Genomic DNA, 57,671 nt, shown 5'->3' with positions numbered 1-57,671 from the left:
TCGTCAAACGGGACGGAGAATGGAGCACAGTCGATCAAGCAATTGGAAATGAGGGGTAATGTTGAATGGATTGGAGTAAAGCAAAGACGTTGTTGATTCTGACTTTCCTCATCCTGAACGTCTACCTGGTCGTTCAATTGATGGATCGGATGATTGAACCACGGATCGTCGCGACGACGGCGTCCGGAAAGACGATTTTGAAAGATCGGAAGATTGACGAAAAACAACTGCAGACCGCGTCTCGCGACATCGGTTATTTGACGGCAGAAGTCGATTCGAGCTCACTGGCACCAAAAGAGAGCTCACCGATTAAAGATGCGATCACATCAGTCAAAAATCAGGTCGAATGGTCTGTTCGGTTGTCGAAGCCGTCACCGCTCGACGCAAAAGCGATGCGCGACTCGGCGACTTCATTCGTCCAGTCGTCCGTTAATCACGGTTCAGACTACACGTTTTGGAAGTTTGATAATAAACAAAATGAAATGACGTTCGTGCAGACGTATAAAGGACAACCGCTGTATTCGACACCGGAGCAATCACGGGATGATGAGGCGATGATTGGTCCGTCCCTGCTCGTCCTGCAGCTGAACGATGACAAGGAAATCGTCAGCTATAAGCAACGTCACTTGAACGAAGTCGTCCGCCAAGCACAGGACGTGACGTTGTTGTCAGCGAGCGAAGCCGTCATCCAATTGTCGGAGCAAGGTCTTTTCCCGGCCTCGAAAAAAATGACAGGCCATAAGCTTGGCTATTTCTGTCTCGTGACGGAAGGGACAAAATCGGTCCAGATTTTACCGCCGACGTGGCAGATCGAACTCGACGGGGAAGAACTTTATTTCGTCAACGCGATTGACGGGGGTGTTCAGACGATCGAACGCCTCGATACAGTTTCAGAGAAATGAGGAATACACGATGAGCCTACACTATAGCGTTCTTGCGAGCGGCTCGACGGGAAATGCCCTCTACATCGAAAGTGAACAAAGCCGGCTGCTCGTCGATGCCGGATTGACAGGAAAGGCAATGCTTGCATTGTTCGACCAGATTCACCGGTCACCGGAAGGCATCGATGGGCTGTTCGTCACCCATGAACACTCGGATCATATTAAAGGGGTCGGCATCTTAGCTCGCAAGTACAACATCCCGCTCTATGCGAACCAAAAGACATGGGACGCGATGGAAGCGAAGATTGGGAAGATTGATCCCGCCTTGAAGTTCCTCTGGGAAGTCGGCGAAGTGAAACAGTTCGGCGATATCGAAGTCGAATCGTTTAACGTCAGCCATGACGCAGCCGATCCGATGTTCTTCCAGTTCGCCCATGAAGGGAAACGACTCGCTCACATCACGGATACCGGCTACGTCTCGGACCGGATGAAAGGGACGATTCGTGGTGCCGATGCCTACATCTTCGAAGCGAATCATGATATCGGGATGCTCCAGATGGGGCATTATCCGTGGAGCGTCAAACGCCGAATCCTTGGCGACTACGGTCACGTCTCGAACGAAGACGCGGCAGTCGCGATGAGCGAGGTGCTCGACGAGCGGACGAAACGGATCCATATGGCCCATTTGAGCAAGGACAACAACATGAAGGAACTGGCCCGGATGAGTGTCTCCCAGACACTGGCGAGCCGGGACGTCGACCTCAGCAAGATTCATCTGCTTGATACCGATCCCGTCATTCCGACACCACTCCTGAAGCTCTGATTATGGGAAATTACTGAATATGCTCAAAAGACCCCCACATTTGGCTAACTTGCCAGGTGATGGGGGTATACTTGTGTAAAGAGAGTTTATGAAGGAGGCATGTGCCGATGGATCGACCTGAAGAACCACGGAATGAATCGGAACAGATCAATCAATCGACCGATGAGGAGAGCGGATTTCCACCGCGTCGACCGACTGAAGAAGAACCGGTCAGTCCTTATCGTGAACCATATGAAGAAACAGACGAACCTCCACGTAAGCGTGGTGGCGGTGGTAAAGCATTTTTTGTCGGCTTAATCGGCGGCGTCATCGGCGCCTTACTGATTGCCTTGATCGCCTGGCCATTTGCCCGTGATCAAATGACGAGTCCGACACCAGCCGCGACGGTGACGACGGAACAGGCAGCGACGACAGCGACGGAAGCCGAGAATGATATCGTCGGTGCCGTCAGTAAAACGAAAGAAGCCGTCGTCAGTGTGACGAATTTACAAAGTTCATTCCGCGGTGCGGATCAAGAGACAGGAGCAGGATCCGGCGTCATCTATAAAAAAGATGGCAATAAAGCCTATGTCGTGACGAACTATCACGTCGTTGAAGGGGCAAGCAGCTTGTCGGTCACGTTATCAGACGGAACGGCGCTCGAAGCGAAAGTCCTCGGCGAAGATCCGACGTATGATTTAGCCGTCTTATCCATCGATGCAGCAAAAGTGACACAGGTCGCGAAAATCGGTGACTCCGATACGTTACGTGCCGGTGAAACGGTCCTCGCGATCGGCAACCCGCTCGGGATCTTCGCAAACTCGGTCACGCGTGGTGTCATCAGTGCCCAGGAACGGACGGTGCCGGTCGATACGAACAAGGACGGCCAGCAGGACTTCAACACGGAAGTGATTCAGACGGATGCGGCAATCAACCCCGGGAACTCGGGTGGCGCACTGATCAATACGTCCGGTCAATTGATCGGAATCAACTCGATGAAGATTGCGGAAGCAAGCGTCGAAGGTGTCGGTTTTGCGATTCCGATCAACGAAGCGTTACCAATCATGCGTGACCTCGAACAGAACGGTGAGGTCATTCGTCCGCAACTCGGGATTCAGATTCGGGACGTCCAGGAGTTCCCGAGCGGCTACCGTGAGGACCGCCTGAAACTGCCGAGTGACGTGACGAAAGGAATCGTCGTCGTCGGTCTGACAAACAACAGTGGAGCAGAAAAAGCAGGGATGAAAGCAAATGACGTCATCGTCGAAATCGACGGGACAAAGATTAATTCATTTGCAGATCTCAAGAGTGTTCTGTACCGTGATGCGAAAGTCGGACAGACCGTCAAAGTGACGTTCTACCGGAATGGGGATAAACAGTCCCTTGATGTGAAGTTGTCGGCACAAGCGGCGACGGTGCAATAACAGATTCAGATTAACTACTCGTACATGTACGGGTAGTTTTTTTGTTTGGGGATATGAATGGGCATATGAAAGAAAGAGAAAGAGTCATCGTGATGTGCTGTCACGCGCTTTCCTCAGGCGAGGAACGAGCCGTTGGCTTCTTGCCTGACGGCAGATGCCAGGGTCTCGTTTTCCTCTGACAGCACGGACGAGCCGTGCTTTTTCCTGTAGGAGTCGCGTGCAGCCGACACGATGAGCAGCAGCTTAATCATGGAACGAAAAGAAGCAAGAATACCACGCATGTGGATAACTTTTAAGCGGTTGAAGAAGCCGATTTTTGTTATACTGGTAGCGGATAACTGTGGATAACTAAAAAGGAGGAGAAGACCTGTGGATAAATACGTCTGCTTGGAACATGTCGAGTTAGCACTTGACGAAGTGGTTGATGAAACGGAAGAATACCCGATTTTGGAAGAAGTGAATTCAGAAAAAACGGTCACATGTGAGTACTGTGATCAGCCCGCAACATATCTTGTGTCAAGCAAAAAATAATTATCAACATGTGGACATGTGGATAACTCTGTGGATAACTCCTGAATTTTCTGTCAGAAAGCGAGAAAAATGATGCAAATTACCATTATTACGGTCGGAAAGTTGAAAGAGAAGTACTTGAAGCAAGGGATTGCCGAATATACGAAACGGCTTGGTGCCTATTGTTCGATTCAAGAAATCGAGGTCCCGGACGAAAAAGCACCGGAACAATTGAGTGACGCCGAGATGCAACAAGTGAAGAAAAAAGAGGGCGAACGGATTTTAGCGAAGATTGGACCGGACGTTCATGTCTACGCACTTGCTATCGAAGGAAAGCAACGGACAAGTGAACAGTTTGCAACAGAACTCGACCGACTGGCGACGTACGGCAAGAGCAAAATCGCGTTTGTCATCGGCGGATCGCTTGGTCTCGCACCGGAAGTCATGCAGCGGGCGAACGATACGATTTCCTTCTCGAAGATGACGTTTCCCCATCAATTGATGAAGATGATTCTGTGTGAGCAGATTTATCGGGCATATCGGATTAATCGGAATGAGCCGTATCATAAGTGAATAGAGTTGATAAGAAAGACCATTTCAAACGTTAAGAAGCGTTTCAGATGGTCTTTTTTTGGTATATGGGTGCAAATAAACAACTCCTTTTTCTGTGTCTACAAAATTAAAATAAGCAATTGATTTGTATGGCATTTCATTGTGTTACGCTAGATGAAAAAATTGCAAACCTTTAAGAAGGTGTTAGACACATCAAATAAAGGATGTAAGGTTTAGTTAAAATCAGCATACTTAGCGACTCTAATCGGATCATGATACCGTCTAATCTTTAGTCTGATACAATCTTTTTTACGGTAAACTTTACACGTGCGAAATAGATTGTTTCTTCTCTAATCTCAGTGGTGCAGAATAAAGTTTAAATTGAAAAGTGAGGATCTTATGAAAATACTAATTATTGAAGATGATGTGATGCTGTCCAATACAATTGTCGAGTCTACGAATACATTATATGAAACTTCTCAAGCCTTTGACGGAGAAGAAGGGCTTTATTTAGCTGAGCAAAACATCCATGACATTATTATTTTAGACTTGATGTTGCCGCTTATGAACGGATACGAAGTATTACAGGCATTACGGTCAAAGGACATCACGACACCCGTAATTATTTTAACAGCTAAAGATGCGATTGATGATAAAATACAGGGTCTTCGTCTAGGTGCAGATGATTATTTAGTGAAACCCTTTCACCGGGAAGAATTATTGTTACGGTTAGAGGCAATCGTTCGAAGGACAATTGGGCATTTCAAAGAAAATAATATTTCGTTTAAAGAGCTTATTCTGAATGTAAAAACTAAAACTGCCACTTTAAACGGAGAGTCGATTAAGTTAAATCGAAAGCAATTTGAACTACTTGAGTATCTCATTAACAACAAAGAAACGATTGTGACGAAAGAACAAATATTTGACCGGATTTGGGGCTTTCAATCAGATACGACGAATACAGTCGTCGAAGTCTATACAAGTCATCTTCGTAAAATATTAAAGGCATATGATTACGATCGTTACATTAAGACATTTCGTGGATTAGGTTATATGTTATCCGAGGAAGGTCAGGACGCATGAATAAAAACAAGATAATAAGCAAGCAGCAATTTACGTTTATGTCGTTGAACTTTATTGCATTTACGCTGATTTTTGCGATATTCAGCGTGATTATTTTTACACTCGTTCAAAGTACGCTTTATAAAAAAGCGGATGAGGAGTTATATAATTTCAAACAAAAAATACAACGTGAAGACTTAGATCAGCAAGAAAATCTGCCGGCTGACCGTGGGCAACCGGACCAGCTGGCGCCCCCGTTAAATCCACGAATCATTGTCTTACGGTGGAATAGTGAGGGCGAAAATGTAAATGAAGATCAGATTGGTACGCAGTTCTATCAAAATTATTTTGAAGACCAAAACTTTAACGAAGAGTCCTTGAATGAAGTCACGAAGGTTCGCTTAAAGGATGAATATACTTTTCGGTCTTTGTCTTACGAGAATGATGAGAGTGATGATTTTTCCTACACCCAACTGTTAATTAATACAGATGCTGAAGAAAGTCTAACCGAAAACTTCAGATGGATTTTACTGATTTGTTCAATTGTAAGCATTGTTCTTTCTCTTACGATTAGTTATTTACTATCCAAAAAAACAATGCAACCAATCATTAAGTCCTGGGATCGCCAGGCTGAATTTGTGGAAAATGCTTCGCATGAGTTAAGAACCCCGTTGACGATCATTCAAAATAAGCTTGAATTGTTATTGGTCCAGCCTAATGAAAAAATTGTAGACTCTTTTGAGAGCATTGCACTCAGTTTATCTGAAACAAGACGCATGTCGAAGCTGACGACCGACTTGCTAACGCTTGCCCGTGCAGATTCATTGGAAACCCTGTTAAGTACAGAAACGTTCCACTTAGATGATTTTGTACGACGTGTCTGTCAGCCCTATCTTGAAATTGCTGAAATGCAAGATAAAACGATGTGGCTTCATGTAAATACTCCGATAGAAATTGAAGCAGATAAGAGCAGGATGCATCAACTGTTCGTCATCCTGTTGGATAATGCATTAAAGTTTACCGCGGAAAATGGAAGTATCGGGGTGAAAACATATCTGGAAGGACATAAGATAATCATAGAAATAAGTGATACAGGCATTGGAATAAGTCCAGAAAATAGAAAACGAATTTTTGAAAGATTCTTTAGAGAAGATAAAGCGAGAACACGAGATACCGGTGGGACCGGTCTAGGTTTAGCAATCGCCCACTGGATTGTCGTTAGTCATGGCGGCACAATTAAAGTAGTCGATACTGGTGAATCAAAAGGAAGTATTTTTCAAATTAAATTGCCTAAAAAGGAAATCACGCATTTGTGATTTCCTTTTTTTTTTGTTCAAATCGCGTAAAACTTTAAGCAATTTTTAAGGTTTATCTTTAATAATCAAGGCATGAGGAAGTTATTAAAAGGGAGTTGAACGCTATGCAGGCAAAGACGTTGAATGGTGTACAAGGGCGGACGGAGCTTAAGCACGAGCTATCAAAAATGGATTGTTACCTGCTTCGCCATCGATTGAAGCACATTATGGAGGTCGATCCTCATGCAAACGAGGAAGGCAAATATCATATTCGAAGCGTGTATTTCGATAACATCGATAATAAAGTGCTAACGCAAAAAAAAGAAGGATACTACGACCGAGATAAATTTCGTGTGCGGTTGTATGACCATCGTATCAGTCTTCTCCATTTGGAGAAGAAAAGTAAGCGTAATAATCTCACGTACAAGCAAAAATGTCGTATTCGCATTGAAGAGTATGAAGACATGCGAAATGGCGAGATTTCTTGGATGGAACATGATGAACGAATGTTGATTCGTGAACTCTATATTGAAATGAAGATGTACCAGATCAAACCAATGACCGTAGTGGATTATGAACGTGAAGTGTTCATTTATCATTACGGGAATGTCCGGGTCACGTTTGACAGCGATATCAAAACCAGTTTTCGAAATAATGACGTTCTCAATTTTGATTTGCCGATGATTGAAACGAATCCGGATGTCGTCATTTTAGAAATTAAGTATGACGAATTTCTACCGGATGTCATAAAAAAACTTCTTCAGATTGGTAACAGACGAAAAGGAACGTATTCAAAATATCAAATGAGTCGAATGTACGGATAATAAAAAAGACTAACGTATAAAAGATTAGTCATTTGGAGGAATAGAAATGGAAAATGTAACTTTTGATGATATTTTCAAGTCCAATATTTTAGAGAAAACAACGAGCTTTTCAATTGTTGATTCTTTGATCGGTTTAGTGGCAGCGTTTATTTTAGGTTTATTGATTTACACGGTATATAAAAAGACGTTTGCCGGCGTGATTTATTCTCATACGTTCAACATCTCGCTGATTATCATGACGATGGCGACTTCACTCATTATCATGGGGATTTCGTCAAATGTCTTGTTGTCTCTTGGTATGGTTGGTGCGCTATCGATCGTCCGTTTCCGGACACCGATTAAAGATCCGATGGACATTGTTTATCTTTTCTGGGCAATCGTAGTCGGGATTTTATGTGGAGCAGGATTCGTTCCTCTGGCAGTATTAGGTTCTATCGCCATTGGTCTAGTTTTAATTTTGTTTGTGAATAAAATCAAAATCGAAAATCCTTATTTACTTGTTATCAAATATAACGAAAATTCAGTCATTGAATTAGTGGATCATGTCGTCAAGAATTATGCGAAGAAACATACAGTCAAATCAAAGTCTGTGTTACCCGGTAATCAGTTTGAGGTGACTTACGAAATTCGTGTTAAAGAAGACGATATGGAATTTTTAAACACACTTTCAGATATGAAAGGTGTCCAATCAGCGGTCATGATCAGTTACGACGGGAACTTTACTGCCTAATTAAAAGAGAGAACCTCAAGTGGCAGCAAGAAAACTCTTGCTGCCACCGCTGTTTCAATTAAACGGATTACTTAAGATTTACGTAATGGAGGGGTGGAAATGTTAATAAAAAAAAGATGGATTATCACGTTAATGCTCGTTGCGATTTTCTTTACAGTGGGGAGCCTTTATACGGTTCAAGAATTTCAACTACAAAAAGTAAATTCTGCGTATTCGTATGACGAAACCATGTTTAATAAAGATGAAGTTTCTACTATTGAGATTTCAATGGATGACGATGAATGGGAGGATTTGATTGAAAATCCGCTTGAGGAGGAGTATAAAGAAGCTTCTATCACGATTAATGGAGAAGAAGTTTCGAATGTAGCCATCCGTACAAAAGGAAACTCCTCATTAACATCAGTTGCTCGTGATGAAGATTCAGACCGGTATAGCTTAAAAGTAGATTTTAACTATTATGATTCCAATCAAAGTTATTATGGTCTATCCAAACTCAATTTAAATAACAACTTTAGTGACACGACACAAATGAAAGAGTTTGTTTCTTATGAATTGATGGAGCAAATGGGAATAGAGACACCGGAGCATGCCTACATGAAGGTCATGGTGAATGGAGAATACTATGGACTGATGCTCGGTGTAGAAGCAATTGACGAGACGTTTATCGCCCAAAATTATAATACGACGGAAGGGTACTTGTATAAGCCGGACGGTACAGGTAGTGATTTGGTTTATATAAGTGATTCACTTGAAGATTATGACGGTATCGAAGTTGAAATGAATGAAGAAAGTGTAGACGAATCTGAACTGATCTCGATGCTGAAAGCCATCAATGAAGGGGAGGGGTATGAGGATTACCTGAATACGGATGAGATGCTCCGCTATTTTGCCCTGAACACGTCTTTAGTCAGCTTAGATAGTTATCAAGGCCAACTGAAGCATAATTATTATCTCTACGAAGATGCAGACGGTGAATTTTCGATTTTACCTTGGGATTATAATATGTCGTTTGGTGGATTTAACATGGGTGGTGGCGGTCAGGGTGGACCCGGTGGTCAAGGCGGACCGGGCGAAGAAGCTACACAAAATGGTGCAGACACACAAGGTGAAGAAGTAACAGCTCCTGAAACTAGACCGGAACAAGTTCCGCCCACGCAGGAGTCTGATACAGATGCAGAACCGGTAACTCCTCAAGCAGGTGGAGGGAATCAAGGTGGCGGAACGCAGGCTGGAGAATTATTAAGTGAAGACACGATCAACTTCAGCATAGATCAGCCCGTTTCTGGTACAACTTTATCTGAACGTCCTTTGTTGAACGTACTATTAAGTGACGAAACCTTATCGAAGCAATACGAGGAGTATCTGGAAGAAATTGCGACTGAAATTTTAACTGAAGAAAACGTGGAGTCTATTACGTCGAAGCTCGGTATCTTATTAGAACCCTACGTCGACAGCGATCCTTCTAAATTCTTTACAACGGAAGAATTTTTAGAAGGTGTCAGTGGTGAAAACAGTCTCCCAGAGTTTGCTAAACAACGCAGTGAATCAATATTAGCTCAATTATCGGGTGAACTCGTGGTTGACGCTGACGAGGTAGCTGAAAACAATTCAGCTGCAAATCAAACCCCAGACAATAATAAACAAACTACGAATGAAGAAGGTGCACCAGCACAACCAGGAGGGAATATGGGGCCAAGACCCGACATTAACTCGATGACAGATGAAGAATTTAATCAATTTGTCGAACAGATTCAATCTGGAAATCTGCCAATCGCCTTACCAGATGATTTTGAGACGATGACGATTGAAGAGAAAAAGACGTACCTCAATGAAAATATGGGGGGCGGACAAGGACAAGGACAAGGACCGCCTCAAAATGCTGATGGAGAAAATCCAAATAACAATCAACCCTTAAATAATGAAGCGAGTAACAATGCAGACAGTGACGAAACGAGTGGAGACTATACGAAAAGCGATGCGTATATTCTGTTTGCATTCTTAATGAGTTCAGTCGGTGTGATTGTTGCCTTTCGTCGCATCGGACGATAAAACATTTAAAAGCAGCCAAGACGAGAACCTTCGCCATGGCTGCTTTTTCTCTTCTTAAGTACGTTCAAGCACAGTTGCTAACATCCGGTGTACCACGTCATGATCGCGGGCATCATATAACTGATAATCTTTCCCTGGTAAGGTATAGACGTCTGTTGCCCCGGCATATAAAATCGCAAGCTCCAGCATGCCGTCCTCCTGGCATGTCGTCCGTAATTCCAGCTCGCCGCTGATGACGCCGACTTCATTTGTCATCACACCATGCGTGGCGGTGAAAGTAGAGGTTTTCGTTTCCATCGAATCAGTCCTTCCGGATAACTTGATTTATGGGGAATGTGTGCTTCTTTTAGTAATAACATGTGTTTAACATCGTTTGTAATGCTGTTTTTTCGGCTGCTTGGAGACTTAAGCCCCAGCGACTTTTTGTATGGATCCACATCTTCGAGTAACCACAGCTTGCACCCGAGCGTGTCGGTTGCCATGTTGATGGATCCTGGTCTCCTTTTGAACGGTTCGAGCTTGCAGAAACCGCAATCAGTTGCGGACCTTCGAGGTCGTTTGCGAATGCTTGACGGGTCGTCGTCGTCCAGCTGCTTGCCCCAGAACGCCATGCTTCAGCGAGCGGCACGACGTGGTCGATGTCGAGGTCGGATGGGTTCGTGAACGTCAGTCCATCGTAATAACTGTACCATGAGCCGGACGTGACCGGACAATTGCCGACGTAAGAATCCGCATCGCGTTTCAAGACGACTTGACGTGTGTCACATCCACCACCTTGGCTGCTCCAATGCGGGAAAAGATCACGGGAGTAACCGGTCATCGTGCCCTCGGTCTTGACCGTTAATGCATTTAATTCAGACTGAGCGGTTGCTTTTGACGGAAGTCCGGACGGGAGTGCCGAGACGGGTGAAAGGTCGAACTGAAATGCAGTGAGGAACAAGACAACGGATACGGCGAGTAACTTGAGTTTCTGGAACATGAACTGCCTCCTCTTATATAGGTTATGATGAGAGAATCCTCTTACATTTTTCAGTATGCCATTGAATTTTTTTTAAAGGGTTGAAATCATGTAAAAATTACAAAAATTAAATGGTATTGACATGGACAATATGAAGACACAAAGAAAGTAGATTTATAAAACTGCCATAATAATAAAACTAGGAACTTTCGATGAAATAAAACGTATTAATTGAAAAAGGGGCTGAGACCATGAAAAAAAGGTTACATTCATCTATTACATCTATCGTTCTTTTAACTGGTTTAGCGTTCGCGGTAGCCATTTCACTCGTCTTCGTCCAACGCCACCTTAATACGGTTCAGATTGAGTCGATTGTCGAGCAAGCGGATGAACGAGGTCTCGGCTACGAATTGGTGATCCATGAACCAATTACGAACTCTTACAGTTTTAGAGCCTTCGAACAGGATTGATACGAATTCCGTCGAAAGGAGAAATCCATTGAAAGCCATCAGCCAGTTTTTACTGTTTTATGCCGTTACGGTGATGATCATTTATGTCGTCTCGATTTTTCTGCCGGTCGCGCTGAATTTCATCGTCTACTTTTCCATCGCGTTGCTGATTGTTCTGGTCGGTTATCTAATTAGACATTATTTATTCAGTTCCCGGGCAAAGAATTGAACTCTGTCAGCGAATCTGATTCAAATCTTGTATAGTAAAGGGGTACCTCTGTTCGACTTGGACAGGAGGCACTCCTTTTTTAGGAGCCACGAGGAATTCAAACGCCAAGGAGCTGAAATCGCATCATGAACAAACAAGACATCAGTGATATCCGTCGCCATTTTAAGGTCGATTCGGAACTACTTAAAATCAACGAAATTTATAATGTATATATCCGCAAGGAAACGAGTGAAATTTTCTATGAAGAAAGCCGACCGTTCGCTTTTCTCGAACTCGAGCAACAGGAACTGTTCCTGGCGAACTTCAAGAAAGTTTTAACCGGTAAGCTCGACATCAAGCTGTTTGAAGTCAAATTCCAGCAACCGGAAGAAGGTGCGACCGGACATACGCAACAACTGTTGTACGAAGGGCTCTACACGGAAGAGACGGAAGACTGGACGGAACAGATGCAACAGATTGCGCTGAAGATGGTCCAGGACGTTCAGTACGACAATGATATCGTCGTCACGTTCATCCGGGGACAGTATTACAAGACGACGAAACGTCAGGCAGACGAGACGGAAGTCGATAAAAACGATGAAGTCTATACGACGCCATTCATCCTCAGCAGTCTTAATCAGACGGAACTGCCGAAACAGTCGCTCGTCTTTGACTATGTCGATCTCGAATTTAAGTCGAACCTGCTGATCAATCCGGTCATTAAACTCGCGTCACCGATCGGCGGCTTTTTATTCCCGTGCTTTACGGACAATGCGGCGGACGTTAACCGTGTCCTTTACACAGCAAGCAAGCCGAATAAACCGGACCTTGCCTTCATCGAAAATGTCCTGAACGGGGACCAAATCGTGACGGCGGAAGAAGATAAAGCGGTCTTTGAAGAAATCGTCAAGCTCGTCATCGGCGAAGAAGTCGATTCAAAGACGCTTGCCGGTGTCTATGAAGAAGTCAATCACCTGCTTGTCCTTGAAGACGAAAAGGAAGATGAGACGGAAGAGATACCGATGCTTGACGTCAAAGAAGTCGAACGGGTCCTAAAAGCGAGCGGCATCGAAGACGTCGACACGGAACAGGTCGAGCGGGCCTTCAAAACAGTCATCGATGATACGACGTACGAAATGAAGGCGAGCAACATCGTCCCGAACTATGAAGCGAAATCAATTAAAATCAATACGAAAGTCGCAAACATCACGGTCAGTCCGCAAGACTTGAAGTATATTAAGCAAGTCAATTACAACGGCAAACAATGTCTGTTGATCGAAGTCGAGGAAGATACAATCATTGACGGCTTTAAGCTTGTTTCCGAAGAAAATATTTTAAGTTAAGTCAAAAAGCCACTCATTTCACGTCATTCCGACAAGGGAAGCACGCGAAAGATGAGTGGCTTTTTTGGAATCATCCAGAATGATTGATTAATCGGATAAAGATGCGTATGATTGGTTTTGTAAGCGGTCTCTTTTTATTGATAAAGGGGATCCTAAAAATTTTTTGAGATTTACGAAAGCGGTTTCGATACTTATTTTGACAAATGAATAATCTCTGATAAGCAAGCAAATGATGGAGTTAAAGGAGGAAGATGCATGGGACAGGATTATCAGCAATTGGTCGATCGGTTAGCGGAAAAAACGACCGGGGAACTGCAAGATGGCGTTGAAGTCGTTATCAAATCGGTGCCGGACCGTCAAGAAAAAGGTGTGCTCGATCCACGGGTCATGGACGTGATGCAGCAGCAAGTGCCTTCACCGGAACCCATCCCGTTTTCACTCGAAGCGGCACGGGCCGGGATGGGCTGGGTCAATACCGACCTGACGACGACAGACATCACGACGGAAGACATCATGATTCCAAGTAGGGAACAACCGATTCCGGCACGAATCTATCGTCCCCGGTCGACGGAACCGTTACCGGCTGTTCTCTACTTTCACGGCGGCGGCTTTTTCGGCGGGACGCTTGAACCGGTCGAGCACCCGTGTAAGTTGCTGGCAGAAAGGGCGCACGTCGTCGTCATTTCCGTCGATTACCGGCTGGCACCGGAACATCCTTTCCCGAGCGGTCTGAACGATTGTTTCGCGGCCGTCAGATGGGTCTACGAACAGGCGCATGAGCTCGGCATCAACAGCGAGCAGCTAGCCGTCGCCGGCGACAGTGCCGGCGGCAACCTGGCGACCGTCTGTGCCCTGCTTGACCGCGAACAACAGACAGAGATGATCCAGTACCAAGTCCTGCTCTATCCGGTCATCAATCTTGCCGCCTTGCCGACGGACGACTTCGAGTGGCGTCTTGACGCGTACGAGATGAACGAAAATCGTGAGTTACTTGAAGGGATCGTCACAGCACTTGAAGACACGGATGGCTTGTTAAACCGCTTGTACCTGCAAGGGACGACGGACGTACAGGATCCGCACGTCTCACCACTCTTCAGTGACAAGCTGGCAGAATTACCGGAAACGTTAATCATCACGGCAGAGTACGATTACCTCCGTCTTGAAGGCGAAGCGTACGGACGGAAACTCGCGCGGGCCGGCGTCAAAACAAAACGGATTCAGTACAACGGCATGGATCATGCCTTCATTGAAAAACTCGGGCAATACCCGCAAGCGGAAGACTGCATCACGGAAATCGCGAACGGTCTTCAGAAACGGTTTGCTGAGATAAAATCTGATACAAACACCATAGGGGGATGAGCAGATGACGACATACACGCTAGATTGGGACGCTTATACAGCACTTGCACGAAAGACGGCCGCAGAAGGCGCGGTCCTGTTAAAAAATGATAATCAGACGTTACCACTTGCTACCGGGACAACGATTTCTGTTTTTGGACGCAATCAGTTCAATTATTATAAAAGTGGAACAGGATCAGGTGGAATGGTCAACGTCTCATACGTAGTCAGTCCGCTCGAAGCCCTGCAACGTCATCCGGATTTGACACTGAACCAGTCGTTACTCGACGTCTATGAAGCATGGCTCGAAGATCACCCGTTTGATAAAGGGGAAGGTTGGGCGGCAGAAACATGGTCACAGGAAGAAATGCCGGTTAGCGATGAGTTGGTCGCAGCCGCAGCGGAACAGTCAGATGTCGCCATCGTCATGATCGGCCGGACAGCCGGTGAAGACCGGGATAACACGGCGGACCCGGGCAGTTATCTGCTGACGGACGTCGAGTTGACGTTGATCGAAAAAGTCTCGCAGACCTTCCCGAAGACGGTTGTTTTACTGAACGTCGGGAACGTCATCGATATGCAGTGGGCAGTCGATTTCAATCCGAGTGCGATTCTGTACGGATGGCAAGGCGGGATGGAAGGCGGCAATGCTTTGGTCGATCTCTTGACGGGCGCTGTCACACCATCCGGGAAACTGCCGGATACGATTGCCCGTTCACTTGATGCGTATCCGTCGACACCGTACTTCGGTCACGAAGACCGGGCGATTTACAAAGAAGACATCTATGTCGGGTACCGTTACTTCGAGACGTTTGCGAAAGACGACGTTCTCTATCCGTTCGGATTCGGCTTATCCTATACGACGTTTGACGTCGCGACGGAGACGATCGATATGACGGAGCAACAGGTGACGTTAACCGTCACCGTCACGAATAGAGGAGAGCACAGCGGAAAAGAAGTCGTCCAAGTCTATCTTGAGAAACCACAAGGGAAGCTCGGCAATCCGGCCCGTGGACTTGTGACGTTCGCGAAGACCCAACTCCTTGAAGCGGGTCAAAGTGAAACGCTGACGTTAACGGTTCCACTGACAGAATACGCGAGCTACGATGACTCCGGTCTGACCGGTCATAAATCGTCTTACGTCATCGAAGCGGGAGCATATCATCTGTACGTCGGAACAGATGTCCGGACGGCGGCGCACGTGGCCACGCAAACGATCGGGCAGTTACAGGTGATCGAGACGTTAAGCGAAAACATGGCACCGGTCACGGCATTCGACCGCTTGAAGCCGCAACAGACGGAGACCGGTTACGACGTGTCGTACGAAGCAACATCGCTGCGGACGATTGATCCGGAAGCCCGTCGCTTAGCGGAACGTCCCGTAGAGCGGATCTACTCGGACGATCAAGGACTGACATTGCAGGACGTTTACGAAGGCAACACATCACTCGACGTGTTCCTCGATCAGTTGACGGATGAGGATCTCGCCGCGATCGTCCGCGGTGAAGGGATGAATTCACCGCGTGTCACACCGGGAACAGCGGCGGCGTTTGGCGGCGTGACCGACCGGCTGACGGCGTTCGGGATCCCGGCAGCCTGCTGTGCCGACGGTCCGTCCGGCATCCGGATGGATATCGGAACAAAAGCCTTTTCGCTTCCGAACGGGACGCTTGTCGCCTCGACCTTTAACGTCGAGCTCGTGGCTGACTTATTTGAGATGACAGGTCTTGAACTTCGGAAAAACGGCGTCGATACCTTGCTCGGACCGGGCATGAACATTCACCGTCATCCGCTCAACGGCCGAAATTTCGAGTACTTCTCGGAAGATCCGCACCTGACGGGGATGATGGCGGTCGCTGAACTGGACGGGATGCACCGGGTCGGCGTGACGGGAACACTTAAACATTTAAGCGCCAACAACCAGGAATTCCATCGCCATGATCTCGATTCGATTGTCTCGGAACGGGCCTTACGGGAGATTTATCTCAAAGGATTTGAGCATGCTGTCAAACGCGGACAGGCCTATGCGATTATGACGACGTATGGTGCCGTCAATGGCCTTTGGACAGCTGGACTCTATGATCAGAACACCCGGATTCTGCGTGACGAGTGGGGCTTTGAAGGTGTCGTCATGACCGACTGGTGGGCGAAGATCAATGCTGAAGGAACGGACGCGAACCGTCAACAAACGGCAGCGATGGTCCGTTCGCAAAACGATTTATACATGGTCGTCGGTGAATCGGGTGCCAATCCGTTTGAGGATGATACATTAACATCAATCACTGACGGCACATTGACACGGGCGGAGCTACTCCGGAGTGCATCAAACATTTGCCGCTTCATTCTCCGCTCACCGGTCATGGAACGGGCGCTTGGTCAAGAAGCGACAGTTGAAGTGATAGGATTACCAGAAGAAACAATGGATACAAACGAACAAGCCATGACGCATCAACCACTCATCAGTGGTGTGCCACTGGTCTTCGATGAACTTGTTACGTCAACTGGGAACAGTCATGTTTTTGCTGTGACTGCAGAAGAGACAGGTATGTATCATGTTTCGCTAGAAGTACGTTCGTTTGCCGGTGAGCTGGCGCAGATGCCGGTGACGCTGTTTGCGAACAATATGCCGGTCGCGACCTTTACATTCAACGGGACGAACGGCGAATGGGTGACGCAAACGAAAGACGTTTTCGTCTTTAATCCGCATAATTACTTCAAGCTCTACTTTACGCTCGGGGGTCTTGATGTGAAGCAAATTACTTTCACGTTGACGGAGTCGTTCGATATGAAGAACGGGTAAACTAAACACCAGGCAGTCAGTTGCTGCCTGGTGTTTGATGTGTGTAAAAGGAGGACCCGGTGCAATTCTCAAAAATAAAAAAACAGATGTTGTCGTTTGTCGCACCATCGCTTCAGACACGTATAAATCTCTATGCAACAGTCGATCGTCATTTTCATGACGGCGAAGCTCGAGTCTGGATGACACTGGATGGAAAACCCTTTTTTAAGGCCGAAGATTTACGTTTTACATTAGAGTCAGATCTTCGTTATGCGTTGGTGAAGAACCGCTTGCCGGAAAAGCCGGAACAGATTACGTTGGAAATCTTTCAATCAGACTGGTATAAGGCATCAAGTGAATTAGACCAGCAAATCGAACGGGAGTTGGAACAAGAGGGATGGCATGCCAATTATGCCGTCCAACAGAATTTTCTGTTGTACCCGACACTATCAATTGAAGAAGCGTTGACGCATCCCCATGCCTTTATCCGCGGCTTTGCCTTGCTCGACCGGCGTGTCGGAAAGCGGCGGCTTGAACGGGTGACCTGCGACACACCATTTGAATTCACCTGTTTAAAGATTCGACTGGAAGCGGTAGCGAACTGACGACAAAAAGAGCAAGGCGCGTGGCCTTGCTCTTTCACATGATTACATTAAATCGAAAACGAATTGACGGCGTGAATGCCTTCTTGTTCGACGAATTCGTCGAGCAGCGCCCGGACGTCATCCGTTGAATTCGTCTCCATCAAACGGGCGCGCAGTTCGCTCGCCCCGCGGAAACCGCGGACATAAATCTTGAAGAACCGGCGGAGCGGTTTGAACAGACGGGGTTCGAATTCAGATGAGTACTGATCATGCAGGTCGAGTTGCAGACGTAACAAGCCTAGTAACTCTTCGCTCGAGTGCTCTTTCTTTTCGACTTCGAACGCAAACGGGTTATGGAAAATCCCGCGGCCGATCATGACACCGTCGACACCGTACTGCTCGACGAGTTCCAGACCGTGCTGCCGGTCGTTGATGTCCCCGTTGATCGTCAGGAGCGTTTGCGGCGCGATTTCATCCCGGAGTTTCTTGATTTCCGGAATCAGTTCGAAGTGCGCCGGGACGGCACTCATTTCTTTACGCGTCCGCAGGTGAATCGACAGATTGGCAATATCCTGCTCGAGAATGTGGCGTAACCAGTCATGCCACTCCTCGATTTTCGAATAGCCGAGACGCGTCTTGACGCTGACCGGCAGACCGCCGGCTTTCGCTGCTTGAATCAATTCAGCCGCAACGTCGGGACGATTGATCAGTCCTGATCCTTTTCCGTTGACGGCGACGTTCTGGACCGGGCAGCCCATGTTGATGTCGATGCCCTTAAAGCCCATTTCTGCCATCCCGATACTCATCTCGCGGAAATATTCCGGTTTGTCGCCCCAAATGTGGGCGACCATCGGCTGTTCGTCTTCCGTGAACTCGAGGCGTCCGCGGACACTCTGTTTGCCTTTCGGATGACAGTAACTCTCGGTGTTCGTAAATTCAGTGAAGAAGACATCCGGCCGCGCTGCTTTCGCGACGACGTGACGGAAGACGACGTCGGTGACATCTTCCATTGGTGCAAGTACAAAAAATGGTCGTGGCAGGTCCTGCCAAAAGTTGTTTTTCATCGTATATAAAACCCTTTCCTTAAGGTAATTCGTTTTGCTCAATTAAAATTTCATCAACTATATACTTTAAGCGTATTGCAGAAAAAGTGCAAGCAGCTGACTCCACAGATCGTAGGAGTCAGCTGCTTGCACACGTCAATCATTTCAATGGATTGTAGTTCAGCGCCGTTGCTTTCGTGACATGACCATTTTGATCCTTGTAGATGATGTGTTCTGCCGTCAGCTGCGTCGGGCTTTCAAGTCCGGCCGCTGCCGTCAAATTATAGAGCCCTTCCCGAAGCGAGATGATGTAGTTCGTCACCCGGAAGCTCTTCTCGTCGACGATGAGGGCCTTTTGCAGTTTCGGGTCCGTCGTCGCAACACCGACCGGACAATGGTTTGTGTGACAGACTTGCGCCTGGATGCAACCGACGTTAAACATCAGGCCGCGGGCGATGTTGACGAAATCAGCACCGAGCGCTAAGGCGACGGCAATCTTATCAGCACTGATCAACTTACCGGACGCAAACAGTTTGATCCGGTCGCGAATCCCGTATGCGACGAGGAGCTGATGGACATAAGGGAGGGCCGATTTGATCGGAAGACCTGCCGCGTCGGCGAGCTCCTGGAACGACGCCCCGGTCCCGCCTTCGCCGCCGTCAATCGTAATGAAATCGGGATGTTTGCCGGAGTCCGCCATATAGGCGACGAGGTCCTTGATATCATCGACTTTCCCGACGACGATTTTGAGGCCGACCGGCTTCCCACCGATGTCGCGTAACTTCTCGACGAATGCCAGCATCTCGGCGTTCGTCTTGAACTCATTAAAGCGGTTCGGACTATCGATGCCGACACCGGCTTTGACTTTCCGGACCTTGGCGATCTCCGGTGTGACTTTTTCGCCTTCGAGGTGCCCGCCACGCGTTTTTGCACCTTGGGCAAGTTTTAATTCAAATGCTTTGACTTGAGGAATTCGACTTTTCTGTTCAAATTCTTCGAATGAAAAGTCACCGTCTTCCGTCCGGACTCCAAACAGTCCGGGACCGATTTGGCAGATGATATCGACGTCGCCTTTTAAATGGTGGTCGGACAGACCACCTTCGCCCGTGTTCATCCAGGCGCCTTGGGCACGTCCGAGGCCAATCGACAGCGCAGTGATCGCCCGGTCTCCAAGTGCTCCGAAGCTCATCGCTGATTGCCCAATCAGTCCGCGGACTTGAAACGGCTGGCGGCACGTCGCTTCACCGATGATGGGGGCGTCGTTGTCCTGTAATAAAAAGGGCGCGACTTGTTTTTCGACGAGATGTTCTTTCCGGGTGAATAAATTATCTTGATCGAGTTCATATAAGTAGGTCGGGACTTTGTTATCGTTCGCGACCCGGAGTTCATCGCGGTTCGTCGGAAAGAGGGCATTCTGGATATAAAAACCGGCTTCATCGAAGTCACGTTCTGATCCAAAACCGAGAATCCGTGAATTGTATTTACCGGCGATGACGGCTGATTTGTAATCGTTTCGGGAAAATGGTTTTCCTTCATTGTTGTTCAAGAACAGGTATTGCCGAAGTTCCGGACCCATCTTTTCTAAGATATAACGCATTTTACCGAGGACGGGAAAATTTCGGAGGACGGCATGTTCTTTTTGACGTGAATCGGTCACCCATAAGTAGAGAACGACAATAAGCGGGACGATGAAGACGAGCGCAACGAGCAGAAGTAAGGTAATCAAGATGACGGTATGGATGGGCATGAGTGGACCTCCTAAGCGAACTGTAGTCTTAATCCGATACCACTCACGAGACGCTAACAAACCTAACTAACTATGTGAAATATTCGTATTGTGTTGAAACTAAATACTAGTGTGGTGCGTAGAATAATAAAACTTCTGAATTTCGAAAGGATGAAGAGCCATGCACACACTTTACATGAAACAGAAAGTATTTAGTTTACGGGGGCGTTTTTCGATTCAAGATCAGCAGGAACAGGATGTCTATCTCATCGAAGGGAGCTTCATGCAAATTCCGAAGACCTTTTCGATTTCGAGCGTCGACGGGGAAGAAGTCGCCACCATCACGAAGAAAGTATTCAGCCTGTTGCCGAAGTTTTTTGTTGAGGTCGATGGCGAAACACTGACGATCGAAAAATCATTTACATTCTTTAAAGACCGTTACACGATTGACGCGGCAGATTTAGAAATCGACGGCGATTGGTGGGACATGGATTTTCAAATCAAACGTCATGGTGAAGTCGTCGGAAGCGTCGAGAAAAAATGGTTCACGTTTGGTGACAGTTACGAGATTCAAGTCTTTGATCCTGATGTCGAGAAGGTGTTGATTGCGCTGGTCGTCGCAATTGACTGTGTCAAAGAGGACGAAGAGGCAAGTTCATAAACCGAACTCAGGGAGGAACCGATGAAAGCACTTTTGATGAACCAGACGATGGATTTGAACCGTCGTTTTACAATTGAAGATGAAGCCGGACACGTCACGCATGAAGTGACCGGGCAGTTGTTGCAAATGCAGAAAAACTGGCAGCTTGTGCAAGAAGCAGCCGACGTCGGCCGCGTGACGAAACAGACGTTCAGCATGCTGCCGCATATCCTTGTGGAAGTGGACGGGCGTGTCGTTGCGACCATTCAAAAAACCGGGTTTTTGATGTTTGCGGATTACCGGATTGACAGCCGGGACCTGCAGATCGACATCAACTGGGCGACGATGACGTTTAGTGTCACGTATCAAGGAAACAAAATCGGGCAAGGCAAAAGACGGTGGGTTCGCCTCATCAAACAGTATAAATTGACACTGTTCGACGAGACGGCGGAGACACTGTTTTTAAGTGTCGTGCTCGGACTCGACCGGGCGAAAGCAGACAAAACGGTCTCGACGCTGTTTGCGGACAATTGGGCAGGGGGAAAGAAGTAAATGGAACAATGGGATATCTATACAGCGGACCGCGAGAAAACAGGACGGACATGGACACGGGGAAAGAAGTTACAAGACGGCGATTATCATCTAGTCGTGCACGTCTGTCTGTTTAACTCAAGCGGCGAAATGTTGATTCAGCAACGGCAACCTTTCAAAGAAGGCTGGTCCAATTTATGGGACTTGACCGTCGGGGGAAGTGCGGTCGCGGGAGACACGAGCCAGCAGGCGGCGGCACGGGAGCTGTTTGAAGAGATTGGCCTGCGCTATGATTTTGAGGGCATGCGCCCGCATTTGACGTCACATTTTGACGAGGGATTTGATGACATCTACTTAATCGAAAGGGATGTTGATTTAACATCACTCGTCCTGCAACAGGAAGAAGTGCAAGCTGTCGCCTGGGCGACGGAGGAGGAAATCATCGCCCGGATTCAAGCAGGGACGTTCATTCCGTACCATGAAGGTTTAATTTCGACATTGTTCGCGTTACGTAAACAACGCGGCAACATCACATCATACGCGTTATTGTAACTAAAAACCCATCGTATTTTTGTCAGGAAACACGATGGGTTTTTGCGATGTTACGCCGTTTTTTTCGAAGCGGGTTGCGTCTGCTTCGGTTTTGTTTCAGGTAGGAAGAAGCTGAACAGCAGATAAGTCGAACAGCTGACGAAAAAGACGACCATCGAGACGGTATAGCCCATATGACCGAGGGCATAGCTCCAAATGATGGTGAAAATCGTCTGCGTCGCATAAGCGATTTCCCAAAACAGACCGAAGAGGACGGTGATTTTTTGTGGTGTCATCCCTTTCATCTCATGTGCCAAGTTCATGAAAATCGGATACTGGATGTACATCGCAAAACCGGAAATGAAGGCAAAGATGTACGAAACGAGTGGCGAGATGTTGCCGAACGCAACCGTGACGATGAAACTGCCAATCATGATGAGTCCGCTGGTCAGGAGAATCGGTTTTCGCGGTGTTCCGCGACTGCCGATTTTCAGACCAACAAAGTTCCGATGATTCCGGCACCGGAGACAAGCAGATTGACGAGTGAGCCGTTCAGTTCGGTATACGTATCGAAAACGGCTTACTCGATTTCGAGAAAACCGTTTTTGAACTCGAACGTTACGGTCGGTACAACCAATCAGTGGAATCAGAAGAGATCTAACTGGTCGAAAACGAGAGCATCGTCAACTTCTGTCACGAGAAATACATCGGGATTGCGAAGTTGTTGTCCTTGTTCAAAACCAAAAGAGGCATCGAGTGAGTGGAGGTATAGCGCAAGTAGATTGCCATGCGTGACAAGAAGAGTTGTCTCAGCAGAATGTGACCAAACGTCATTCAGGACGTCTTGGATTCGCCGCGTCGCTTCTGCACTCGTTTCTCCGCCCGGACACGCATAATCAAAATCAGTAAACGTTCTTTGGAGATGCTCCTGCCAATCGGTCAGTGGTTGACGACTTAGGACACGTTCGCGCAAATCATCTTGGATTTCGATGGAACAATTTGTCTGAAAAGCAACAGCTTCGATTGATTCAATTGCTCGGCGAAAAGGGCTTGATAAGATACGGTCGACGGGACGGGATTCAAAAAAAGAAACCAATTCTTTAGCTTGTCTATGGCCGTTCTCCGTCAACGGAGCGTCCGGTTCTTGTCCTGATGCTTCGCAGTGGCGGATCAAGTAAATTTTTTTCATGTTAATCCTCCTAATTGACTGTAGTGATTTACTTTTTCTAGAAAATCAACATCGATTCCTGTTTCAGTCTATGAAAGAAGAAATGAAAGAATAAACTAAAACGGTTGACAAACAATCATAAGATTACTAGTATTAAAAACAATTCAGGTGATTATGTCACCTCAGCAACCGAATAAAAGAGAAAGCTATGATTGTCATGGGTCACACTATGGCAGGAGCAGCTTCTGGAGAGACCGCATGATGCGGCGCCGAAGGGTTCACAATCTCAGGCAAAAGGACAGAAGAGTAGTACTAAATCTTGATTCTTTGAATTGGCGTCGCCAGTCAAGGGATGATTATTTGCTATTCTGATGATTTTTTTGAGATTGGACACCCGTCCAGTCTCTTTTTTTTGTTGGACTGACAGAACAGTCCGACCGGGGGAACTAGAGAAAGCATTCAAGGAGGAGTTCAGGTTTGGAACAACAAGAAGGATTGAAAAGGGATTTATCGAATCGGCACGTCCAGTTGATTGCGATTGGGGGAACGATTGGGACAGGATTGTTTTTAGGATCTGGGAAAGCGATTCAACTCGCGGGACCATCGATCGTCTTTGCGTATTTACTCGTCGGGATTGCGATTTTCTTCGTCATGCGGGCACTGGGAGAATTGTTATTGTCGAAAACCGGATACGGATCATTAACGGACATCGCAGAAGATTATCTCGGTCCACGTGCCGCGTTCGTGACCGGCTGGACGTATTGGTTCTGCTGGATCATGACGGCGATGGCGGACGTCATTGCCGTCGGCGTGTACGTGAAATACTGGTTCGATATTCCGCAGTGGATTCCGGCTGTGATCTCGCTCCTGATTTTACTCGGCTTTAATTTACTGACGGTCAAACTGTTTGGGGAACTTGAATTTTGGTTCGCTTTGATTAAGGTCATTACGATTTTAGGTTTGATTGGTGTCGGGATCGTCTTACTGATCATCGGTTTCCAAACCGATTCAGGTCCTGTAACCGTCAGTAATTTGTGGCAACACGGCGGGATGTTCCCGAACGGTGTGACCGGCTTCCTGTTGTCGTTCCAGATGGTCGTCTTCGCCTATGTCGGAGTTGAATTAATCGGGGTCTCAGCAGCGGAAACGGCCGATCCGAAAAAGAATATTCCGTCCGCGATCAATAAGATTCCGTTACGGATTCTCTTCTTTTACGTCGGGGCGTTACTGGTTCTCCTGATGATCAATCCGTGGACGGGACTAAATGCGACGGAAAGTCCGTTCGTTAAAACGTTCAGCTTGATTGGAATCCCGCTTGCTGCCGGCGTCATCAACTTCGTTGTCTTGACGTCTGCTGCCTCAGCCTGTAACAGCGGAATGTTCTCGACAAGTCGGATTCTCTATAATCTCGGAAATCAAAAACAGGCACCGGCTAATTTTTCGAAGCTCAACAAAAACCATGTTCCGGCGAACGCTTTGTTTGTCTCGACACTCGTCGTATCGGGCGGAGCGTTACTCAGTAAATTGATCCCGGGACAAGCCTTCAGCATCGTCACGACAATCAGTGCGATCTGTTTTATCTGGGTCTGGGGTGTGATTCTCGTCTGTCACTTGAAATATAAGAAAACACAACCGGAACTGCATGCGGTGTCAACGTTCAAGGCACCGTGGACACCGTTCGTCAACTACCTCGTCCTCGGATTGTTCGGACTGATCCTCGTCGTCATGCTCGTCGCGGATGAAACCCGTCCGGCCTTACTCCTGACACCGGTCTGGTTCATCGGATTGTTTGTCCTGTATCAGTTGCGGACGAAAAAGCATCAAAAAGCAGAACGGCATAGTGCGTAAAAATGAGGCGCTTTTCTTCTATATAGGAAGAGAGGCGCCTTTCTTTTTCGTTGCAGCGATTCGGATGATTTTTTTAGGGACAAACACCCAATATTTTAATATATGAACGACCTGTGATAGGGTTATAATGGAAAGGTAAGTTGTCGTCATGAGAGCGCTCTATTTTTCATGGCAGGTCCATAATATCAACGGGGATAGGAAGGATATCATGAGCAGTATGCCTAAACAAACAGACGTAATATTGATTGGTGCAGGAGTCATGAGTGCGACGCTAGGGGTCTTATTAAAAGAGCTCGCGCCTGACATGACAATTAAAGTGTTCGAGAAGTTACCGAACGCAGGGGAAGAAAGTTCGAATGAGTGGAACAATGCGGGCACGGGTCATGCCGCGTTATGTGAGCTCAACTATACGACAGAGAATGCAGACGGAACGATCGATATCAGTAAGGCCGTGAAAGTAAATGAACAATTCCAACTGTCACGCCAGTTTTGGTCGCATCTCGTCAAAGAAAACGTCTTACCGAATCCAGAAGAATTCATTATGCCGATTCCGCATATGAGTATGGTCGAAGGAGCGGAAAACGTCGAGTTTCTGAAAAAACGATTGGAAGCGCTATCAGCGAATCCACTCTTTAAAGGGATGGAATTTTCTGATGATCCGGAGCAGCTGAAGCAATGGATTCCGCTCATCATGGAAGGGCGGACGTCACCGGAACCGATCGCTGCAACAAAAATTGATTCGGGGACAGACGTCAACTTCGGTGCGCTGACACGGATTTTATTCACGCACCTCGCAGGACAGGGCGTTGAAATCAATTATGGGCACGGCGTCGAAGACTTGAAACGAGTCGACGGCGGCTGGGAAGTCAAAGTCAAAAACGAACAGGACAACCGGATTGAACATCATACGGCGAAGTTCCTCTTTATCGGCGGCGGTGGCGGCAGTCTGCCATTGCTCCAAAAAACAGGGATTCCCGAATCAAAACAAATCGGCGGATTCCCGGTCAGCGGTCTGTTCCTCGTCTGTAAAAATCCGGACATCGCGGAACGGCACCATGCAAAAGTGTACGGGAAAGCGAAAGTCGGAGCACCTCCGATGTCGGTCCCGCATTTGGATACACGATACATCGACGGGCAGAAATCACTGTTATTCGGACCGTTTGCCGGGTTCTCACCGAAATTCCTTAAGACCGGTTCGAATCTCGATTTGCTCGCGTCCGTCAAACCGAACAATGTCTTGACGATGCTTGCTGCCGGAGCAAAAGAAATGGGCTTAACGAAATATTTGATTGAACAAGTGCTGCTTTCGACAGAACAACGGATGAACGAGCTACGTGAATTCATTCCGAACGCAAAAACTGAAGACTGGGATGTCGTCGTCGCGGGACAACGCGTTCAGGTCATCAAAGATACACCACAAGGAAAAGGGACGCTCCAGTTCGGAACGGAAGTCGTCAGTGCGGCGGATGGGTCCGTTGCGGCCTTACTCGGTGCGTCACCGGGAGCTTCGACCGCTGTACCGGTCATGCTCGAAGTGCTCGAAAAATGTTTCCCGGATCAAATCGACGGTTGGACAGCTAAAATCAAGGAGATGATTCCGTCATACGGAACATCGCTTGTTGCGCACCCGGATCTGTTTGACGAAATCCATGCGGAAACAACCGAAACACTTAAACTAACAGCCGCACAACCGATTCATTAAAAACGACAAAATGAAAAAGCCCTGTTTCCTAATCGTTAGGAGACAGGGCTTTTTCATATGGATTATCCGCGCTGGCGGAAAAATGCTGTTTTCTTTAAAGCTGCGCTGACCGGAATCGCAACGAGGATTCCGACGACGTTTTGAACGAGGTTACCTGGGATTGAAGCAACAGGAGCGATCCAGTTACTATAAAGAATCCCTTCACAGATATAGTAAACGCCAAGCATAAATGGAACAGAAGCAATCATTGCGAGTACGTTGACGCTGACATTCGTTGCTTTACGACCATATGTCCAGGCAATATAACCGACAACGAAACCTTGCAGACCACGTCCGACGAACGAGAACGGAGCCCAAAGTGTCCAGCCTGATACGATATCGAAGAGTCCCATTCCGACTGCTCCGGCGATCATGGCAGTTCGCGGTCCGAACAAGAGGGCGATAATGAACAACATGGCCGTCCCCATATGGACAAGTCCGCCGTTCGCTGCGATTGGCAATTTAATATTAATAAAGAATGTTGCGACAAAAACAAGTGCAATCGACATCGACGTGATGACGAGTTGCCGGGTACGAGTGCTTGAATACGGTGTTGCGTTTTGCATGAGTCAGACCTTCTTTATGATAGATTTTGAATAGCTTAAATCTATCAAAATACTGGACTAGCTAAAAGTGTCAATATCGAACAATTTATAGGGGTCAGTTGAACCGTTGCTTTTTATACTGAAGAGGGAAGACGGCGTATGTATTCGTTCAAATTCGCTTCTGCTTGTTTTTCGCGTTGGAGCAATACCATTCAGGATACGCGTTAAAAGATCTGTGTTTCACATAGTGCTTCAGCCAAATGGTCTCGGAAAAGATTTATTTTCCATTGATTCCTACGGGAACAGTGCGTTATTAACGCACTCAGCGTGTAGACAAACGCTTATGAAGCGTGAACATGCGATAACGAGAGGCAATCTGTTCGCGCTCCCCTGTCTCGCCTCGTCTTCAAAGCGGCAATCGGTCACGCCGCTACAGCAAAGCTGCAGGGTCGCGATCGATTGCTTTTCGCTTTAAAAGCGATTCGAGACGGATTGCGCTCTAAGCCGTCTGCATGCCTGGATTTCCCTCACGGTATTACCTAAAAAGTGTCACGTTTCGTTGACTCCTGCGGGGAAAAGTGCGTTTTTAACGCACTTTCAGAGGCAGGCAAGACCCTGCTCATTGTCCGCTAGGACCAAGGAGCAACGGCTTGCGCCTCGCCCGAGGAAAGCAATGAAAAAAAGACGCTTGATCTCCCGATATCACTTTGTCTACAGTCTGAAGTGCGTTATTAACGCGACTTGCCAGAGGCAGGCGAGACCCTACTCATTGTCCGCTAGGCAAGGAGCAATGCCCGAGGAAAGCAATGGAAATAAGAATCGTACATCGATGAAAACATAGTATTTAAATTAAAAAAACGCCTTGCCGAAGCAAGACGTTTAAACGATTAATTGCGAATCATATGATCGAAGGCACCAAGTGCAGCTGTCGCGCCTGAGCCCATCGAGATGATGATTTGTTTATACACACTGTCGGTACAGTCACCTGCTGCGAACACACCAGGGACATTCGTCGCACCATGACGGTCGACGAGGATTTCACCGAATTTGTTGCGTTCCACCGTATCACCGAGCCAGTCCGTGTTCGGCACGAGACCGATTTGGACGAAGACGCCTTCCAGCTCAACGTGTTGTTCAACGCCTGTTTCACGCTCGACATAGGTGATGCCGTTTACTTTATCCGTCCCCGTGATTTCCTTCGTCTGGGCGTTTGCGACGACCGTGACGTTCGGAAGACTTGCGAGACGTTGTTGTAAAACTGCATCTGCCTTCAGTTCAGGTGCGAACTCAAGGACCGTGACGTGTTTGACGAGACCTGCGAGGTCGATTGCCGCTTCAACACCGGAATTACCGCCGCCGATGACCGCAACGCGTTTTCCTTCGAAGAGTGGACCATCACAATGTGGGCAGTACGCGACACCTTTGTTCTTGAACTCAAGTTCGCCTGGGACACCGACGTTACGCCAGCGTGCACCTGTCGACAAAATCAACGTTTTCGTTTTGAGGACCGCACCATTCTCAAGTTCCAGCTCAACGAGGTCTTTTTTCTCGAGACGTGTTGCCCGTTGCAGGTTCATGACATCGATGCCATACTCCTTGACGTGTTCTTCAAGACTCGCGACGAGTTTCGGACCTTCCGTGTACTTCATGCTGATGAAGTTTTCGATGCTCATCGTATCCATGACTTGTCCGCCGAAACGTTCTGCGACAATCCCGGTCCGGATGCCTTTACGTGCTGCGTAAATCGCGGCACTTGAACCGGCAGGACCGCCACCGACGACGAGGACGTCGTACGGATCTTTGTCAGCGAAATCGGCTGCATCTGTACCCGTACCGAGCTTCGCAAGAATCTCTTCGAGTGACATCCGTCCGTTCCCGAATGCTTCGCCGTTGACGAAGACCGTCGGGACAGCCATGATTTCTTTTTGCTCGACTTCTTCTTTGAACGCTCCACCGTCAATCATCGTGTGACTGATGTTCGGGTTGAGGACGCTCATGACGTTCAAGGCTTGGACGACATCCGGGCAGTTGTGACAGCTGAGGCTGATGTACGACTCGAAGTGATACGTCTCTTTGATGCCTTTAATTTGTTCGATGACAGGCGCATCGATCTTCGGCGCACGACCACTGACTTGGAGCAAAGCCAAGACGAGTGACGTGAACTCGTGACCGAGCGGAATCCCGGCGAACGTAATTCCACTTATTTCACCAGCGCGGTTGACGCTGAAGCTCGGTGTCCGGGCGAGCGTCGCCTGTTCGATGCTGATGCGTGGTGACATACTCGCGATTTCTTCGACGAGTTCGCTCATCTCGAGTGAGACGGAGTCCGTCCCGGCGCTGACGGCGAGGACGATGTCTCCTTCTAACAAATCGAGGTATTGAGCGAGTTGTGCTTTAATATCTGCTGCTAAAGCCATCTCAAATCCGCTCCTTAAATTTTCCCTACGAGGTCAAGGCTAGGTGTGAGTGTTGCAGAACCCTCTTCCCATTTCGCCGGGCAAACTTCACCTGGGTTGTTGCGCACGTATTGTGCTGCTTTGATTTTGTTGACGAGTGTACTTGCATCACGGCCGATTCCACCAGCGTTGATTTCAACAGTCTGGATGACGCCGTCCGGATCGATGATGAACGTCCCGCGATCAGCAAGTCCATCTTGTTCGTTTAAGACTTCGAAGTTACGTGAGATGACGTGTGACGGGTCACCAATCATGACGTACTCGATTTTACCGATTGTTTCTGAAGTTTCGTGCCAAGCTTTATGTGTAAAGTGCGTATCTGTTGAAACGGAGTACACTTCAACGTCAAGCGCTTTGAGTGCTGCGTATTGGTTTTGAAGATCTTCGAGCTCAGTCGGGCAAACGAATGTAAAGTCTGCTGGGTAGAAACAAACGACACTCCATTTTCCACGAAGGTTAGCGTCTGTAAGATCGACGAACTCTCCGTTGTGGAATGCTGATGCACTAAATGGTTTTACTTCACTTCCGATTAAAGACATGATAAAAATCCTCCTGTTGGGTTCTATTTAAGAATCTGTTCTAGTCGTTAAGAATAACTGTACTTATCACACTAGAATAATTCTAATCTAATACTAATTTCATATAAAGCGTCTCTTTTGTCAAGGTTTAACCTGTAAATTCTTATTTCAAGAAATGAATTGTGAACAAAAAAAGAGCTCTATCTCCCTGAATGAAACAGGGAGATGGAGCTGTATAAGTCATTGCCATTCAGTATGGAACATTCCTTCGCGATCGGTCCGGGCATACGTATGAGCTCCGAAATAATCACGTTGTGCTTGCAGGATGTTGGCATTTGAATTCGCTGTCCGGTAACTGTCGTAATACGTCAGTGACGTGCTGAGACACGGTGACGCAAGACCTGTGAGCGCACCTTCTGCGACGACTTGGCGGAGCGACGTTTGATACGCCTGTACCTTGTCTGCGAAGTACGGTGCGAGCATTAAGTTGTCGAGTGATGCGTCCGTTGCAAAAGCCTCGCTGATGACATTGAGGAACTCAGCGCGGATGATACAACCGCCACGGAAAATCAAGGCAATCTCTTCAAGACGTAAGTTCCAGTCATACAGTTCGGATGAAGTCCGGTACTGGGTGAAGCCTTGTGCGTAAGCCGCGATTTTACCCATGTAGAGTGCTTGGCGGATGCGTTCGATCCAAACGTCTTTGTCGAGCGCTGCACGGGCTTCCGGTCCACCGAGGACAGAGGCGGCAGCGACACGTTCTTCTTTGACGGCAGAGAGATAACGGGCGAAGAGTGCCTCCGTAATGATAGAGGAAGCGATCCCATTATCAATGGACTGCAAGCTCGTCCATTTGCCCGTTCCTTTTTGACCGGCTTGATCGAGAATGACGTCGATCAAGGGAAGACCCGTCTCGTCATCTTTTTTCCGTAAAATCTCAGCCGTGATTTCAATCAGATAACTTTTTAACTCGCCGTCGTTCCATGAGGAGAAGATGTCCGCAATTTCTTCGACATCGAGTCCGAGACGGACACGGAGGAAGCTGTAAGCTTCTGCAATCAACTGCATGTCAGCGTACTCGATTCCGTTATGGACCATCTTGACGAAGTGTCCGGCCCCTTTAGGTCCGATGTAGACACAACATGGGTCGCCGTTCACTTGTGCTGCAATTTTTGTCAAAATCGGCGCAACTTGATCGTACGCTTCTTTTGTTCCGCCCGGCATGATGGCAGGACCGGTCCGGGCTCCGACTTCACCACCCGAGACACCGACACCGATGTACTCGATGCCCTGCTCGTTTAGTTGATCAAAGCGACGTTCCGTATCGAGGAAGTGGGAGTTCCCACCGTCCATGATGATATCGCCCGTCTCAAGGTGCGGGATAAGCGAACCGATGACGGAATCGATGGCACTTCCCGCCGTGACCATGACGAAAATCTTGCGTGGACGCTCGAGTGAGCGGACGAAGGCTTCGACGTCATAGTACGGATGAAGCGGTAACCCTTCGCGGTTCGCGACGAGTTGTTCCGTTAAGTCTGGCGTGTAGTTATAGATAGCGACGTTTTCATCATGGCTCGCCATGTTCATGGCGATGTTGCGTCCCATGACACCAAGGCCGATGACTCCGATTGAATTTAGCATAGTGTAACGACTCCTTTTTTTAGACGACGAGACTGAGGAGGAGGACGAATCCAAGTCCGAAGACGGAAATGATTGTCTCAAGCAGCGTCCACGTCGCGAAAGTTTCTTTCATAGTTAAACCAAAGTATTCTTTGAACATCCAGAACCCGGCATCGTTGACGTGCGAAGCGATTAAGCTACCAGCACCAGTCGCAAGCACGACGAGGGCGAGGTTGACGTCTGATTGACCGAGGAGCGGGATGACGAGTCCAGCTGTCGTCAGTGAAGCGACCGTCGCCGAACCGAGTGAAATCCGTAAGATCGCGGCAATCAACCACGCGAGTAAAATCGGTGAAAGTGTTGTGTCAGCAAAGAGTTCAGCGACATATTTACCGACGCCTCCATCGATTAAGACTTGTTTGAAGGCACCGCCACCACCGATGATGAGTAACATCATTCCGATTTGTGTGATCGCTGTCGTACATGAATCCATGACGGTCTTGATTGGGATATTACGTGCAAGTCCCATCGTATAGACTGCGACGAGTAACGAAATCAACATTGCTGTGGAAGCATTCCCGATGAACTGGATGGCAGAAAGAACCGCATTGCCGTCCCAGCCGAGCGTTTTTTGTAGCAATGTCAAAATCGTGGCGATCGACATTAAGAGTACAGGTAGCATTGCTGTGAACACACTGATTCCGAATCCAGGTGTTTCACTTAAATCAAATTCTTTTTGTTCGCCGAGTGAGGCGATGTTACCTGTTTTTTTGAATGATTCCGGCACAAGACGTTTTGCGACTTTCGTAAAGAGCGGTCCGGCGATGATGACCGTCGGAACAGCGACTAAGAAACCGTAAAGTAAGACTTGCCCTAAATCTGCCCCGTATTCACCCGCGATGACAGTTGGACCGGGGTGAGGTGGTAAAAAGCCGTGTGTAACAGAAAGTGCTGCGACCATCGGAATCCCGAGATAGAGAATCGAGACGCGAAGCTGACGTGAAATCGCAAAGACGATTGGAATTAATAGAACAAGTCCGACTTCGAAGAATAACGCGATCCCGATGATGAATGAAGCGACGACGACTGCCCATTGAATGTTCTTTTCCCCGAATTTCGCGACGAGTGTCATCGCGATCCGCTGTGCACCACCGGCGTCAGCAATTAATTTCCCGAGCATTGCACCGAGTCCGAAGATCAGCGCAAGGTGACCGAGTGTTCCGCCGAGACCGGCTTCAATCGTCGTGACGATTTGGTCGAGCGGCATTCCAAGTAGTATAGCGACGACGAACGAGACGATGATTAATGAAACAAACGTGTTTAATTTCAACCCCATGATTAAAACGAGTAATGTGATGATCCCAATGGCAACGATGACTAACGGCATGTGACTTCCCCCAAAAGATAAATTAGTTTTCTTGCTGAATCAAGCTACGTTGATACTCTGCGATCCGCCGATGGTCGGCTGAAAGCGTCCGTGCCAAGCTGATGAAGATCGGTAGCAATTGACGGTATTCGTGCATCGCTTCTTCATTCGGTACATGACGATGTGTTTCCCCAATCATCTCAGCAGCTACTTCGAATGAATCGACTTCCCCAGTCGCATACAATCCGAGAATACAAGCCCCGAGACATGAACTTTCAAAACTTTCTGGAATGACGACTTCCGACTCAAAGATGTCGGCCATCATCTGACGCCACACTTCAGATCGCGCGAACCCCCCGGTTGCTTGAATCCGTGTGACAGGACCATCCATACATTCAATCAATGCCAGGAAGACAGTGTACAGGTTGTAGATGACACCTTCTAACGCGGCACGAATCATATGTTCTTTTTTATGTGACAACGTCAATCCGAAGAATGAGCCACTGACGTCCGGATTCCAAAGAGGTGCCCGTTCGCCCGATAGATACGGATGGAACAACAGTCCGTCTGAACCCGGACGGACCCGTTCAGCGATTTTCGTCAACACCGCATACGGATCAATCCCGAGTCGTTTCGCTGTTTCGACTTCAGCCGATGCGAGCTCATCACGAATCCAGCGTAAGACCATCCCGCCATTGTTGACCGGACCACCGATGACCCAGTGCTTTTCAGTCAGTGCGTAACAGAATGTCCGTCCCTTTTCGTCCGTCTGCGGCCGGTCAATGATAGTCCGGATCGCACCGCTCGTCCCGATCGTGATGGCAATCTCGCCCTTACGGATGGCGTTGACACCGAGGTTTGACAGGACCCCGTCACTGGCACCGATCATGAAAGGTGTTGCCGGATCAAGTCCGATTTGTTTTGCATATTCAGGATTAATGTCCGAATACTGTGTCGTCGTCGAGACAGGTTCCGACAATTTTGAAGCATCGATGCCGGCGATCTCTAAGGCTTTCGAGTCCCACTTCATGTCGTGGATATTGAACAATCCTGTCGCCGATGCGAGCGAATGATCAATCACGTAACGTCCGAACAGACGCTGGAAGACGAATTCCTTGATTCCGATGTATTTTTTCGTCCGCTCGGCAATCTCCGGCCGGTCTTCGACGAGCCAAAAGATTTTCGCGAGAGGGGACATCGGGTGAATCGGTGTACCGGTCCGGTGGTAGACATCATTTCCGTACTCTTCCTTAATCCGGTTCGACCAGGCTTCGCTCCGACTGTCCGCCCAGGTGATGCAGGCAGTCAAAGGCTGGTCGTCCTCATCGATGGCAATCAAGCTGTGCATTGCACTACTGAAAGCGACGAATTTCGGTTTTTGGTCCGGATACTGCCTCGTCAGCAGCCGGATTGTTTCGAGGACGGCGTGGAAAATTTCTTCCGGATCCTGTTCAGCAGTCGAACGGTTTGGTGTATGGAGCGGATAACCGACGTTCGTCTGGCCGACGACTTCTCCTTTTGTCGTAAAGAGGACGGCTTTCGTGCTCGTCGTCCCGATATCGATTCCTAGCATGTATTCAGTCATGTGGTTCGACTCCTTTCGTCATCATCTGTTGCGATTGCCATAAATCTTCGACTTCTTGGACATCGTCGAAGTTCTGGTGTAGAGACGTGACCATCCGTTCACGGTCTCCTGTTTCGATGGCTTCGATATAAAGTGCGTGATTGGCGATGATCCGGTCGAAATCCTCCATCTGTCCTTCGAAGCGAGTCCGCATCGATAAGAGGATGAAGCTTTCCATGACCGGTTTTAAGTTTTGCCAAATCATGCTGACATAACTGTGATCAATCGACCGGATGATCGTCTCGTGGAACAAAACATCTTGATACGAAAATTCGTCGGCATCATTAAACTTGATCGCGACTTTCATCATCTCAAGGATCTTGCTCAGTTCACGGACGAGTTCTTGACGGTCCATCCGGACGATCCGTTCGAAGACGAACGTTTCGATTAACAGGCGGACGTCATAAATCTCGCGGATGTCTTTTTCCGACAAACCAACGACGACGGCACCCATCCGCTCAAGCCGGATGATCCGTTCAGCAGCGAGAACTTTTAGAGCGTCGCGAACGGGCGAGCGACTGACGGAAAAATCCGTCGCTAATTTATTTTCAGAAAGGACGGTCCCTTGCTCAATCTTTCCGGAAATGATACGCATCCGGAGTTCGTGGGCGACACGATCTCCAGTTGATGCTTTTGATAACCATTTAATCGGGTATAAAAAATCAGACATAAAAATCACCTGCTTTGTTTTATGAGTATACTTGTATACAAGTAGTATAAACGACTGAATATAAAATGCAAGCGCTTTAATGAAAACGCTTTATTTCGTTTGGTTTACATTCGCATTACCTTCAGTATGATAGGATGTAGAAAACAATTTTCTGAGAAAAACATGTTGATCTTTAAGACAAAGGAGGATATATGATGAAGATTTTAGTCGTGGGTGCAGGAGCTGTCGGAGGGTACTTCGGGGGACGCCTAGCAGAAAAAGGGGAAGACGTGACGTTTCTTGTCCGTGAGCGTCGGGCAAAGGAGTTAGAGCGAACAGGTCTTGAGATTGACAGTCCGCACGGAGACGTGTCGTTGACGCCGCGTTTAATCCAAGTTGGAACAAAAGAGACGTTTGACCTAGTCATCGTGTCGACGAAAGCGTACCACCTGGAGCATGTCATCGGGGATCTCGAAGGGTTCGTCGGACCTGATACATATGTGTTACCTGTCTTGAACGGGATGCGGCATATCGAACAACTCGTCGCTAAATTTGGCGAGACGCGTGTCCTCGGAGGCTTATGCTTCATTGAATCGACGCTTGACACGAATGGACGCGTCATTCAGACGAGTCCTGCCCATCAACTCGTGTTTGGTCCAAGAACAGGGGACTGGACGGATCGCTTGTTTGAGGTGAAGGAAGCACTTGCAGGGACGAAAGCATCGATTAAAGCATCAGACCACATCATGCAAGATATGTGGCAAAAGTATCTCTTCATTACGACTTTTTCCGGAGTGACTTCGCTATTTCGGGCACCGATCGGTCCGATTCGCGACGACGCAGCCGGGGATCGTGTCATCCGGAATGTCTTACAAGAAGCAAAACAAGCCATGGAAAGTCAAGGGGCAACGTTCGTGCAACATATCGAACAGGAGCAGGAAAAACGGATTCACCAAATGGCACCGGATATGAAGTCGTCGTTGCAACGGGACATGGAAAAACAAGGCATGGTCGAAGCAGACCATCTGTTTGGCAGTTTAATAGAAGGAGCGGAGCCAGCGGTGTACCCGACGTTACGGATGATTCATACGAATTTAAAGATATATGAACGATTGCGGAGTGGAGTTTCCGAATAAGGAATTAGTACGCTGTTTACTATACTGGTAAAATTAAGCGGAGAGAGTAGACTGGAGAGCACAAACGTTCTAGCTGAACTTTAGCTGAATCTCGCGGACATAGCATTGACTTCCTTACTAGAATTCATCTATTCTTAGTAAGATTGAAAAAACCATCAATATATTGTGTAGTACCATTTGGATATAAAACTGAACAACAGATGTGAGAGGGGATTTAATTTACATGAAACGTATTATCATTCGCGCCGGTATGACACCGTTTGAGCAGTTCGACGCTGAGTACATGATGAAAGAAAACTCAATCGGAGGGAACGTCGGGAACTTGATCTATCAGTACAGTATCTTCCGTACATTGATGACAGAAGGAACGACGATCACACCTGACTATTACTACTACGATGAAGAGCGTGCAGACGAGATCAACGAAAACTTCGATCTTTACGTCATTCCACTTGCGGATGCATTCCGTCAAGAGTTCGCACCATCACTTCGTAAGTACACACGTTTGATTAAGAAATTGAAAATTCCGGTCGTCGTCATCGGTGTTGGTCTACGCGCACCATTCGAGCCGGACTTAAAAGGCGGATTCCCGTTCGACGAGGATGTTAAAGCATTCGTCAGCGCAGTCCTCGAACGTTCAAGCATCATCGGACTTCGTGGTGAAATCACATCGAAATACCTGACACGCCTCGGTTTCCGTGAAGGCATCGATCACAAAGTCATCGGTTGCCCATCGATGTATGCGTTTGGTCGTGATCTTCACATCCGTGAGACAAACATCACGAAAGATTCGATGATCAGTGTTAACTCGTCACGTCTTTCGCCGAAAAACGTCCTTGATTTCATCACACGTGGAATGGAAGAGTATCCAAATCACTACTTCATCCCGCAATGGATGAAAGAATTGAAATTGACGTACACAGGAACGCATCCGATCGCGGACCTTTCTGTCACGAACTACCCGGTTAAAATGTCTGACCCGACATATATGAACGACCGTGTTCGTTTCTTCTTGAACGCTCAAACTTGGTTCGACTTCCTCAAAGAAGCTGACTTGAGCTTTGGTGCGCGTCTCCACGGAAACATCACAGCGACGCTCGCTGGAACACCAAGTATTTTGATTCCGAAAGATGCACGGATGCGTGAATTGACGGATTACCACCAATTGACGCACATCTGGGCGAACGATATCACGGCAGACACACGTCTTTCAGACATCGTCGAAACAGCTGACTTCCAAAGCCCGGCTCGGATTCAAGCGAAAAACTTCGACAACTTCGTCGATTTCTTGAACACAAACGAATTGGAGCACATCTACCAAGACACGAACTACCCAGAGAACGTGCCGTTTGACCGTGAAATGGCGAAAACAGAACTTCTCCCAGCGGTTAAACCGATCACAGGAATCAGCATGGAAGAAGCAATCGCTCGTTTTGAATCATTCTTCCCGGAAGAAGAGAAAAAAATCGCTGCGATCCAAAAACGCGATAAAGATAAAGATAAAAAGATTAAAACATTACAAGGTAAACTCAACAAGCAGACGAAGATGGTTAAACATCAAGAAGGTACATTGAACCGTAAAGCGGTTCGGATGGCACTTAAGACAGCCGATCTCTTCGCGAAGAAATAAAAATAAGACGTCTCATGCCAATGCGGTGTGAGACGTTTTTTATTGCATAGAAAAAGCTTCATCTCCTAAAAAAGAAGAGATGAAGCTTTTTAATTAACGTTCCCGTAGTTCACGATTAAATTGTTGGAGCAGGCGTCCAAATGCTTCCGTATCATCGCCTGACCAGTCTGTCAGTAAGCGTTCGATGCTCGCGAGGCGTGCCGTCCGGTAAATCGTCAATTCTTCCTGTCCGAATGAAGTGATGTGATAGAAGAAGGCACGGCCATCTGCTTCATCGCGTACTTTTTCGACCAATTTCTTTTGATCGAGCGCTGCCGCTTGCCGGCTGACGGTAGAGACGTCAAGTTGCAATTCGCGTGCCAATGTCTTCACCCCGACTGGACCAGACTCGGACAGTTGACGCAGTAACAAATACGACGCGCGATCTAAATTTCGGTTATCGGCCGTCGCTGTCGTCAAACGACGAATCAGAATCGCAAGTTCTAGTTCAATCACTTCGAGTGCCTGATCAGACATGTTAATCCCCTCTTTTCCTAAGTGCTTCATGTTTCCCATCATTACGCAAGGACTTAGCCCCTGTCAATGAGAGGTCAGGAAACTTGACAGTCCATTAGTTGTATTATACAATCATTTCTGTTATTTAATTGCATCATACAACTTATTTATTCAGAACACACACAAAAGGAGAATTCCGATGAAAGCTTATGAATCGATGAAACAAGAAGTGATCACAGTCCACGAAACAGACGTCATCCGCCATGTCGTCGAACGTTTCATCCAATCCGGAATCAGCGGTGTTCCCGTCATCAATGACGAGAGCGAAGTCGTTGGGTACATCAGTGATGGTGACATCATGCGGGCGATTGGAAAGCACAAAGACATCATCGTCGATACGTTTTTATATGTAGATGTCATCAAAGGGGATGAAGAAGATTATGACGCGCGGGTGCGTCACATTCTGAACCGTCCGGTCATGGAGATGGCACGCCGGAAAGTCGTCACGGCAGATGTTGAAACGGAGATGGAAGAAATCGCAGCGACGCTCGGTTCGAAACGGATTAAAAAATTACCGATTTTAAAACAAGGAAAGCTTGTCGGAATCATCAGTCGGGGCGACGTCATCCGTCACTCCTTTAAACGGTTCTTATAAGAGAAAGAAGGGACAATATGGCACTTGCCAATAAAACAACGACGCTTGCGCCGGAAACGGTGTTAGAAGAAAGCAAGCATGGATTATTCCACCAACCGATTGCCGTGTGGGCAGTATTTTTTGCGAGTATCACGGCATTCATGGGGATGGGGCTCGTCAACCCGGTTTTACCAACGATCGCCGATAATTTAGAAGCCTCAAAAAGTGAAGTCACGCTCTTATTTACAAGTTATAATGCCGTCATGGCATTCGCGATGCTGATCACAGGTGCGATTTCATCACGGATCGGTCAAAAGGGAACATTGATGTTAGGAATTGCCGTCATCGCGCTCGTCGCTGGATTTGCAGCGCAAGCCGATAGCATTTGGACGCTTGTCGCCTTACGTGGCGGCTGGGGGCTTGGGAATGCCTTGTTCGTCGCAACGGCACTTGCGGCCATCGTCTCCCTTTCGTCAGGCGGGACAGCAAAAGCAATCATCTTATATGAAGCAGCTGTCGGTCTCGGGATTTCAATTGGGCCGCTTCTCGGAGGGACACTCGGTTCGATCACATGGCGTGCACCATTCATGGGTGTCGCGACAATCATGGTCATCGCCTTCCTTGTCCTGTTGTTCTTGATGCCGAAACCGGTCGCAACAACGACGGCACCACGGCAAAAAATTTCCTTGCTCGCGCCTTTCCAAGCGATGAAACACCGGTCGCTCTTGACACTCGGGATTGTCGCGGCCTTCTATAACGTCGGTTTCTTTACAATCATGGCCTATGCGCCGTTCGTCATGAAACTGCCGGCACAAGGTCTCGGGTTCGTCTTCCTGGGATGGGGGATGTTGCTCGCCATCACGTCTGTCTTGACGGCACCGAAATTAAAACAATGGCTCGGGACGATTAAAGCGATGGTGTTGATGCTGTTACTGTTCGCCGTTCTCTTACTATTGATGGGGATCTTTACGGAAACACCAGATGTCGTCATCGTCTGTGTGATTCTTGCCGGGGCGGTACTTGGTAATAACAACACACTCATTACGACAGCCGTCATGGACGCGGCACCGGTCGAACGTTCGACCGCATCTGCTGCATACAGCTTTTTACGTTTCCTTGGGGCAGCCATCGCGCCATTCATGGCCGGTAAATTGGCTGAAATCTTTAACGCAAACTTGCCGTTTTACGTCGGGAGCGGATTTGTCTTACTCTCTGTCGTCATCATCGGGGTCAATCTTAAGCACATCCGTCACATCGATACAATCGATAGCGGTCACTAAACAATCCGCTCTTCTTTCAATTGCTTAAGAAAGAAGAGCGGATTGTTTTTCTTAATCAGGATACGTAGTACGTAAAAAAGTCATAGACTCGACGATAAGGGATTCGATGACAGCCAGATCGACATCTGCTACCGTATTGATATAGACGCATGCCTTTCCACTTTTGTGTTTACCTAACTTGGCGAGCAATGCCTCACGATCAGCCCCGGGAGCGAAATAAAGACTAATGTTTGCTTTGCGAGGTGAAAAACCGACGAGAAAGGCATCTCCTTCATGTCCGGAGGCGTATTTATAATGATAGTGACCAAATCCGATCATTGATTCTCCCCACATGACAGGTGGAGCGTTCGTCGTTTTTTCAAATAGCTGAAGTAATACCTGACAATCTGCGCGCCTTGCAGGGGATTCGATTTGATTTAAAAATTCAGTCACACTGTTTGTGTTGGGTTGCGTTTTTTGTTTGTAAGTCATATGGCGGCTCCTTTCTGAAAACACCTATTGATATTTATGATTTTAGTTCTTCTTTTCCCGATTTTATGTCGATCCACTCAATAAGAATCGAGGTGAGCGTGATGAAGGTCCATAGTATTTACTTTATTGGTTATGAAGGGAAGGTCGAATGGCGTATTTTACGGGTCAATCGTCTGGAAGAAATACTGGAAATCGATGTCGTCCTATCGCAATCGGACAACCAGACCAGTCATCGATTAAATATGTCGTTCGCTGAGTATGATTCCTTTGCGCATGATTTTTTAACGGTCCATGAGCAACTTCGTGGATCTGCGACCTATACGCAAGCAGATTTTCACATGACGTTGACCTATCATCGTCTCGGTCACGTCACGATTGAAATCGGATGGAAGGGTCAACAGACAATAGCGTTGCAAAGTGATCAGAGTTATCTCGGACAAGCGCTTGCGAGTATCGGAGTCTATACGTAAAAACCGCTCGAGTCTTCGAAAGAGAAGGCTTGAGCGGTTTTTTTCGTTCAGGCTAGGGGTTCAAGTGCGAGTTGCTTACATAACGCAATCGTCTGGAAATACTCCGACAAGGGAATCGATTCATCGACTTGATGGGCGAAACGGAAGTCGTGGAACGAAGCGACGGCAATCGGGAAGGTCCGGTTGGCTTGGCTGAACATGGCTCCGTCCGTCCCACCCGGAATCGCAACGCGCCGCGCCGGATGACCCGTGATGGTTTCCATGTGTCGTGCAACCGTTTCGAGGAACGGTGCATTCGCATCCGTCTCACATGAAGGAATCTCTTTGATGACACGCAGGGTCATCGCGAACGTCGGATCTTCCTTACGCAGCCGTTGTTCGATCTGCGCAAAAGCTTCTAAAATCTCGAGGCGTCCGAATCCGGGAATCGTCCGGATGTCCATGTAAAAGGAAGCGTTACTCGGGATGACATTCGGACCTTCTCCGCCTTGGATCGACGTGATCGAGGCGACGACAGGACCGAGTTGCGGGTGGCGATTGTCGGTGATCGTGAAACGGTCCGACTTCACTTCCTGAATGACACGATACAGATCATCGATGGCATTTTTTCCGAGTTGCGGCGCGGAACTATGAGCCCCTTTACCGACGCACGTCACTTCGATTCCGACGACACCTTTTTGAGCATACCCAATCATTCCGCTTGTCGGCTCCGTGATCAACAGCGCATCTAAATCGTCGGCGTCACCACGTTCCGTCAAATACTTCGCGCCTGTCATACCATTTTCTTCATCAGATGTAATAAGTAGTTTGAGATGATTCGGGCGGTCCGCACAGTCCTTTAACTCAATCATCGCATTGACCATTGCCATCACACCAGACTTCATATCGGATGCCCCGCGACCGTAAATCCGTCCGTCGCTGATTTCACCACCAAAAGGTTGTTTTGTCCAACCGGTCGTTTGGACAGGTACGGTATCAAGATGACCCGAGAAACCGATTGTTTTTGGTTCGGTGGCTACCTCGCTTGCCGGAAGGGTCGCGACGAGACAGATTCGTTTTGGCGCGACCTCAATCCATTCGGTTTCGATTTCGTGAGTGGTCAAGTAGTCATAGACAAAAGTCGCGACGTCTCGTTCCCCGTCGAGCGGATTGACACTCGGAATTTGCAGGCAGTGTTGCAGTGATTCGATTTGTTGTTGTTGCGTCATGCTGATTCCTCCTTGATTTACATTCACTAGAGTATTCCCCGAAAAAAAGCTATCCGAGAGATAAACAAGCGAGGAGAAAATTTAAAATCGCGGTATTTCTTAGAATCAAATGGTCCGTTTTTAAGAGGATGCGTCAAAGGACTGTGGTCAAAAGGCGCAGATTGTTGATTTAATAAGTCGAAGGACATACGAAAAAGAGGAGGACGATTCGAAATCGTCCTCCTCTTTATTTAGATGTTGCGATGTTTCATGCGTCAAATGGATCGTTATTCAGCATCCGTCTTCCATTTATCATCAATCAACATCTCGCCAGGCCATGTGTAGGCCATGATCCCGCCGTCTGCTGTGATGTCTTCACCTGTCACGTAAGAGCTGTCGTCGGAAGCGAGGAAGAGGGCAACCGTTGCCATCTCACGTGGTTTCCCGAGACGACCCATTGGTGTGATCCATGCATTGGCATCACGGAATTGTTTTCCTTGGTCTTCGTCTTTTCCACCGACGAGCGTGTCGATGAGTGGTGTTTCGATCGTACCTGGTGAGAGCGAGTTGACACGAATGCCCTCACGCGCATAATCGATTGCCATCGCCCGTGTAAAGTTCGTGATTCCACCTTTTGCTGCGTTGTAACCTGAGCGGTTTAAGTCGGCAGCGCGACCTGACATCGATGACGTATTGATGATCGATCCGCCCTTCTCAAGCATTAAAGGAATCAAGAATTTACTCGTCAAGAATGTACCACGTAAGTCGACCGCGATGATTTGGTCAAACAGTTCAATCGGATATTCATGGACTTTTCCGCCTTGCTGATCAATCCCGGCATTGTTGAACAGAACGTCAATCGTTCCGTACGTGTCTTTCAGCTGTGTCGCGAGCTGTTCGACACTATCGACTTGCGTGACGTCGACGTGAATCGCTTCCGCTTGTCCACCAGCCTGTTTGATTTTTTCGACCGTCTCCTGTGCTTTTTCAAGATTGACGTCAGCACAGACGACTTTCGCCCCTTGTTCGGCAAAGACGAGTGCCGTTGCTTGACCAATTCCTGTAGCTGAACCTGTAATAACTGCTACTTTATTCTCTAATCGACCCATGTGTAATTTCCTCCTTCTAAGTACTCTTGCTCCGAATGTTGTTCACCTTATGAATCATTCCCTTGACTTTGGAGGATAAACCTACTGAACTGTCTAGCAATCCATGAGAACGGGAACAGATGAAAAGTGAAAACCCGACAGGAAAGGAATGAGAACGCTGACATCTGAACAACGTGAATATGCAAAAAAATTACTCGATGAAGCGATTCTGTACCAAATCGAGTTAGAGAAAGATGTATTTAAGGATGAGTTGATTGACCGGACGACACCGGTCTTATGGTTTGGTGACGTAAGCGAGCGTAGCTGGCTTACGATTGCGACGAATCCGTCGGCAGGCCAGTTTTTGAACCGGGATGGCACGTTACGCTATGAGACGACAGGACCATTCGTCCTAAGAGAAGTCGATGCGCCGCTTACGGAGTACCGGACGGACCAACGATTTAATCAAATGATTGATTCCTATAATCGTTATTTCAAACAGCCGGACATTTATAAATCGTGGTTCGGACGGGAGGGGGGAGGAAAATTGGAAGGTTTTCTGAATGGATTCGAAGCTTCTTTTTACGGAACCGGAGAGCCGGTCATCCATACGGACTTCTTTCCCTTTCCGACGAAACGGTACATGGGAACGATTGCTCAGCGACATGAACTGGAAGAAACCGTATTTGGTCAGACGTTCCTTTTGAAATTGATTCGTCTCTTTTCGTTACGCGGCATCATTCTCCTCGGACGGGAACATACGGAACGTTATCGGACAATCGATCAGACGGCTACATGGCAAGCGCCCGAGCCGGTCCCGGGGTATCTGGATGCCGTCTTCGAACTCGGGTCTTCGGAACAATTTTCCGTTCCAATCATCGGTCTTCACTTTAAACCGAGTGAGCAGTTCATCGGACTCGGGAATCGGCCGGACTGCCATGGTGTCAGTCATGGCACATACGGATCGGCGGAAAGCTTATGTAAAATCGGAAAATATATCCGCAGCCGACTTGAAGAAGGGGATTGACACTATTTTTCCAATCCGTAATAATAGATTTGTATTAGCACTCTTATTGTTAGAGTGCTAAAAAAGAACTAGGGGGCATCGGAAATGGAAACGAAACAGTTCAAGGCAGAGTCGAAACGTTTACTCGAAATGATGATTCATTCCATCTACACACATAAGGAAATCTTTTTACGTGAGTTGATTTCGAACGCTAGTGACGCGATAGACAAGATTTATTACAAAGCATTGACGGACGAGACACTGACATTCGAAAAGGATGCCTATAAGATTACGATTGAACCAAACCAAACGACACGACAGCTCGTCATTCGTGATACGGGAATCGGGATGACGAAAGACGAGCTCGAAGCGAATCTCGGAACAATCGCGAAGAGTGGGTCACTTGCCTTTAAGGCGGAGAATGCCGCGCAAGACGGACACGACATCATCGGACAGTTCGGTGTCGGCTTTTATTCGGCATTCATGGTCGCGGATGTGGTCACGGTCATCACGAAACCATTCGGTAGCGAAACAGCGTACAAGTGGGAGTCGCACGGTGTCGACGGTTATACGATTGAAGAAGTCGAAAAAGCTACAGTCGGGACGGAAATCACGCTGCACATCAAAGCGAACGAAGAAGATGAAAATTATGATGAGTATTTAGATACGCATCGTTTGCGGACGATCGTCAAAAAGTATTCCGACTTCATCCGCTATCCGATTGAGATGGAAGAGACGGAACGTCAACCGATTGAAGGATCGGACGAGATGGAAGAAGTGAAGGTCGTCAAGACAATCAACAGCATGGTGCCGATTTGGCGGAAAAATAAACGGGAGTTGACGGACGAGGATTACACGAACTTCTATCAAGAAAAACGATATGGATTTGATACACCAGTCAAGCACATCCATATCAGTGCAGATGGTGCCGTCCGTTATCAATCGATTTTATTCATTCCGGAGCAACCGTCCTTCGACTATTATTCGAAAGAGTTCGAGAAAGGGCTTGAATTGTATGCGAACGGCGTCTTGATCATGGAAAAATGCAGTGACCTCTTGCCGGACCACTTTAGCTTCGTCAAAGGGATGGTCGACTCGGAAGACTTGTCACTCAATATTTCACGTGAGTTGTTGCAGCACGACCGCCAACTCAAATTGATTGCAAAAAACATTCAAAGTAAGATTAAGACGCAACTTGAAGGACTGCTTCGTGACGATCGCGAGAAGTATGAAGCCTTTTATCAAGCCTTTGGTCGTCAATTGAAGTTTGGAATCTACAATGATTACGGCATGCATAAAGAGACGGTCAAAGATCTTGTCCTGTTCCACTCGGCAAAAGAGAAGAAGCTGGTCACGCTCGCTGAATACGTCGCGGCGATGCCGGAAGATCAAAAATACATTTACTATGCTTCAGGGGAAAGTACGGACCGTTTAGATAAGTTGCCACAGTCGGAGCTTGTCAAAGACAAAGGGTTCGACATTCTGTACTTTACGGAAGAAATCGATGAGTTCGCGATTCAAATGTTGCTCAACTATGAAGGAAAAGAATTTAAATCGGTTACGAGCAGTGATCTTGGCATCGAGCAAGCGGATCAAGCAGAAACGACCGAAACACAAGTCGAGATGTTTACAGCGATGCAAGAAGTGCTTGCTGGGCAAGTCAAAGAAGTCAAAGCTTCTTCACGCTTAAAATCACATCCGGTCTGCTTCGCGACGGATGGTGCCGTTTCGATTGAAATGGAGAAAATTCTTAAATCGATGCCGAACAACCAAGATGTTTCAGCCGTGAAAATTTTAGAGTTGAACACGTCGCATGACGTCTTCCAAGCCATTGAAACGGCCTTTAAAGAAGACCGTACGAAATTTGAACGCTATACGAAATTAATGTACCAACAAGCGTTGCTCATGGAAGGCTTGCCAATCGAAGATCCAGTTGCGTTTGCAAATGAAGTGTGTGCCTTGATGGTGTAAGAATGATCGCTTCAGCGTGTAGACAAACGCTTATGAAGCGTGAACATGCGATATCGAATTGCAATTCGTTCGTGCTTTCCTGTATTTCTCTCACGGTATTACCTAAAAAGCATCACGTTTCGTTGACTCCTACGGGGAAAAGTGCGTTTTTAACGCACTTTCAGAGGCAGGCAAGACCCTGCTCGTTGTCCGTGAGGATCAAGGAGCAACGGCTTGCGCCTCGCCCGAGGAAAGCAACGAAAAAAAGACGCTTTTTATTTCTCCATACCATGTTGTCTACAACTTAAAAAAGGGATTGCACATCACGGTAGATGGCAATCCCTTCTTTTTTTCTCGTCTCGGCTAAGCTGAGCGTTATTTTTTTATTATTCAGCGCGAAGTTCAGTTGGTACTTTGCCGCGTTTCGAGACGACATTCAGGACGACGAGTGCGAGTAAGAAGGCGATAAGTGCACCGATGAAGCCGATGATTGATGAATCGGTTAAACCGAGCACAAGGTAGCCGACTGCCGATGTCGCTGCACCAACCAACGCATACGGAAGTTGTGTCGTGACGTGATCGATATGATGCGAACCGGCACCTGTCGAACTGAGAATCGTCGTATCGGAAATTGGTGAACAGTGGTCTCCGAAGACGGATCCGGCAAGAACGGCAGCGAGCGTCGGAAGTAAGAGATTCGGTTCGACCGCCATGATGAGGTCAGCACCGATCGGCAGCATGATACCGAATGTTCCCCAACTTGTACCTGTCGAGAATGCCATTAAGCTTGCAATCAAGAACAATAAGAAGGGGAGGTACGAAGCAGAAATCGACTTACTGACGAAGCTTGCTAAGTACTCACCTGTTTTCATGTCACCGATAACAGCGATGATTGTCCAAGCGAATAATAAGATGACGACAGCAGGCCACATGGATTTCATCCCAGCCCAGATGCTGTGTCCGTATTCGCGCGCCGGGATTTTCCGACCAATCAACATCAGGAAAGCAACGACTAAACTGATGACGACACCAGCAACGAGTGAACGTGTTACGTCTGTCGCTTCAAATGCACCAATCAACGTAAATGCACGATTGTCAGCAGCGAGTGCCTGAGCACCGGTAAAGAGTAATGCGGAAACCGTTGCAATGACGAGAACGATAATCGGAACGACGAGGTCACGTACTTTTCCACCTTCGTGTTCTTTGACTTCCTCTGCCATCCCCATCGGTGTTCCTTTACTTGCGTCGAAAAGTTCACCTTTTAATGCACGAAGTTCATGCGTCCGCATCGGTCCGACCGCAATCCCTGTGTACGCGATGTAAAGCGTCAGCAATAGAGCGAAAATCGCATAGAAGTTGAGTGGCACGATCATCATGAAAGCACTGAATGCGGAATACTCCGTAATCGAATGTGTCGTCAAGATACCCGCGATGATTGAGATGATGAACGCTCCCCAACTTGAAAGCGGGCTGATGACACAGACTGGAGCAGCCGTCGAGTCAATAATATAAGCAAGTTTTGCACGCGAGACGCCACGACGGTCCGTTAACGGACGACTGACATTCCCGACAGCAAGACTGTTGAAGTAATCATCGATGAAGATTAAAATACCTAAACCAAATGCTGCGAGGCGAGCGCCGCGCGCTGTCTTGACGTGTGTTGTTGCCCATTCACCGAAGGCATGTGCACCGCCCGATGTTTGGATAAGCGTCGATAGAACACCGAGTAATAGTAAGAAGATGAGTAATAAGACGTTCCATTCATTTAACGCCCCATCCGCCCAAAATAGACTAAAGATGTTTTTGCCGAGATAGACGACCGTATCGATTGGATTAAAGCTATGCAGCAATAAAGCACCAATCAAAATACCGACACCAAGTGAAATAACGACTTTGCGCGTCACGATTGCAAGTGCGATTGCAATGACAGCTGGAATGAGCGCAACGATTGAATCTGAATAATTGACCATTGTGTGGTTCCTCCTCTTTTTTTAGAAGATGAGACCCATTGCATATAAAAAAGCAAGGGCACCGGCAACAAAGCCGACACCCTTGCTGGATGCGTCTTTCTTAGCCGAATTGGAGCGCTCCATACAAAACACGTATGGCAATCGAACGGGTATTTCCCAATTCGACCAGTACCATCAAGTCAGACACTTGACGATACTTCGGCAGCATTACCTTTCCTTGATCGTCCTCGTTGTCATCCTCAGATCAAATACTCATTAAGACCGCGCCTCTACCTCATCGATAGAATAGTCATATTCTTTTAATAAGAAAACCTTATCATATTTCAGAAAAAAGTTTCAAGTCTGTTTTTAAAAAAAGTAGTAAAGTCTGTTCAAAAGGAACAATGAAGTTATTCGGCGTTCATCCGATTTAAATGGGCAGCACCGATGACACCGGCATTTCCTTCCAATGCAGCTAAGCGAATGATTGTTTTTTGACGTAACGTCGGGTAGAGACGGGCATTGACGGCTTGTAAGAGCTCTTCCCAAAATAAATCGGCGGAAGCCGTAACACCGCCACCGATGATGACGGCTTCCGGATCAAGTGTGTGAATGATGTTCGCTACGCCTGTTGCTAAATGATTTACGAAACGAAGCCTTTCCTGTGTATTGCCAAGAAGTTGTGCAATAGAAGATTCATTTAATGAATCAGCCCGCGTCTGAAGAGCCGTACCGCTTGCTAATCCTTCGAGTGAGCCTTTGTTCAAGACGTGATGTTCCGGTCCAGAAGCATCGATGATCGTATTTCCGATTTCACCAGCATATCCGTGTGCGCCTCGAATCAACGTCTTTTGATAGACATATCCACCACCGATTCCTGTACTGACTGTCATGTAATAGATGGATGTATAGTCTTGTCCTGCCCCGAACAATGCTTCGCCGAGCGCGGCGGCATTTGCATCATTTTCAAGGGAAACCGGGATGTTGAAGAACTCTTCTAACGGGCGAACTAAATTTACATCGTCCCAACCCGGCAGGTTTGGAGGTGACAATAGCCGACCCGTTGCTGCATCAAGCGGACCAGGCGCTGCGATACCAATTCGTTCGACTTCAAATTCTTCAAGTAGCTTTTGGATGGCTTGTCTTAAATGTTTAATTGTATAGTCCGGGCCAGCAGCCGCCTCTGTCAAAAATCGATATTGTTTTACGACATGGTGCTGATTGATTGCGGCAACACGCGTGTGAGTCCCACCAAGATCAATTCCGATGTGAAGTCGTTGTTTCGGTGTTGGATTTGGACCAGTCAATAGAAGTTTCCCCTTTCCAGAAACGGTACAAGTTACTTTTGCCGGAATCAGAACCGTGTCTCCGGCGGTATAACGCAATTGGTTGATGATCAGCGTGCCACTGATGATAGTGATGACTTGGAAGGAAGTTCGTGGTGCAATCGTAATCATGTCATGGATGGCCCATTCCTCGACAAAAAAATAGGCGTTGGTTGTCAGTAGTCTTGAACAAAAAGAGGTCGGTACATAAGGCTCCTCGTACTGGAAATGAGGAAATTGAATGACTTCGAGTGCTTCTTTAAGGTGGAGTTGACGCGGTTTGTTGGTCGAATGGTCAATTCGATCGTAATCGTACAACCGGTACGTGGTATCAGAGTTCTGCTGGATTTCGATGACAAGACACCCTTCGGTTAAAGCATGAACAGTACCTGCTGGAACGTAAAAAAAATCGCCGGGTGAAACAGGCAAATCAATTAAGCCGGAAGTTAAATCGTCTTCACGGACAGCGCGCAACAAATCAGCTTTTGTTTTGAAGTCATGCCCATAAATAATGGTGGCGTCTGCCGGACAATCGACGATATACCAGCATTCATTTTTCCCGTAAGGCTGTCCTTCTAGGCGACAGGCATCATGATCGTCAGGATGGACTTGAACGGATAAATCATCCGCAGCGTCAATCCACTTAATGAGTAAAGGAAAAGCTTCCGTTGTGTCCATCCCAAAGATTTCAGGGTGATTTGACCATAAATCCCGTAGTGCATCACCGGAAAAACGTCCGGCATTCACCTTGGTTTGCCCGTTTTGGTGATCAGCCAAGGTCCAAGCTTCACCGATGTTTTGTTTGCCTAACGTATCAAATCCATATGCACCAAGCTTACATCCACCCCATATCCGCTCCTGTAAAATCGGCTCAAAACAAATCAGTTCTTCCATGATTGTTCCTCCTCCAAGTTGTTTTCGATTACAACACTACACTTTTTAAAAATAAAAATAAACAAAATAAAAATCAAGTATAGACATGGATGTTAAAATCCGTATAATCAAAGTTGTAAGCGATTCCAAAACGCGGAAGGAATGGTTGAAATGAAAAAAATCATGTTGGCGTGTAGTTCAGGAATGTCGACGAGTATTCTCGTCACTAAGATGCAGGAACATGCCCAATCACTTGGTGAAGAGGCGACAATTTGGGCAGTCGGTCAAGACCAAGCTTTAAAAGAAATGGATGGAGCAGATGTTGTATTGATTGGTCCACAAATGCGCTTTTTATTATCAAAATTTCAACAAGCGACAGATAAACCAGTCGAAGTCATCGATATGATGGCGTACGGAATGGCCGACGGAAAAGCGGCCTATGAACAAGCCGTTAAGTTGATGGGGTGAAGAAATGAAAACAAATGAACAGACGATGGAACAAGTAGCATTCATGATGATTTTGCATAGTGGAAATGCGCGAAGTACGATTCGTGAAGCAATCGAAGTGTACAAGGAAGAATCATTTGAGGCATTTGGGCGGTTATTAACAGATGCCCGAGAACAGTTGCAAGAAGCGCACCAGATTCATTTCGGTCAAGTCCAAAAAGAAGCGAGCGGTGAGCCGACGACATTGTCTTTACTGCTTTTGCATGCAGAAGATCATTTGATGTCGACACAAACGATGCTTGATTTGACGTCAGGATTAGTTGAAATGATGGAACATAAATTTTCTCAAAAATAAGAGGAGGGATTGAAATGGCTGGTAATAGTAAGTGGTTCGATTTGTTGAGTCGTTTTCTGATGCCGATTGCGGCATATTTAAACAATAGCCGCTATCTTCAGACGTTACGTGACGCGTTCATGCTCGCTTTTCCGATTACGATGTTCGGTTCATTAATCGTTGTTATTGCGAATTTACCATTCTTAGATAAATTTATGTCGCCTGGAGTATTGGATGCTTTTAAAACTTCATTAGGAAACGCCCCCTCGGCGACGATGGGAATCATGTCACTATTCGTCGTCTTCGGTATCGGATATTATCTTTCGAAAAGCTATGATGTAGAAGCTGTTTTTGGTGGTGTAATCGCCCTTGTTTCTTTTTTACTTTTAACACCTTTCTTTGTAGCAGTCGAAAATGTTGCTGATCCTGTCGGAAATGTCATTCCACTTGACCGTCTCGGTGCAAAAGTCATGTTCCTTGCAATGATGACAGGGTTCTTAGCAGGAGAAATTTATCGATTTGTCGTTCAAAAAAACTGGACGATTAAAATGCCGGCTGGTGTGCCGACTGCTGTGGCTAAGTCATTTTCAGCTCTTGTGCCTGCACTTTTGACACTTTCCATTTTCCTTGGCATTAACATCGCTATCACCTCGCTTTTAGACACGAATCTCCACGATTTAATCTTTAATTTAGTTCAAAAACCACTCGTGAATCTTGGGAACGGTTTGGTTCCGACATTAATCGCCATCTTTTTTGTTCAATTGTTTTGGTTTTTCGGCCTGCATGGTCAAGTTATCGTCAATTCGGTCATGGATCCGATCTGGAACACTTTGTCACTTGAAAACTTAAACGCCTATACGGCGAATGGAGAACTCCCGAATATCATCAGTAAACAATTCATTGAAATTTATACAGTTGGAATTGGTGGTTCCGGTTCGACACTGGCTGTCGTCGTCGCAATCCTCCTTTTCATGCGCTCAAAACAGTTGAAGCAAATCGGTAAGTTATCGATCGGACCCGGAATCTTTAACGTCAATGAACCAATCATTTTCGGGTTACCAATCGTCATGAACCCCCTCATCATGATTCCCTGGATTTTTGCACCGTTGATTACCGTAACCGTTACTTATTTTGCGATGTCGACAGGAATCGTTCCGCCGCCAACAGGAGTTGCTGTGCCTTGGACGGTGCCGATGTTTATCAGTGGCATGATGGCAACGAATTCACTGGCGGGCGGATTGTTACAACTCGTCAACTTCGCCATTATCATGGCAGTGTGGTTCCCATTCCTAGTCTTCATTGACCGCTTGAATATGAAAAAAGAACGAGAAGAAGCGAATGTTGCCGGAGATGAAAATCAACATGTAGGTTGAATTCAAAAATAGAGATAGGACGTGGATGAGATGAATCAAACGGAAGTTACGACGGCAAAAGAACAAAAGTATACGTTCCCTGCAGATTTTTGGTGGGGAACAGCAGCTTCAGCGACACAAACGGAAGGTGCAGCATTTGAGGGTGGAAAAGGACCGAACATTTGGGATCATTGGTACGAACAAGAACCGAATCGCTTTTTCGATGGTGTAAATGCAACGGTAGCCTCTGATTTTTATTATCGTTATGAAGAAGATATTGCGTTGATGAAAGAACTCGGACACAACTCGTTTCGAATCTCGATTTCCTGGTCACGTCTTTTTCCTGAGGGGCAGGGGGAAATGAATCCGATTGCCATTGATTTCTATAATCGTGTGATTGACGAATTGATTGCAGCGGACATCGAACCGTTCGTAAATCTATATCACTTTGATATGCCGCTTGCACTGCAAAACATCGGTGGCTGGGAAAGTCGTGCCGTCGTCACCGCCTATACAGAATATGCTAAAACGTGCTTTTCACTATTCGGAGATCGTGTCAGTAAATGGTTTACGCATAATGAGCCAATCGTCCCGGTAGAAGGTGGCTATTTATACGACTTCCACTACCCGAACGTTGTTGATTTCAAGCGTGCCGTTCAAGTGGCCTATCATTCGATTTTATCGAGTGCACTTGCAATACAGGCCTATAAAGAAACAGAGCAGACGGGTGAAATTGGCATCATCTTGAATTTAACGCCATCTTATCCTCGAAGCCAAAATGCTGGGGATGTGAAAGCGGCCCAAGTAGCCGACGTATTGTTCAATCGTTCCTTCTTGGATCCTTCCGTACTCGGAACGTTCCCGGCCGAATTGGTCGATTTATTGGAACAACAAGGTGCTTTGCCCGAGGTCGTTCAAGGTGACCTGGAACTCATCGCGAAAAATACCGTTGATTTACTCGGAATTAATTACTATCAACCACGACGCATCAAAGTAAAAGAGCACCTTCCGCATCCAGATGCACCTTTCATGCCGGAGCATCTGTTCGATTATTACGAGATGCCGGGAAGAAAAATGAATCCATATCGTGGCTGGGAAATCTACGAAAAGGGAATTTACGATATTTTGACGAACCTGCGAGAGAATTACGGGAACATCAAGTGTTTTGTTTCTGAAAATGGAATGGGTGTAGAAGGGGAGGAACGTTACCGGGACGAGGACGGCAGTGTTCAGGACGATTATCGCATCGATTTCATCGCCTCTCACTTGCAATGGATGCATCGTGCGCTGAAGGAAGGATCAAACGTCAAAGGTTATCACTTATGGACGTTCATGGATAACTGGTCTTGGAGCAATGCCTATAAAAACCGTTACGGTTTTGTCGGACTCGATCTCGCGACCCAAAAACGAACGGTCAAGAAAAGCGGCCATTGGTTCAAACAATTGATTGAAGAGCAAGGATTTACGAAATAACTGAAAAGATGATTAGGATGTCTAGTCCTGATCATCTTTTTTTGTTATATTATTTTTATATGTCTATACATGGGGTGAAGTCATGTCTATAAAGAAACAACCGAAATATGAGAAAATTGCTGATGAACTTCGCAAACGAATCCTAAATGGGGGATATGATGTCGATCAGGCGATGCCGGACGAAATCAACTTAGCAGAAGAATTCGAAGTCAGCCGGATGACGATGAAGAGAGCACTTGAGATTCTCGTCTTAGAAGGAATTATTTACCGACAACGGGGACAAGGGACGTTTATTTTACCATCGAATTTTTCACAAGGACGTATTAACGTTCTGAACAAAGAATCGCAAGGATTGACCAAATTGCTTGGGGAACGGGCTGTTAAAAGCGAAGTACTTCAATTTGAGGTGCGCTTTCCGGAGAAGGAAGTCGCACGACATTTGATGATTGAGCAAACGGATCCGGTCTATGAAATTAGACGTGTCCGCTACGTCGAAGGAGAGGCTTACGTGATTGAGCATACATTTATGCCTTCCTCCTTGATTACAGGTTTAACGAAGGCGATTCTCGATCAATCGATTTACCGCTATATTCAAGAAGAACTTGGTTATACGATTACGAGCTCGCACAAAATGATCCGTGCAGATAAACCGAATGAATGGGATCAAAAATATCTTGGAAATCTCGAAACCGATCCTGTCATCGAAGTGGAACAAGTCGTTTTTTTAGGGAACGGAAAACCATTTGAATATTCATTTTCGCGGCACCGGTATGACAAATTCGTGTTCACATCTGTGCATATCGGTCGATAAGAAGTCCCTGACGTCTCAGCGCGAAGCTGGTACGACAGGGACTCTTTTTTTGATTTAATCCGAACGCGTGAAGTAGTGAATCAATTGTTGGTTGAGGTAGGAACGGTTGTCTTCGAATTGACGTTTACGATGGCCATTGGCACCAGAGGGATGAGGAAAACCCGATAAAAGAAAATGTTTTCGAATCCGTCCTTGATGAAGTAAGGTCCGAACCGTCGCCTCAACGATTCGGCCGAGCGGAATAATCAGGGCAGGTTCGTTTAATTGATTCAATTCTGCTGCGAAGTGTTCATACGCATAGTGTCGGAGTAAAGGGATACGATCTATCTTCGGTTGATGACCACTGTAGTTTTTCCCGCGATAGAAAACAGGATGTTTTAAGATGGAGGTCGCATGGAGTAATTCCTGGTGTTCATTAAATAAAGTAGCGGTCGTCGGAATCGACAGCATTGTTGCAAAATCAAGTTCGTCCAGCATCGTTACGAGATTTCGACGCATCACACCGGAAAAGCTAGCTGAATAATTGGCGATTTTTGCCGCTTCCTCTAACGAAACGCCATGGTGTAAGGCATCGGCCATCTCTTCGAACGCGATTCGCATCTGTTCAAGTCCTGGCGTAATTCCGACGATAATGACTTTTGCGAAAGGATTGATGTAGTCACCGATTGGGGAATAATAGACCGATAACTCATGTTCTGTTTGCAATAAAAAATCTTCTGTACAAATATCTTCTCGTGTCAACGACCGGTCGACAGGCAAATCTCGAATGACTTGTTCAAAAATCGTTAAGGAATCAATCATAATATGTCCTCTCTCTCTAGTATTGGACATATAATAACAATAAATGGAACGATATACAATTTAACCCTTGTTAAATATTGTGCGAGGTTAATTGCAAAATAACGTTTGAAAAATTAAATCCCCGAATCGATTTAAGGATTCGGGGATTTAAGTCGTGTCGATTAACGTGTACTTTCTTTTACGGAAGCGACTTCATAGGTGATGATTTCACTGCCGAGCATCGGTGACTCCTGTGCCTCGCCTTCTTGCTGCGCAGGACGCTTATGCGATTCCTTGAAGTCATCACTGTTCCGCCATGCTTCGAAGTGCTTCATGTCTTCCCAGTACATGTTGACGTTCATTTCGTCATGTTCTTCGATATTTTGCGTTAAGAGAACTTCGACACGAATGAATCCGTCCATCGAGTCGAGACCACTCGGGCGTGTGAAGCGAGGTGCTAGTGCAGCAGCCATCCCTTTTTTGACTTTAATCCGGTTCGTTACGACGATCATAAAAACATCCCCTTTTATCGAATTACGTACCTCTTTAGTATAGTACGATGGAGAAAACAATGCTTGAAAGAAGGAAATTGAACTATGAATGAACAAGAATATGAAACGCGGCTCCACATTAAAACGATTGATGTCCAGCACCTCTACAATGCCTTCAGTCACTATAACCGTTATGAACCGACCCCATATGCAGCCCTGGATGAGCTATGCGCGGTCTATCCGTTTCATCCTGAGGATACGGTGATTGATTTTGGGTGCGGGAAGGGACGCTTGAACTTTTATCTCCACGATCGGTTTGACTGTTCCGTCATCGGAATCGAGATGAACGGTCAGTTTTATGAGGATGCACTGACGAATCAGATGAATTACTTAAAAAAAGTTAAAAAACGGCGCGGGAGTCTTCAATTTGAACATGTCTATGCAGAAAGTTATCCGATTCCGGTAGAAGCGACAAAATTTTATTTTTTTAACCCTTTTTCCGTTCAAATTTTTATCAAGGTCGTCAACCACATCTTACAGTCGGTCGAGCAGGCGCCACGGACCATCGATTTGATTCTTTATTATCCGGCAGATGAATACCGGTATTTTTTAGAGAACCAGACGGCGTTCGAACAAATCGAGGAAGTCCGGTTACGCGATTTATTCGAAAAAAATCATGATGAACGGTTTGTGAT

56 protein-coding genes and 2 riboswitches (2 of these 58 cut by a window edge) are annotated in these 57,671 nt (G+C 47.0%); of the genes, 35 read left to right on the top strand and 21 right to left on the bottom strand.

All coding sequences use genetic code 11. From position 1 onward, the window contains the following. The 11 genes from KNP98_RS07780 to KNP98_RS07730 all read left to right on the top strand — a co-directional run. Nucleotides 1-59, top strand: partial view of a YycH family regulatory protein gene (locus KNP98_RS07780; RefSeq protein ID WP_088838296.1) — the final stretch only. Its footprint begins 1,258 nt before the window's first position; the window shows 59 of its 1,317 coding nt (coding positions 1,259-1,317); the start codon falls outside the window, past its left edge; the stop codon is at nucleotides 57-59. A 6-nt stretch (nucleotides 60-65) separates the two neighbouring features. Further along, on the top strand, nucleotides 66-902 hold the full coding sequence (locus tag KNP98_RS07775; RefSeq protein ID WP_088838295.1) for a two-component system regulatory protein YycI: 837 nt from the start codon (nucleotides 66-68) through the stop codon (nucleotides 900-902). A gap of 10 nt (nucleotides 903-912) precedes the next feature. After that, nucleotides 913-1,704, top strand: coding sequence for an MBL fold metallo-hydrolase (locus tag KNP98_RS07770; protein ID WP_029332152.1), 792 nt, complete (start codon nucleotides 913-915; stop codon nucleotides 1,702-1,704). A 107-nt stretch (nucleotides 1,705-1,811) separates the two neighbouring features. After that, a complete protein-coding gene (locus KNP98_RS07765; protein WP_088838294.1) occupies nucleotides 1,812-3,107 on the top strand; it encodes a S1C family serine protease in 1,296 nt (431 codons plus the stop codon). Between the two features lie 369 nt (nucleotides 3,108-3,476). Further along, on the top strand, nucleotides 3,477-3,638 hold the full coding sequence (locus tag KNP98_RS07760) for a CxxH/CxxC protein (RefSeq protein ID WP_084157652.1): 162 nt from the start codon (nucleotides 3,477-3,479) through the stop codon (nucleotides 3,636-3,638). A 72-nt stretch (nucleotides 3,639-3,710) separates the two neighbouring features. Then, complete coding sequence (rlmH, locus tag KNP98_RS07755) at nucleotides 3,711-4,190, top strand: 23S rRNA (pseudouridine(1915)-N(3))-methyltransferase RlmH (RefSeq protein WP_012371884.1); 480 nt, start codon at nucleotides 3,711-3,713, stop codon at nucleotides 4,188-4,190. A gap of 378 nt (nucleotides 4,191-4,568) precedes the next feature. Further along, nucleotides 4,569-5,252, top strand: a complete 684-nt coding sequence (locus KNP98_RS07750; RefSeq protein ID WP_088838293.1) for a response regulator transcription factor — start codon at nucleotides 4,569-4,571, stop codon at nucleotides 5,250-5,252. Beyond that, nucleotides 5,249-6,547 carry a sensor histidine kinase gene (locus KNP98_RS07745; protein WP_214770310.1) on the top strand — a complete coding sequence of 433 codons (1,299 nt, stop codon included), beginning with the start codon at nucleotides 5,249-5,251 and terminating at the stop codon, nucleotides 6,545-6,547. The genes KNP98_RS07750 and KNP98_RS07745 overlap by 4 nt, the downstream gene beginning before the upstream one ends. A gap of 104 nt (nucleotides 6,548-6,651) precedes the next feature. Next, the gene (locus KNP98_RS07740) at nucleotides 6,652-7,350 is read left to right on the top strand and encodes a polyphosphate polymerase domain-containing protein (RefSeq protein ID WP_214805371.1); all 699 of its coding nucleotides are present in this window, start codon (nucleotides 6,652-6,654) and stop codon (nucleotides 7,348-7,350) included. A gap of 46 nt (nucleotides 7,351-7,396) precedes the next feature. After that, complete coding sequence (locus KNP98_RS07735; RefSeq protein ID WP_088838290.1) at nucleotides 7,397-8,080, top strand: DUF4956 domain-containing protein; 684 nt, start codon at nucleotides 7,397-7,399, stop codon at nucleotides 8,078-8,080. 99 nt (nucleotides 8,081-8,179) lie between these two features. After that, on the top strand, nucleotides 8,180-10,129 hold the full coding sequence (locus tag KNP98_RS07730; protein WP_214805369.1) for a CotH kinase family protein: 1,950 nt from the start codon (nucleotides 8,180-8,182) through the stop codon (nucleotides 10,127-10,129). Between the two features lie 54 nt (nucleotides 10,130-10,183). On the opposite strand, the gene KNP98_RS07725 is transcribed toward KNP98_RS07730, so the two are convergent. Continuing rightward, nucleotides 10,184-10,426: a hypothetical protein gene (locus KNP98_RS07725; RefSeq protein WP_088838288.1), complete on the bottom strand. Its 243-nt coding sequence runs from the start codon at nucleotides 10,424-10,426 to the stop codon at nucleotides 10,184-10,186. A 49-nt stretch (nucleotides 10,427-10,475) separates the two neighbouring features. Beyond that, nucleotides 10,476-11,108, bottom strand: coding sequence for an HNH endonuclease family protein (locus KNP98_RS07720; RefSeq protein WP_214805367.1), 633 nt, complete (start codon nucleotides 11,106-11,108; stop codon nucleotides 10,476-10,478). Nucleotides 11,109-11,338: 230 nt separating this feature from the next. On the opposite strand from KNP98_RS07720, the gene KNP98_RS07715 reads away from it, so the two are divergent. The 6 genes from KNP98_RS07715 (at nucleotide 11,339) to KNP98_RS07690 (ending at nucleotide 17,809) form a co-directional block, all read left to right on the top strand. Next, nucleotides 11,339-11,557, top strand: a complete 219-nt coding sequence (locus tag KNP98_RS07715; protein WP_088838286.1) for a hypothetical protein — start codon at nucleotides 11,339-11,341, stop codon at nucleotides 11,555-11,557. Between the two features lie 28 nt (nucleotides 11,558-11,585). Continuing rightward, nucleotides 11,586-11,765 (top strand): hypothetical protein, encoded by a 180-nt coding sequence (locus KNP98_RS07710; RefSeq protein ID WP_012371875.1) that lies wholly within the window; start codon nucleotides 11,586-11,588, stop codon nucleotides 11,763-11,765. Nucleotides 11,766-11,890: 125 nt separating this feature from the next. After that, nucleotides 11,891-13,087 carry a DUF4317 domain-containing protein gene (locus tag KNP98_RS07705; RefSeq protein ID WP_214805365.1) on the top strand — a complete coding sequence of 399 codons (1,197 nt, stop codon included), beginning with the start codon at nucleotides 11,891-11,893 and terminating at the stop codon, nucleotides 13,085-13,087. 255 nt (nucleotides 13,088-13,342) lie between these two features. Further along, nucleotides 13,343-14,446 carry an alpha/beta hydrolase gene (locus KNP98_RS07700; protein WP_214802384.1) on the top strand — a complete coding sequence of 368 codons (1,104 nt, stop codon included), beginning with the start codon at nucleotides 13,343-13,345 and terminating at the stop codon, nucleotides 14,444-14,446. Between the two features lie 4 nt (nucleotides 14,447-14,450). Next, the gene (locus KNP98_RS07695) at nucleotides 14,451-17,225 is read left to right on the top strand and encodes a glycoside hydrolase family 3 protein (RefSeq protein WP_214802379.1); all 2,775 of its coding nucleotides are present in this window, start codon (nucleotides 14,451-14,453) and stop codon (nucleotides 17,223-17,225) included. Between the two features lie 59 nt (nucleotides 17,226-17,284). Next, on the top strand, nucleotides 17,285-17,809 hold the full coding sequence (locus KNP98_RS07690; protein WP_214811039.1) for an SF0329 family protein: 525 nt from the start codon (nucleotides 17,285-17,287) through the stop codon (nucleotides 17,807-17,809). Between the two features lie 47 nt (nucleotides 17,810-17,856). Here the strand turns inward: KNP98_RS07690 and KNP98_RS07685 are convergent, their stop codons facing one another. Together KNP98_RS07685 and KNP98_RS07680 are read right to left on the bottom strand one after the other, a co-directional pair. Then, nucleotides 17,857-18,852 carry a tRNA dihydrouridine synthase gene (locus tag KNP98_RS07685; RefSeq protein WP_088838280.1) on the bottom strand — a complete coding sequence of 332 codons (996 nt, stop codon included), beginning with the start codon at nucleotides 18,850-18,852 and terminating at the stop codon, nucleotides 17,857-17,859. 139 nt (nucleotides 18,853-18,991) lie between these two features. Beyond that, nucleotides 18,992-20,578, bottom strand: a complete 1,587-nt coding sequence (locus KNP98_RS07680) for an FMN-binding glutamate synthase family protein (RefSeq protein ID WP_214766259.1) — start codon at nucleotides 20,576-20,578, stop codon at nucleotides 18,992-18,994. 160 nt (nucleotides 20,579-20,738) lie between these two features. On the opposite strand from KNP98_RS07680, the gene KNP98_RS07675 reads away from it, so the two are divergent. Genes KNP98_RS07675 through KNP98_RS07665 form a run of 3 tightly spaced genes read left to right on the top strand, consistent with a single transcriptional unit; the run spans nucleotide 20,739 to nucleotide 22,280 of the window. Continuing rightward, entirely contained in the window at nucleotides 20,739-21,218 is a 480-nt protein-coding gene (locus tag KNP98_RS07675) for an LURP-one-related/scramblase family protein (protein WP_214766261.1), read from the top strand. 21 nt (nucleotides 21,219-21,239) lie between these two features. Then, a complete protein-coding gene (locus KNP98_RS07670; protein ID WP_214766263.1) occupies nucleotides 21,240-21,749 on the top strand; it encodes an LURP-one-related/scramblase family protein in 510 nt (169 codons plus the stop codon). Beyond that, nucleotides 21,750-22,280 carry an NUDIX hydrolase gene (locus KNP98_RS07665; protein ID WP_214766265.1) on the top strand — a complete coding sequence of 177 codons (531 nt, stop codon included), beginning with the start codon at nucleotides 21,750-21,752 and terminating at the stop codon, nucleotides 22,278-22,280. Between the two features lie 50 nt (nucleotides 22,281-22,330). Here the strand turns inward: KNP98_RS07665 and KNP98_RS07660 are convergent, their stop codons facing one another. Further along, on the bottom strand, nucleotides 22,331-22,693 hold the full coding sequence (locus KNP98_RS07660) for a hypothetical protein (protein ID WP_214766268.1): 363 nt from the start codon (nucleotides 22,691-22,693) through the stop codon (nucleotides 22,331-22,333). Nucleotides 22,694-22,905: 212 nt separating this feature from the next. Then, nucleotides 22,906-23,448, bottom strand: coding sequence for a histidine phosphatase family protein (locus KNP98_RS07655; RefSeq protein WP_214766270.1), 543 nt, complete (start codon nucleotides 23,446-23,448; stop codon nucleotides 22,906-22,908). Nucleotides 23,449-23,662: 214 nt separating this feature from the next. Further along, nucleotides 23,663-23,739: riboswitch (glycine riboswitch) on the top strand. A 165-nt stretch (nucleotides 23,740-23,904) separates the two neighbouring features. Between KNP98_RS07655 and KNP98_RS07650 the strand changes: the two genes are divergently transcribed. Both KNP98_RS07650 and KNP98_RS07645 read left to right on the top strand, forming a co-directional pair. Then, on the top strand, nucleotides 23,905-25,275 hold the full coding sequence (locus tag KNP98_RS07650; RefSeq protein ID WP_214766272.1) for an amino acid permease: 1,371 nt from the start codon (nucleotides 23,905-23,907) through the stop codon (nucleotides 25,273-25,275). Between the two features lie 208 nt (nucleotides 25,276-25,483). Beyond that, nucleotides 25,484-26,977, top strand: a complete 1,494-nt coding sequence (locus tag KNP98_RS07645; RefSeq protein WP_214766276.1) for a malate:quinone oxidoreductase — start codon at nucleotides 25,484-25,486, stop codon at nucleotides 26,975-26,977. Nucleotides 26,978-27,039: 62 nt separating this feature from the next. On the opposite strand, the gene KNP98_RS07640 is transcribed toward KNP98_RS07645, so the two are convergent. The 7 genes from KNP98_RS07640 to KNP98_RS07610 form a co-directional block, all read right to left on the bottom strand. Continuing rightward, complete coding sequence (locus KNP98_RS07640; protein WP_029332126.1) at nucleotides 27,040-27,582, bottom strand: ECF transporter S component; 543 nt, start codon at nucleotides 27,580-27,582, stop codon at nucleotides 27,040-27,042. 866 nt (nucleotides 27,583-28,448) lie between these two features. Next, the gene (ahpF, locus tag KNP98_RS07635) at nucleotides 28,449-29,978 is read right to left on the bottom strand and encodes an alkyl hydroperoxide reductase subunit F (protein WP_214805359.1); all 1,530 of its coding nucleotides are present in this window, start codon (nucleotides 29,976-29,978) and stop codon (nucleotides 28,449-28,451) included. 14 nt (nucleotides 29,979-29,992) lie between these two features. Then, entirely contained in the window at nucleotides 29,993-30,556 is a 564-nt protein-coding gene (gene ahpC / locus KNP98_RS07630; protein ID WP_028105377.1) for an alkyl hydroperoxide reductase subunit C, read from the bottom strand. A gap of 219 nt (nucleotides 30,557-30,775) precedes the next feature. Continuing rightward, entirely contained in the window at nucleotides 30,776-32,176 is a 1,401-nt protein-coding gene (gene gnd, locus KNP98_RS07625; RefSeq protein WP_214766278.1) for a decarboxylating NADP(+)-dependent phosphogluconate dehydrogenase, read from the bottom strand. 19 nt (nucleotides 32,177-32,195) lie between these two features. Next, nucleotides 32,196-33,542, bottom strand: coding sequence for a GntP family permease (locus KNP98_RS07620; RefSeq protein ID WP_029332123.1), 1,347 nt, complete (start codon nucleotides 33,540-33,542; stop codon nucleotides 32,196-32,198). Between the two features lie 22 nt (nucleotides 33,543-33,564). Then, complete coding sequence (gene gntK / locus KNP98_RS07615) at nucleotides 33,565-35,106, bottom strand: gluconokinase (protein ID WP_214802357.1); 1,542 nt, start codon at nucleotides 35,104-35,106, stop codon at nucleotides 33,565-33,567. Beyond that, the gene (locus KNP98_RS07610) at nucleotides 35,099-35,815 is read right to left on the bottom strand and encodes a GntR family transcriptional regulator (RefSeq protein WP_088838264.1); all 717 of its coding nucleotides are present in this window, start codon (nucleotides 35,813-35,815) and stop codon (nucleotides 35,099-35,101) included. The genes gntK and KNP98_RS07610 overlap by 8 nt, the downstream gene beginning before the upstream one ends. A 194-nt stretch (nucleotides 35,816-36,009) precedes the next feature. On the opposite strand from KNP98_RS07610, the gene KNP98_RS07605 reads away from it, so the two are divergent. Together KNP98_RS07605 and KNP98_RS07600 are read left to right on the top strand one after the other, a co-directional pair. Then, a complete protein-coding gene (locus KNP98_RS07605; RefSeq protein ID WP_088838263.1) occupies nucleotides 36,010-36,930 on the top strand; it encodes a ketopantoate reductase family protein in 921 nt (306 codons plus the stop codon). A gap of 223 nt (nucleotides 36,931-37,153) precedes the next feature. Beyond that, on the top strand, nucleotides 37,154-38,560 hold the full coding sequence (locus KNP98_RS07600; RefSeq protein WP_088838262.1) for a polysaccharide pyruvyl transferase family protein: 1,407 nt from the start codon (nucleotides 37,154-37,156) through the stop codon (nucleotides 38,558-38,560). Nucleotides 38,561-38,653: 93 nt separating this feature from the next. Here the strand turns inward: KNP98_RS07600 and KNP98_RS07595 are convergent, their stop codons facing one another. Further along, nucleotides 38,654-39,076 carry a MarR family winged helix-turn-helix transcriptional regulator gene (locus KNP98_RS07595; protein WP_088838261.1) on the bottom strand — a complete coding sequence of 141 codons (423 nt, stop codon included), beginning with the start codon at nucleotides 39,074-39,076 and terminating at the stop codon, nucleotides 38,654-38,656. A gap of 178 nt (nucleotides 39,077-39,254) precedes the next feature. Here KNP98_RS07595 and KNP98_RS07590 point away from each other — a divergent pair, with 178 nt between their 5' ends. Next, complete coding sequence (locus tag KNP98_RS07590) at nucleotides 39,255-39,710, top strand: CBS domain-containing protein (protein ID WP_029332115.1); 456 nt, start codon at nucleotides 39,255-39,257, stop codon at nucleotides 39,708-39,710. 17 nt (nucleotides 39,711-39,727) lie between these two features. Further along, entirely contained in the window at nucleotides 39,728-40,969 is a 1,242-nt protein-coding gene (locus tag KNP98_RS07585; RefSeq protein WP_214811036.1) for an MFS transporter, read from the top strand. A gap of 51 nt (nucleotides 40,970-41,020) precedes the next feature. Here the strand turns inward: KNP98_RS07585 and KNP98_RS07580 are convergent, their stop codons facing one another. After that, nucleotides 41,021-41,440: a DUF1801 domain-containing protein gene (locus KNP98_RS07580; RefSeq protein WP_214766284.1), complete on the bottom strand. Its 420-nt coding sequence runs from the start codon at nucleotides 41,438-41,440 to the stop codon at nucleotides 41,021-41,023. Nucleotides 41,441-41,541: 101 nt separating this feature from the next. Between KNP98_RS07580 and KNP98_RS07575 the strand changes: the two genes are divergently transcribed. Beyond that, nucleotides 41,542-41,910 (top strand): hypothetical protein, encoded by a 369-nt coding sequence (locus KNP98_RS07575; RefSeq protein ID WP_088838257.1) that lies wholly within the window; start codon nucleotides 41,542-41,544, stop codon nucleotides 41,908-41,910. Nucleotides 41,911-41,957: 47 nt separating this feature from the next. Here KNP98_RS07575 and KNP98_RS07570 read toward each other — a convergent pair whose 3' ends face one another. After that, nucleotides 41,958-43,118, bottom strand: a complete 1,161-nt coding sequence (locus tag KNP98_RS07570) for an ArgE/DapE family deacylase (protein WP_214766286.1) — start codon at nucleotides 43,116-43,118, stop codon at nucleotides 41,958-41,960. Between the two features lie 266 nt (nucleotides 43,119-43,384). Further along, a complete protein-coding gene (locus KNP98_RS07565; RefSeq protein ID WP_088838255.1) occupies nucleotides 43,385-44,206 on the bottom strand; it encodes an SDR family oxidoreductase in 822 nt (273 codons plus the stop codon). Nucleotides 44,207-44,354: 148 nt separating this feature from the next. Here KNP98_RS07565 and KNP98_RS07560 point away from each other — a divergent pair, with 148 nt between their 5' ends. After that, nucleotides 44,355-45,212, top strand: coding sequence for a hypothetical protein (locus tag KNP98_RS07560; RefSeq protein ID WP_214811034.1), 858 nt, complete (start codon nucleotides 44,355-44,357; stop codon nucleotides 45,210-45,212). A gap of 84 nt (nucleotides 45,213-45,296) precedes the next feature. Then, the gene (gene htpG, locus KNP98_RS07555) at nucleotides 45,297-47,162 is read left to right on the top strand and encodes a molecular chaperone HtpG (RefSeq protein ID WP_214766290.1); all 1,866 of its coding nucleotides are present in this window, start codon (nucleotides 45,297-45,299) and stop codon (nucleotides 47,160-47,162) included. Nucleotides 47,163-47,527: 365 nt separating this feature from the next. Here the strand turns inward: htpG and KNP98_RS07550 are convergent, their stop codons facing one another. Further along, nucleotides 47,528-49,111 carry a Na+/H+ antiporter NhaC family protein gene (locus KNP98_RS07550; RefSeq protein WP_088838252.1) on the bottom strand — a complete coding sequence of 528 codons (1,584 nt, stop codon included), beginning with the start codon at nucleotides 49,109-49,111 and terminating at the stop codon, nucleotides 47,528-47,530. Between the two features lie 104 nt (nucleotides 49,112-49,215). Continuing rightward, a riboswitch (Lysine riboswitch) is annotated at nucleotides 49,216-49,391 on the bottom strand. A gap of 109 nt (nucleotides 49,392-49,500) precedes the next feature. Beyond that, on the bottom strand, nucleotides 49,501-51,309 hold the full coding sequence (gene manA / locus KNP98_RS07545; protein ID WP_214766292.1) for a mannose-6-phosphate isomerase, class I: 1,809 nt from the start codon (nucleotides 51,307-51,309) through the stop codon (nucleotides 49,501-49,503). A 150-nt stretch (nucleotides 51,310-51,459) separates the two neighbouring features. Between manA and KNP98_RS07540 the strand changes: the two genes are divergently transcribed. The 5 genes from KNP98_RS07540 (at nucleotide 51,460) to KNP98_RS07520 (ending at nucleotide 55,705) form a co-directional block, all read left to right on the top strand. Beyond that, a complete protein-coding gene (locus tag KNP98_RS07540; protein WP_088838250.1) occupies nucleotides 51,460-51,756 on the top strand; it encodes a PTS sugar transporter subunit IIB in 297 nt (98 codons plus the stop codon). Nucleotides 51,757-51,760: 4 nt separating this feature from the next. Then, on the top strand, nucleotides 51,761-52,090 hold the full coding sequence (locus KNP98_RS07535; protein WP_214811032.1) for a PTS sugar transporter subunit IIA: 330 nt from the start codon (nucleotides 51,761-51,763) through the stop codon (nucleotides 52,088-52,090). Nucleotides 52,091-52,104: 14 nt separating this feature from the next. Next, nucleotides 52,105-53,442 carry a PTS cellobiose transporter subunit IIC gene (gene celB / locus KNP98_RS07530; RefSeq protein WP_214811030.1) on the top strand — a complete coding sequence of 446 codons (1,338 nt, stop codon included), beginning with the start codon at nucleotides 52,105-52,107 and terminating at the stop codon, nucleotides 53,440-53,442. Nucleotides 53,443-53,472: 30 nt separating this feature from the next. Continuing rightward, nucleotides 53,473-54,894 carry a glycoside hydrolase family 1 protein gene (locus KNP98_RS07525; protein WP_088838247.1) on the top strand — a complete coding sequence of 474 codons (1,422 nt, stop codon included), beginning with the start codon at nucleotides 53,473-53,475 and terminating at the stop codon, nucleotides 54,892-54,894. An 82-nt stretch (nucleotides 54,895-54,976) separates the two neighbouring features. Beyond that, nucleotides 54,977-55,705, top strand: coding sequence for a GntR family transcriptional regulator (locus tag KNP98_RS07520; protein ID WP_088838246.1), 729 nt, complete (start codon nucleotides 54,977-54,979; stop codon nucleotides 55,703-55,705). A 54-nt stretch (nucleotides 55,706-55,759) separates the two neighbouring features. On the opposite strand, the gene KNP98_RS07515 is transcribed toward KNP98_RS07520, so the two are convergent. Further along, the gene (locus KNP98_RS07515) at nucleotides 55,760-56,506 is read right to left on the bottom strand and encodes a uracil-DNA glycosylase family protein (protein ID WP_088838245.1); all 747 of its coding nucleotides are present in this window, start codon (nucleotides 56,504-56,506) and stop codon (nucleotides 55,760-55,762) included. A gap of 161 nt (nucleotides 56,507-56,667) precedes the next feature. After that, nucleotides 56,668-56,997 carry a heme oxygenase gene (locus tag KNP98_RS07510; protein WP_029332105.1) on the bottom strand — a complete coding sequence of 110 codons (330 nt, stop codon included), beginning with the start codon at nucleotides 56,995-56,997 and terminating at the stop codon, nucleotides 56,668-56,670. Between the two features lie 84 nt (nucleotides 56,998-57,081). On the opposite strand from KNP98_RS07510, the gene KNP98_RS07505 reads away from it, so the two are divergent. Further along, nucleotides 57,082-57,671 carry the 5' portion of a methyltransferase gene (locus KNP98_RS07505; protein ID WP_214766294.1) on the top strand. It continues 43 nt past the right edge of the window, so only the first 590 of its 633 coding nucleotides appear in the window; the start codon lies at nucleotides 57,082-57,084; its stop codon lies off the right edge, out of view.

Source organism: Exiguobacterium sp. s127, from assembly GCF_018618695.1.
In the GTDB taxonomy this organism is placed as follows: domain Bacteria; phylum Bacillota; class Bacilli; order Exiguobacteriales; family Exiguobacteriaceae; genus Exiguobacterium_A; species Exiguobacterium_A oxidotolerans.
The sequence above is the reverse complement of the archived record's forward strand: the minus strand, read 5'-3'. Positions and strand labels throughout refer to the sequence as shown.

Coding starts and splice junctions, on each gene's coding strand:
- htpG (WP_214766290.1), top strand. CDS start 45,297: ATGGAAACGAAACAGTTCAAGGCAGAGTCGAAACGTTTACTCGAAATG.
- KNP98_RS07600 (WP_088838262.1), top strand. CDS start 37,154: ATGAAACGTATTATCATTCGCGCCGGTATGACACCGTTTGAGCAGTTC.
- KNP98_RS07665 (WP_214766265.1), top strand. CDS start 21,750: ATGGAACAATGGGATATCTATACAGCGGACCGCGAGAAAACAGGACGG.
- KNP98_RS07725 (WP_088838288.1), bottom strand. CDS start 10,426: ATGGAAACGAAAACCTCTACTTTCACCGCCACGCATGGTGTGATGACA.
- KNP98_RS07580 (WP_214766284.1), bottom strand. CDS start 41,440: ATGACTTACAAACAAAAAACGCAACCCAACACAAACAGTGTGACTGAA.
- KNP98_RS07550 (WP_088838252.1), bottom strand. CDS start 49,111: ATGGTCAATTATTCAGATTCAATCGTTGCGCTCATTCCAGCTGTCATT.
- KNP98_RS07705 (WP_214805365.1), top strand. CDS start 11,891: ATGAACAAACAAGACATCAGTGATATCCGTCGCCATTTTAAGGTCGAT.
- KNP98_RS07765 (WP_088838294.1), top strand. CDS start 1,812: ATGGATCGACCTGAAGAACCACGGAATGAATCGGAACAGATCAATCAA.
- KNP98_RS07740 (WP_214805371.1), top strand. CDS start 6,652: ATGCAGGCAAAGACGTTGAATGGTGTACAAGGGCGGACGGAGCTTAAG.
- KNP98_RS07695 (WP_214802379.1), top strand. CDS start 14,451: ATGACGACATACACGCTAGATTGGGACGCTTATACAGCACTTGCACGA.
- celB (WP_214811030.1), top strand. CDS start 52,105: ATGGCTGGTAATAGTAAGTGGTTCGATTTGTTGAGTCGTTTTCTGATG.
- ahpC (WP_028105377.1), bottom strand. CDS start 30,556: ATGTCTTTAATCGGAAGTGAAGTAAAACCATTTAGTGCATCAGCATTC.
- KNP98_RS07715 (WP_088838286.1), top strand. CDS start 11,339: ATGAAAAAAAGGTTACATTCATCTATTACATCTATCGTTCTTTTAACT.
- KNP98_RS07660 (WP_214766268.1), bottom strand. CDS start 22,693: ATGATTGGCAGTTTCATCGTCACGGTTGCGTTCGGCAACATCTCGCCA.
- KNP98_RS07770 (WP_029332152.1), top strand. CDS start 913: ATGAGCCTACACTATAGCGTTCTTGCGAGCGGCTCGACGGGAAATGCC.
- KNP98_RS07565 (WP_088838255.1), bottom strand. CDS start 44,206: ATGGGTCGATTAGAGAATAAAGTAGCAGTTATTACAGGTTCAGCTACA.
- KNP98_RS07685 (WP_088838280.1), bottom strand. CDS start 18,852: ATGAAAAACAACTTTTGGCAGGACCTGCCACGACCATTTTTTGTACTT.
- KNP98_RS07560 (WP_214811034.1), top strand. CDS start 44,355: ATGAGAACGCTGACATCTGAACAACGTGAATATGCAAAAAAATTACTC.
- KNP98_RS07605 (WP_088838263.1), top strand. CDS start 36,010: ATGAAGATTTTAGTCGTGGGTGCAGGAGCTGTCGGAGGGTACTTCGGG.
- KNP98_RS07535 (WP_214811032.1), top strand. CDS start 51,761: ATGAAAACAAATGAACAGACGATGGAACAAGTAGCATTCATGATGATT.
- rlmH (WP_012371884.1), top strand. CDS start 3,711: ATGCAAATTACCATTATTACGGTCGGAAAGTTGAAAGAGAAGTACTTG.
- KNP98_RS07515 (WP_088838245.1), bottom strand. CDS start 56,506: ATGATTGATTCCTTAACGATTTTTGAACAAGTCATTCGAGATTTGCCT.
- gntK (WP_214802357.1), bottom strand. CDS start 35,106: ATGACTGAATACATGCTAGGAATCGATATCGGGACGACGAGCACGAAA.
- KNP98_RS07570 (WP_214766286.1), bottom strand. CDS start 43,118: ATGACGCAACAACAACAAATCGAATCACTGCAACACTGCCTGCAAATT.
- KNP98_RS07700 (WP_214802384.1), top strand. CDS start 13,343: ATGGGACAGGATTATCAGCAATTGGTCGATCGGTTAGCGGAAAAAACG.
- gnd (WP_214766278.1), bottom strand. CDS start 32,176: ATGCTAAATTCAATCGGAGTCATCGGCCTTGGTGTCATGGGACGCAAC.
- KNP98_RS07585 (WP_214811036.1), top strand. CDS start 39,728: ATGGCACTTGCCAATAAAACAACGACGCTTGCGCCGGAAACGGTGTTA.
- KNP98_RS07590 (WP_029332115.1), top strand. CDS start 39,255: ATGAAAGCTTATGAATCGATGAAACAAGAAGTGATCACAGTCCACGAA.
- manA (WP_214766292.1), bottom strand. CDS start 51,309: ATGGAAGAACTGATTTGTTTTGAGCCGATTTTACAGGAGCGGATATGG.
- KNP98_RS07680 (WP_214766259.1), bottom strand. CDS start 20,578: ATGCCCATCCATACCGTCATCTTGATTACCTTACTTCTGCTCGTTGCG.
- KNP98_RS07640 (WP_029332126.1), bottom strand. CDS start 27,582: ATGCAAAACGCAACACCGTATTCAAGCACTCGTACCCGGCAACTCGTC.
- KNP98_RS07750 (WP_088838293.1), top strand. CDS start 4,569: ATGAAAATACTAATTATTGAAGATGATGTGATGCTGTCCAATACAATT.
- KNP98_RS07595 (WP_088838261.1), bottom strand. CDS start 39,076: ATGTCTGATCAGGCACTCGAAGTGATTGAACTAGAACTTGCGATTCTG.
- KNP98_RS07775 (WP_088838295.1), top strand. CDS start 66: ATGGATTGGAGTAAAGCAAAGACGTTGTTGATTCTGACTTTCCTCATC.
- KNP98_RS07620 (WP_029332123.1), bottom strand. CDS start 33,542: ATGCCGTTAGTCATCGTTGCCATTGGGATCATCACATTACTCGTTTTA.
- KNP98_RS07645 (WP_214766276.1), top strand. CDS start 25,484: ATGAGCAGTATGCCTAAACAAACAGACGTAATATTGATTGGTGCAGGA.
- KNP98_RS07745 (WP_214770310.1), top strand. CDS start 5,249: ATGAATAAAAACAAGATAATAAGCAAGCAGCAATTTACGTTTATGTCG.
- KNP98_RS07525 (WP_088838247.1), top strand. CDS start 53,473: ATGAATCAAACGGAAGTTACGACGGCAAAAGAACAAAAGTATACGTTC.
- KNP98_RS07610 (WP_088838264.1), bottom strand. CDS start 35,815: ATGTCTGATTTTTTATACCCGATTAAATGGTTATCAAAAGCATCAACT.
- KNP98_RS07575 (WP_088838257.1), top strand. CDS start 41,542: ATGAAGGTCCATAGTATTTACTTTATTGGTTATGAAGGGAAGGTCGAA.
- KNP98_RS07540 (WP_088838250.1), top strand. CDS start 51,460: ATGAAAAAAATCATGTTGGCGTGTAGTTCAGGAATGTCGACGAGTATT.
- KNP98_RS07735 (WP_088838290.1), top strand. CDS start 7,397: ATGGAAAATGTAACTTTTGATGATATTTTCAAGTCCAATATTTTAGAG.
- KNP98_RS07720 (WP_214805367.1), bottom strand. CDS start 11,108: ATGTTCCAGAAACTCAAGTTACTCGCCGTATCCGTTGTCTTGTTCCTC.
- KNP98_RS07655 (WP_214766270.1), bottom strand. CDS start 23,448: ATGAAAAAAATTTACTTGATCCGCCACTGCGAAGCATCAGGACAAGAA.
- KNP98_RS07675 (WP_214766261.1), top strand. CDS start 20,739: ATGCACACACTTTACATGAAACAGAAAGTATTTAGTTTACGGGGGCGT.
- KNP98_RS07670 (WP_214766263.1), top strand. CDS start 21,240: ATGAAAGCACTTTTGATGAACCAGACGATGGATTTGAACCGTCGTTTT.
- KNP98_RS07730 (WP_214805369.1), top strand. CDS start 8,180: ATGTTAATAAAAAAAAGATGGATTATCACGTTAATGCTCGTTGCGATT.
- ahpF (WP_214805359.1), bottom strand. CDS start 29,978: ATGGCTTTAGCAGCAGATATTAAAGCACAACTCGCTCAATACCTCGAT.
- KNP98_RS07520 (WP_088838246.1), top strand. CDS start 54,977: ATGTCTATAAAGAAACAACCGAAATATGAGAAAATTGCTGATGAACTT.
- KNP98_RS07510 (WP_029332105.1), bottom strand. CDS start 56,997: ATGATCGTCGTAACGAACCGGATTAAAGTCAAAAAAGGGATGGCTGCT.